Below are 57,671 nucleotides of genomic sequence, written 5' to 3'. Positions count from 1 at the left end.
GCGAAGGGCCTGTGCTGCTGTTTGGACATAGCTATTTGTGGGATTGCCAAATGTGGGCGCCTCAAATTGAAGTTTTGAGTCAGTCCTATCGTTGTATTGTGCCTGACTTATGGGCGCATGGTGAATCGGACGCCGCTCCTGCTTCGACCACGTCTTTAGTTGATTATGCCCAACACATGCTGGCGCTAATGGATCATTTGGAAATCGACAAATTTTCCATTGTTGGCTTATCTGTTGGCGGTATGTGGGGTGCGGAACTGACCGCTCAAGCCCCACAACGAGTGAAGTCATTGGTGTTGATGGATACCTTTATTGGTTGGGAACCAGAAGTGACGCATAAAAAATACTTTGCGATGCTAGATACCATCAGCCAAGTTCAAGGTGTTCCTGGGCCTATTATCGAAGCCGTTGCACCACTGTTCTTTGCGAATAACGCGGATCAAGTTCACCCAGAATTGGTCGCTTCATTTAAACAAAGCCTTGAATCGCTAACAGGTGAGCGAGCTGTAGAAGTTGCTCGTATCGGTCGCATGGTGTTTGGGCGACGTGATGTGATTGAAGATGCAGAAAAATTCGCACTGCCAACATTGATCGCAGTTGGTCGAGAAGATAAGCCGCGTCCGGTATTTGAATCTTACCTAATGAATGACTGCATTACGGGCAGTGAATTGGTGGAGATTCCTGAAGCGGGTCATATCAGTTCGCTTGAACAGCCCGAGTTTGTGAATCAGATGCTGTTGAGCTTCCTAAACAAAGTTCACACTTAAAATACATTTAAAAACTCGGCGTTATGCCGAGTTTTTTTCTGTCAGTTTCTTTTCACCAATTTTAGGCTCTTCACCCGAAAGTAAACGACGAATGTTTTGATGATGTTTAAACACGATTAGACAACACAACATGGCAACGGGCAGGGTGTATTGCGGTTTGAACATCCAAGTATAAAACGGTGTGACTAACACAGTGACGAGTGCGGCAAGGGAAGAGTAGCGAAACAGGACTGCAACCGAGAGCCAAGTCAGCATAACTAGGCCTGTGAGGTCTAAGCCAATTGGAGCAATGGCACCAAGCGCGGTAGCGACGCCTTTACCCCCTTTAAAGTGGAAGAAAATTGGGTACATGTGGCCAAGACACGCCGCGATAGCAATAACGCCAAGAATGATAGGATCGATACCAAGAAAGTACCCCCCCCAAACTGGAATCGTCCCTTTAAGCATATCGCACAACAACACCGATATGGCCGCGCCTTTTCCGCCAATGCGCAATACATTGGTCGCGCCTGGATTGTTTGAGCCAACGTTACGAGGGTCTGGCAGTTTTAACAGGCGACAAATCAACACCGCACTGGAAACAGAACCCAGTAAGTAGGCGGCCATTGTCATTATTAGTGCCAGTGCGTCCATAGAAGTCCTTGATGGATTGGAAATTAATGCTCAGTTCCCGCGTAGTTGGTATCATAGCCTGATTCAGCGGTGAGCTGAAATACTCTCTGCGATAGAGCTTGCATTATGTGAGTTCTTGTATATAAAGATGCAGCGCAGTTTATACCTAAGTAACATTTCGATGACCTAGCCAAAGGTTACTTAGGTATAGAATATTACGATCAAATTACCCCTGACGGGTATCCGACCTCTGTAAAGAAGGACATAAGATGGCTCTGGATAAAGTATTTATTGAACAGTTAGAAGTAATCACCACGATTGGCGTGTATGACTGGGAACAACAAATTAAACAAAAGTTGGTTCTGGATATTGAAATGGCGCACGACAACAAGCCTGCGGGTAAAAGTGATGATGTTCAAGATGCCTTAGATTACTCACAGGTGAGTGAAGCAGTATTAAATCATATTGAAAATGGTCGCTTCTTGTTGGTAGAGCGCGTAGCGGAAGAAGTTGCAGAACTTATCATGCAACGCTTCAGCGTTCCTTGGGTGAAGATTCGTTTAGCGAAACCGGGCGCCGTTCCTCAGGCACGATCTGTTGGGGTTGTGATTGAACGAGGCCAAGCATGATCACCACTTATATCGGTGTGGGGACAAACATAGACAGAGAGCAACACGCTAAGGTTGCCTATCTCGAGTTGCAGAAGCTCGGCGAAGATCTCCTCGTCTCACCGATATACGAATGTGAACCTATCGGCTTTAGTAGCCAAAACTTCTACAACTTTGTGATTGTGATGCGCACAAAGTTGTCACTCGAAGAGTTGAGTCACCACTTACGTGAGATTGAATATAAGTGGGGGCGTGAGGAAAATGCGCAAAAGTATCAGGATCGAACACTGGATCTCGATATAGTGCTCTTCGGTGAGTGCATCTCGACACAAAAACCGGAGCTACCTCGCAGTGATATCTATAAATATCCTTTTGTCACAAAGCCCTTGTATGATCTCGAACCTCATTTAGTGATCCCCGGCGATGGACGCACTGTAGCCGACATTTGGCATGCTATGCAGCCCGTTGATTCACTCAAACCAGTTTCTTTTTCACTTTAAATTTGAGTTGTTTACATGAGTTATTTTGAAGCCTTTATTTTGGCTCTGATTCAGGGTCTGACAGAGTTTTTGCCCATTTCCAGCTCTGCGCACTTGATCCTACCCTCTGCCATTTTCGGCTGGGCCGACCAAGGTCTAGCGTTTGATGTGGCAGTACACGTCGGTACATTGATGGCGGTTGTGATTTATTTCCGCCACGAAGTGATCACTTTATTCCGTGCATTGTTTGCTTCGATCTTCAAAGGTGACCGCAGTAAAGAAGCAAAACTGGCATGGATGATCGTGATCGCGACGATTCCGGCGTGTGTGTTCGGTTTGCTGATGAAAGACGTTATCGAAGTCTACCTGCGCAGTGCCTATGTGATTGCGACAACCACCATCGTATTCGGTTTGTTGCTTTGGTGGGTGGATAAGAATGCCAAGCTTGTTGCCGATGAGTACCAAACTGGCTGGAAGAAAGCGGTGTTTATTGGTATTGCTCAAGCACTTGCGATGATCCCTGGAACTTCACGTTCTGGTGCAACGATCACTGCCGCTCTATATTTGGGCTTCACTCGTGAAGCGGCAGCGCGTTTTTCATTTTTGATGTCGATTCCTATCATCACATTAGCTGGTAGCTACTTGGGTATGAAGCTGGTTACCAGCGGTGAGCCTGTGCACGTAGGCTTTTTGCTGACTGGTATTCTGACTTCATTTATTAGCGCATACATCTGTATCCACTTCTTCTTGAAGATGATTTCACGAATGGGCATGACGCCATTCGTGATTTACCGTCTGATTCTAGGTGTGGGCCTATTTGCATTCTTGCTTAGTGCTTAACCCTTGAAAACAAAAACGCCCGCTCAATTGAGCGGGCGTTTTTATTTTGGCGTTACTTATTTAAAGCGACTTTGACCGCTTCAATACGTCGTTTTTCTTGTTCATCACGAATAGCTGGACCTTTGAAGCCATCCTGAATGATGGCTTGCACATCTACTGATGCCGCTGCTTGATAGGCCAGCATAAAAATATCCGCTTGTGGATACGGTAGATCTTCTAAACCTTTGCGGCCTGCATGATCCGCTTGGCAGCAAATTAGAATGTCTTTTAGGCGCTCCGACTTGCGCCATACATCAAACTTGTTCAGGATTTTGATGACGGTTTGCGGCTTTAACTCAGCGGCGCGATGAATGTTGGAGTGTTGCTCGCAGACCATGAGCGCTAAATCTTTAAATTCATTCGGTACACGTACACGTTCGCACAGTTTTTTAATTAGCTTTAAACCGGTATGACAATGCATTTTATGGCTTGGCCATTCGCTCTCTGGTGTCACGCCTTTCCCTAAGTCATGCACCTGTGCGGCAAATCTAACAGGGAGTGATGTGCTCAGCTTTGCGGCTTGCTCTACTACCATCAACGTATGGATACCCGTATCGATCTCTGGATGCCATTTTTCAGGTTGAGGCACCCCAAACAGCGCATCGATTTCTGGTAGCACGACAGCTAACGCGCCGCAATCTCGCAATACTGATAAAAACACATCGGGACGAGGCGTTGAAAGCGATTTATGCCACTCTTGCCACACGCGTTCTGGGGTTAGCGTATTGAGTTCACCTGAGTCTGCGATGTCGCGCATGAGTTGCATGGTTTCTTTTGCTACCGTAAATCCCAGCGAGGCAAGTTTTGCAGCAAAACGTGCGACCCGAAGTACTCTAAGGGGATCTTCCACAAAAGCATCCGATACATGACGCAATATGCGATTATTCAAATCGGCTTGGCCGCCATAAGGATCGTACAGCTGGCCGCTATCATCCATCGCCATGGCGTTAATGGTTAAATCACGGCGAATCAAATCTTCTTCTAGCGTTACGCTTGGATCGAAGAAACAGTCAAAGCCCGTGTAACCTGAGCCTGATTTTCTTTCGGTTCGTGCAAGTGCGTGTTCTTCTTTATTTTTAGGATGAAGAAAAACAGGAAAGTCTTTTCCGACGGCAGTGTATCCTTGAGCAAGCATCATTTCTGGTGTGGCACCGACTACCACCCAATCGTTGTCATAACTGTCAATGCCGAGCAATTGATCTCGAACTGCGCCACCTACTAAATAAACTTGCACGAATTACCTCTGAATTTATGGATATGACGTTGGACATTGTAGCAAGCAATGGTACTTTTCTTTACTCCCAAGAACAGATGCAACTATGTTTACATCATATTTGATTCTTTTGGGATGGGTTTTTAGCTGGAGATCCTAATGTATAAGGACTTTTTTGGGTTTGTTGAACAGCCGTTTTCGATTGTTCCCAACTCACGTTATTTGTATTTAAGCCAACGTCATAAAGAAGCGATCACGCACCTCAATGCTGGATTGGGCGACGGCGGTGGTTTTGCCATGCTGACCGGTGAGGTAGGAACAGGCAAAACGACAGTGGCTAAAGCCATGCTCGCAAATTTAGATGAAAGCACCAAAGCGGGGCTGATTCTCAATCCGACTTTTTCGAGCCGAGATCTGCTAGAAGCTATTTGCGATGAATTTAAGATCTCTTATCCGCAGGATGCGACGTTAAAACAGCTAAACCAAGTCATACATCATTATTTGCTGCGTAACCACAAGGTGGGTTGGCAGACGTTGCTCGTCATTGATGAGGCTCAGCATCTTGCTGCCGATGTACTTGAGCAACTGCGCTTGTTAACGAACTTAGAAACCGATACCAGAAAGCTGCTTAAAGTGCTGTTGGTAGGGCAGCCAGAGTTGCAACGCTTGTTACAGACTACGCAGTTGCGTCAGCTCGCACAGCGTATCACTGGCCGTTATCATCTGTTACCTCTTGATGAGAAAGAGACTGCGGATTACATCGCGTTTCGTTTGCACACGGCTGGTGGCGATCAGCAACTGTTTCATCGCAGTTCCAGTAAGTTGATTGCGAAGTATAGCCATGGCATTCCGCGTCTCATCAACCTGATTTGTGATAAAGCATTGAATATGAGTTATCACCAGGGCAGTGTCGTTGTCGATAAACAGACGGTGCAACAAGCCTGCGAAGAAGTCATGCAGTTTCAGGCGGACATTTACCAGCAAGATAAACCTCGTCAATCATTTACATGGCCAGCGTGGGGATCGGCTGCTATTGGTGTAATGGCAGCGGTTGGCGTCGGCTGGGCTGCAATAAATTACATGCCAGTGAAGCCTAAGACTCCGATGTCGGAAGTCCCCGTTGCTGCGTCTTCGTCTACTCCTGCTCCTCTTATGGCAAGTGAGCAGCTAACTGATGCACAGCGCGATATGCTGTTGGCGCAGAAACAATCCAATCTTGCCGTGAATGATCTTTACCGCCTTTGGGGATATCGAGCATCAGTGCGCGATAATCTTTGCTTGTCTGAGCCTCAATCCACCATGCGTTGTGAAAGAAAAATGGCAACGTGGCCCTTGCTGATGCAGCAAAATCGACCGGTTATTTTAGAGCTGAATTATCAAGGCGATATTGGTTACGTGATTTTGTATGCGGTTGGCAACGACCAAGTAGAAGTGCTCAATGGCAAACAGCGCCTGCGTTTGCCTGTTTCGTGGTTGAAACCAATGTGGCAGGGCAACATCATTGAATTGTGGCAAGCGCCGCTTAAAGAGACGTTGCGTTTAGATATGGAAGGGCCGGCGATCGAAGTGCTTGACCAATTGCTTGCAAAAGCGGTCAGTGAATCACCACTGGAAACGTCTATTTTTGACGGTGCGTTAAAAGAGCGAGTGGAACTGTTCCAACGTTGGCAAGGCATCGGTGTGGATGGCATTGCGGGTCATCGCACGTTAGAGCGCTTACAACAAAGTGTGCAACCTAATGCGCCAACACTAGCAAGCATTAACAAGGAGGAGGCGTAATGTCAGTCATCAAACATGTTGGACTCTTTCTTGTGCCTATTAGCGTGTCAGCGATTGCGGTTGCGTGGCATTTAGATTTGCTTACGCCAGAGACTCAAGCGGTTACGCCAGAGGTAGTGGTGGCGGAAGTCGTACAACCATTTGAAGTTTTAGATTATCCAGAATCAACGGATCTTGCTCAACTGCCACGAGAATGGCCGAGTGCCGAGTTATCTCGCGACATTGGGACATTCTTGCAACCCTCCGAGTATGCCAACGAGGGTGAGGCTCCAGATCCGACAACGGCTACTCCCGTCACGAGCACAGCATCTACGCATCGTCGTGACGACTTAGGTTTGTCATTGGATGATCTAGACTTGTCTTCCTTGTCTCCAGATCTCGCCAAAAAAGTGGAAAATGCGCTGTCTCAAAACGATGCGCCGACTTCTGCGCCGTCACAGGTGAATGACTTGGAGCGCAATGCGCAGCAGTGGCAAGGACGTCTTCCTGCCCTTAATTTGCAAACGCATATGTATGCCAGTGACGCCAATCGTCGTTGGGTGAAAATCAATAATGTGGAGTATCACCAAGGGGATGTGGTGGATGGACAAGTCACGCTGAAAGAGATTCAGCCGCAGGCTGTCATTGTCGAATTCCAAGGTGAGCAAATCCGAATCCCTGCGCTTTACGAATGGGATGGTTAGTACTCTCGCGTGAAACCATTAGATAAGCAAAAGGCCACATTAATGTGGCCTTTTTCGTATCCGCTATGTGCAAACCGATAGTTTGCGGGGCTGTTATGCCCAACCAGCAGGTGATTTTTTTCTGCGTGGAATGATATGAGGAAGAATTAAACCAAATAAGAGACCAAGGCCTGCTACACCGCCACCGTAAGTGAAGTACTTAAGCAGCATGTCATCTTTTTGCGTATCCAGCTTGGCGCGAAGTTCACGGTTTTCTGTTTCAACAGAAGTGAGCTGGTCGCTGATCTCAGAGTATTTTTTCTCTAGATCTGTAATTTGTTGGTTACGAGTTTCTAGTGATGTTACTAGACCCGCTTTCTCGGTATCAGAAGTTTGACGAGCATTTGCTAGCTGTTCTTTCACTTCTGACAGCTCTTTCTCAATACGAGGAAGGCGAATTGCCATGCTTTCTTGATTTGTCACAAACTTGCTTTGTACCCAACCAGTTCGGCCGCGGTCATCACGAACTTGCGTGTAGCCTGTATCTTTGTTGGCTTGTAAAAGCTGAACTTTAGAGCCAGCGTTAATGCTGCCAATGATACGGTAAGTATTGTTTGGACCTGAGTGCATGAAAGTGAATAGGTCATCAGAAATATAACGGTTTGCTGCTAGTGCCGCTGGTGCTGCTAGCAAAGTAAACAAAACCGTGATGATTAGTTTTTTCACAGTAAATCCCTTAACGATTTTCTTGGATACAGCGTTGGCACCGAATGATTGGAGCCGGAAATAGACGAATAGTATGCAGTTTCAAAGTTCGGTGCAACAAAGAAGGGAGGCAAAGCCTCCCTTTCTGTGCGTTTGAGTCAATAATGACAAAGCGCTTACATTCTATTGACGGATGTATTAAGAGAACATCGCTTGAATGCCGTAGAAGAATACGACAGCCAATAGTGCACCTGCTGGTAGCGTAACAATCCATGAAGCCACGATGTTACGTACTACACCTAGGTTTAGCGCAGCGATACCACGTGCAAAACCTACACCTAGAACCGCACCAACCAGTGTTTGAGTGGTAGAGATTGGCAGACCAGTACCTGATGCCAATACAACCGTACATGCAGTTGCAAGCTGAGCAGCAAAACCACGGCTTGGTGTTAGTTCAGTGATGCCTGTACCAACGGTTGCCATTACTTTGTGGCCCATTGTTGCAAGACCGACAACAATACCGATACCGCCCAATGGAAGAATCCACCATGCGATAGTGCTTTTCGCTGTAACCTCACCCATATGTTCAACAGTCGATACTACTGCAGAAAGAGGGCCAATCGCGTTTGCTACGTCGTTTGAGCCGTGAGCAAATGCCATCGCACAAGCTGTGATTACCATTAGAACGCTGAAGATACCTTCTACGCCAGCAAAGCTGCGGTCTTCTTCACGGTTAGCGAATTTTTTCTGAATGTAGAAGTAGCCGCCAGCCATAACAAGTGCAGATACCGCTACTGCCCACATCCACGCTTCGCCGTTAGTCAGGTGAAGACCAACGTGCTTCAGACCTTTTTTGATGGTTACAAGTGCAATCACCATTGTCGTGATGAACATGTAAACAGGAACGAAACGTTTTGCGTTGAATAGTGGGTTCTCAGTATCAAAAATCAGACGCTGTGCGCTGACGAAAATGACGTAAGCAAAGAAGCCTGAGATAACCGGAGTAATGATCCAGCTACCGACAATCCCTTGAACGCTGCTCCAGTCAACCGCTTCAGTACCTACAGACACACATGCAAAACCGATGATTGCACCGATGATAGAGTGAGTCGTTGATACAGGCCAGCCCATGTAAGAAGCAAGCAGTAGCCATGTACCAGCAGCAAGAAGTGCTGACATCATACCGAAGACAAGAATGTCTGGTTGGCTAGCAAAGAGAGATGTTTCGATAACACCTTTACGGATAGTGTCGGTTACTTCACCGCCTGCAAGGTATGCACCCGCAAATTCGAAGATCATCGCAATGATGATAGCTTGTTTTACGGTTAGCGCTTTTGAACCTACTGATGTACCCATCGCATTAGCAACGTCGTTCGCGCCAATACCAATCGCCATCATGAAACCAAAAATCGCTGCAACAATAATCAGGACAGTGCCGTAGTTCGCAAGGATATCCATCGTAATACCTAGTTGTTTTATAACAAGCGGAGCAAAATTTTACGCGCGCCAAACCATAAGACGGTGAAAATAGTCATCGTCCATCTGACACGTGTTCATTATGCTCTTCGTTATGTCGTTAACTTATGTTTTAAGATCGAGATAGCATCACTTCCAAACGAGCACCTACGCGCTGCGCTTGGTCGGCAATACCACCTACCCATTCAAGAATCTTGTACAAGAACATGACATCGATAGGGTTCATTTCAGATTCAATCGCCATCAGTTGTTGGCGCAGTTCAATCTGCATGGCATCGGTATCATCTTCAATAACGTCCAACTGATGAATCATTTCAGCGACGAGCGTCACTTCGCGGCCTTTGAAGCCGGTTTCTAGCAGTTCATCAAGTTCATTGATTACTTTTTGCGCTTGGTTAGCAGCATCAAGACAACGTTGAACGTAAGCGAGGAAGTTTGGTTGGAGAGCCTCAGGAATGACAAGTTGTCGACCATATACACGGCCAGCAATGTCTTTTGCCAGGTTAGCAAGTTTGTCCTGTTGAGTCAGAAGCTCAAGCATGTCAGTACGATCGACTGGCATAAACAAACCGCGAGGCAGTTTTAGACGGATTTCACGTTTTAGCACGTCCGCTTCTTTCTCTAGATGAGAAATTTGTGCACGGATCTCAGATGCTTTTTCCCAGTCACCCTTTGAAGAAACTTCAAAGAACTTCACCAGGTGTGAACAACATTCGTTGACACACACAACGTGGCGTTGCAAAGGCTTAATTGGGGACTTTGCAAATAACCCCATAATTGTATTTACTGGCATGGTCATTCAACCTAATAACTATAACCTTAAAAAAACATACACCATTTCTTAGTTCTTGGCGAAATGTTGAACGATGGCTATAAAGGCGCGCATGTTAACGCATTAAATGGCTCATTAAAACTGTTTTAGATCATCATTCGGGTGATATTTCTTTCTTGCCGTGCGAGAAATTAGGCAATATCCTGTTTCTATCTGCTTTGAAAGGTATAGCTATGGAAACCGAGATAGAACTGAAGTTTTTTGTTTCTCCTGAATTTTCAGAAACTTTACGAGCAAAAATTTCTGAAACAAAAGTACTTCAGCATAGTTGTCGTGACTTGGGTAACACCTATTTTGATACAGCCGACAATTGGCTAAGACAGCACGACATTGGTTTAAGAATTCGCCGTTTTGATGACGTTTTCGTCCAAACCGTAAAAACCGCAGGACGCGTTGTCGCAGGCTTACATCAAAGACCAGAATACAATGCTGAGCACACAAATAATGAACCGGATCTTTCGCTTCATCCTTCCGATATCTGGCCGTCAGGCAAAGATGTCGCGACTCTACAATCCGAGTTAGTTCCGCTTTTTTCGACCAACTTCACGCGTGAGCAGTGGCTGATTGGTATGCCAGATGGCAGCCAAGTAGAGGTCGCGTTTGACCAAGGCATGGTTGTCGCGCAAGGGGAAGACGGAGAAGAGAGACAAGAACCGATTTGTGAAGTCGAACTTGAACTCAAATCTGGCCAGACCGATGCACTATTTACTTTGGCGCGCAGTTTCTGCGAACAAGGTGGGATGCGCCTGGGTAACTTGAGCAAAGCCGCAAAAGGCTACCGTTTAGCGACTGGTTACACTGGCGACGAAGTGAAGCCGCTTTCTTTAGTGGACAGTAACAAAACAGACACCGTTGAATACTGCTTAATCAATTCACTTGAACATGCTTTATCGCATTGGCATTACCACGAACAAATTTACTCAGAGCGCGACAGTGTGGAAGCACTGCGTGAAATCAGTAACGCCATTCGTTTTATTCGCCAAACATTGACCATTTTTGGTGGCGTAGTGCCTCGTCGTGCGAGCGCTATCTTGCGTCAAGAATTGAAGTGGTTAGAAGAAGAGCTAGTTTGGCTTGATGAACATGCTCACCTTGAAGAGTTGCTTGATGATAAAGGAAACGTATTGCGCAAACTTGACGCGCGTAAGTTCCTTGTCTCCGAGTTGACTCAACAGTTGGAAGAGTTGCCAAGTCGTGAAGAGATGCTGACATTGTTGAGTTCGGCGCGTTACACAGGATTACTGCTGGATCTTAGCCGCTGGATCTTAGCACGTGGCTGGCAGCCATTCTTGGATGAGAAAGCGCGCGAGAAGATGGCAAGCAACATCATGCCGTTTTCTGTGACGCAATTGGATCGCACTTGGGCAGAGCTGATGGAAGCTTTCCCTGCAGAGCGTGATTTGTCTGCGCAAGAGTATGTGGATCAGCGTTACCGTCTGCTGCGTAACCTTTACACTGGAATTGGTTTTGCGAGCTTGTACAACTTCGACGAGCGTAATAGTTTCCGCCTTCCTTGGGCTGACTTAGTGCATGGCATTGATGATCTGTTGATGCTGAACCATCTATTGCCTTTGGTCGATATGCTGGAAAATGAAGAGAAAGAACAGCTAGAACGTTGGCTGCACCGCCAAGAGCGTTCGATTCTTCATGCAATGGATCAAACAAGAGCAATCAGCGTAGAGACTCAGCCGTACTGGCGTGAAAAATAAGATAGGCGAGTGTAAAGCCGCGTTATCTTCATTAATTTAAAGAGAAATAGGACCGATAGGTCCTATTTTTTTGTCTGAATTTTGCGTTGCTGCATTTCCTCTTCGATAAGAGTTAGTCGCTCAAGGATTTGTTCTTGCTGTTCTAATAGCTGTTCTAACATCCGCTCTTTGTTCTTAGAACGGTGATCTTGCTGTTTAGTCGGAGCGGTTAAAATCGACGTAATCACACCAGAGATCATACCGAAGATCCCCACTCCACAAACGATGATGATGACGGCTAAAAACTTTCCTCCAGAGGTCACTGGATAATGATCGCCGTAACCCACAGTGGAGATGGTCACAAAGACCCACCACAAAGCATCAGCTCCAGTACGGATGTTCGCAGCTGGGTTTTTGGCTTCGATAAACAGCATGGCGGTGGAACCGAGCGTTATGAGGATCACCATCAACAGCAATATGGACGCGACAGTGGTTTCTCGGCGGTTTTCTTTGAGCTGATGCAGAATGAACTTTGAAGAGCGCAGCACCAACACCACGCGCAAAATATGAAAGATGCGAGCAAAGCGTAATGGCTCGATCATTGGGATGCTGGCCACAAAATCTATCCAATGCAGCTTAATAAATGAACGTCGATCTGTGGAGCGGATCAAATCAATGGTGAGCTGCAATAGAAAAATACTACAGATTATAAAATCCAGACCGATAAGAACTTGACGGGTTTCGTTATCGATTGGAAAAAACAACAGGCCAGAGATCACAAATAACGCCATAAAGGACAAGATTAGTGACAGCAGGCCCATCGGTCGAGTGCTGTCTTTGATATCATTATTTTTCATACGAAGCTCGAAATAAATCGCGTGATAGAACCCAAGCGCAAACATAACTATAAGAGATGTAAAAACTATATAAGACTCAGTGGAGAACTGACAATGGAAAAGCTGGCATTCAAGCCATGGGAAAGGGTCATATCCGACATTCGACTTGTACCGAAAATGGTCATGTTGATGGTATTCAGTACCGTTCTGATCGTGGCAAAACAACTTTGGGACGCAAACACATTTTACGATTCACTTTTAGCAGCCACTCAAAATGCGCAAGTTGCTCAACAACATTATGAAGCGTATTTGACTCAAGTCGTGTGGCAGACCGCGCTACTTATCGTCGTTTTTGTGGCTTTACTGTTGGCCGCCGCACGCGTAATGCTGCGCCAAACTCAGTATCTCAATGAAGCCATCAAATTAATGGCGAGCAAAAACTTGTCGGTACCGTTTGGTATGGACTGTAAAGATGAATACGGAGATGTGGCACGAGAGCTAGAGAAAACGCGTCGCCAACTGCATGACGTGATTCAAATGCAAATCAACGCATCCGACGAGCTAGCGACACTGACGGAAGTGATGACGTTGAGCATGTCAGAAACTAAAGAGTCGGCGCAAGAAGAGTTCAACGAGATTGACCAGCTGGCGACGGCCATGAGCGAGATGTCATCGACCGTACAAACGGTGGCCGATCATGCTCAAACGGCTTCTTCTTTGACGGAACAGGCGTCCACGCAAGCCGTAACGGGTCAACAGTTCTTGCAAAGCACAGTAGCGAAAATGAGCGAGCTATCTTCAGATATTGCGTCTTCTGCACAAGCCGTAAACCAAGTCGAAGAGCGTGTTGAGTCGATTGGTAGCGTAGTGGGTACGATTCAAGGCATCTCTGAGCAAACCAACTTGCTTGCTTTGAATGCGGCGATTGAAGCGGCGCGTGCTGGTGAAGCAGGGCGTGGTTTTGCTGTGGTGGCGGACGAAGTTCGTAACCTTGCGCAGCGCACGCAACAAGCGACGGTGGAAATTCAAGAAATGATCACTCAGCTACAGGCCAGCGCGACTTCTGCGGTTGATTTGATGGAGAAAAGTGTTGTCGAAGCTGCTGAAGGCGTGGAACTGGTTTCTAACGCGGGTAGTGAGCTTGATGGCATTGTTGCTCAAGTAACACAAATCAACGACATGAACTTCCAAATTGCCACCGCTTCAGGACAACAAAGCAGTGTAGCGGAAGAAATGAGCCAGAACTTAACGAACGTTCGTGAGCTGGTTGAAGCATCGGTCGTGGTGGTCACAGAGTTACTGGAAACCTCTGAAATGATGCAAAGTAACGCCGAAGAGCTAGATAAGAAGATTAAGTCATTTAGCGTATAAAGCGAATTGGATTTGATAAAACGCCCACAAACCTTTTGTGGGCGTTTTTATTTGCTTTAAGTCTGGTATAAAGAATGAATCACCGTGCTTTTCACACAAGGAAGAAACATGCAGCTGCCTTCGTCACTGGTCTCTGTCGCCGAATCTGCCGTTCAAAATGCCCAAGAAGCGGGTTACCTTCAATCATGGCCAAATGAGGTCGTAGAGCAGTTTCATTACGTCTCGGCGTTGAGCCAATTTATTACGGAAACCATTCACCGTGACGAGGCTCTCGCGCAGCAGTTACCAACGATGTTAAGTGAGCTTAGCCGACACCAAGCTTATCGCACCCGTCTGGCCGCTTTATTGGCAGAATGCCCAGATGAAATCTCTGGTCATCGCGTTCTGCGTCAGTTCCGAAATCGAGAAATGGTCTACATCGCGTGGAAAGACTTCTTACATGCTTGGACACTTGAAGAGTCATTACGTCATTTGTCCCAATTGGCAGAGGCGATGATCTTTGAGACATACCAATGGCAATACAAAATTTGCTGCGCAGAATGGGGAACGCCAACAAATGCAGAGGGTGAAGCTCAACCGATGTTGATCATTGGGATGGGCAAGCTAGGCGGCGGTGAACTGAATTTCTCTTCCGATATCGACCTGATTTTTACTTACCCTGAAAACGGCGAAACCCAAGGTGCCCGCCGCAGTATTGCTAACGCGCAGTTCTTTACTCGTCTTGGTCAGCGGATCATCAAAGCACTCGATCAACAGACGTTTGATGGTTTTTGTTATCGTGTCGACATGCGGTTGCGTCCATTTGGAGAAAGCGGCCCGTTGGTCATGAGCTATGCTGCGTTGGAAGATTACTACCAAGAGCAAGGACGAGACTGGGAACGTTACGCGATGATCAAAGCGCGCGTGATGGGATGCGAAATGTATCCGCAATATCAAGAGCTACGCAAAATGTTGCGTCCGTTTGTGTTCCGTCGTTACATCGACTTTAGTGCGATTCAGTCGTTGCGCCGTATGAAATCAATGATCAGCAGTGAAGTGCGACGTCGCGGTTTAACCAACAACATCAAGCTGGGCGCTGGTGGTATTCGAGAAATTGAGTTTATCGCGCAAGTTTTCCAACTGATTCGTGGCGGGCGAGAGCCATCTTTGCGCAATCGTGGCTTGCTCGAAACCTTAAATGGTATTGAAGAGCTTGCGCTGTTAACCCCGCAAGAAGTCAGTAATCTAGAAGCGGCATATAAATATTTACGCCGGCTAGAAAACCTACTGCAAGCCATGGCGGATAAGCAGACCCAGACGCTGCCCGATTGCGACATCGAGCGTTTAAAACTGGCAACTGCGATGCAGCTAGAGTCGTGGGATCTGCTCATCGAACAAACTCAGCAGCACATGAACAAAGTGCATCAAGTATTTGAAACCTTGATTGGTGACGACGAAGAAGATGAGGGCAGCACGATTGCTCGTCATTTCCATGAATTATGGGATATGGCCAATAAACAAGATGTGCTAGAGCTGATTTTAGAGCAGGACATTCAAGTTGAAGAGCCCGCCATATTCTCTAAAGCTATCATCAACTTTAAAGCCGACTTGGCCAAGAAAACGCTCGGCCCCCGTGGGCGAGAGGTCTTAAACCGCTTGATGCCCAAAGTGTTTGATGCGGTGTTTGCCCACCCAGATGCTCAATTTGGTTTACCGCGAGTGTTACATTTACTGCATAATATTTGCACGCGCACGACGTACTTAGAATTGTTGGATGAACACCCTGCCGCATTGGTGCAGTTAGTGCGCTTGTGTACCGCAAGTCCAATGATTTCCGAACAGTTGTCTCGTTATCCAATCCTTCTGGATGAGTTGATAGATCCTCAACAGCTGTACAACCCAATTCCACTCGATAGCTATCGCACTGAATTGCGCGATTTCCTTGCCCGTATTCCCGAAGATGATATGGAGCAGCAAATGGAAGCGCTGCGTCAGTTTAAGCAAATTTGTATTTTGCGTATCGCGGCGGCGGATATCGCTGGCGTGCTGCCAGTCATGAAAGTAAGTGATCACTTAACTTATCTAGCAGAAGCCATTGTTGAAGCGGTGGTCAGCCAAGCGTGGCTTCAAGTGTCTGAAAAATACGGCGAGCCAACACACGTGAAAGACCGTGAAGGCAAAGGCTTTGCCGTGATCGGTTATGGTAAAGTCGGTGGATGGGAGTTGGGCTACAACTCAGACTTAGATATTGTCTTTATGCACGACTGCCCAGTTAATGTATACACCGATGGGAAGAAGGAAATTGACGGCCGCCAGTTCTACCTTCGTTTAGCACAGCGCATCATCCATATTTTCTCAACCCGCACCGCATCAGGCATTCTATACGAAGTGGACACTCGCTTACGTCCTTCTGGTGCGTCCGGCCTGTTGGTGAGTCCAACCGATGCGTTTGATGATTATCAACATCAAGATGCGTGGACTTGGGAGCATCAAGCTTTAGTGCGCGCTCGCATGATTTATGGTGATGAACCATTGGCGATTGCTTTCCATAACACCCGTCATGATGTGTTGTGTAAACCGCGTGATGAGCAAACGTTGAAAAAAGAAGTCGTCGAGATGCGTGAAAAAATGCGCGATCATTTAGGCGGTAAGAAATCTGGTCGCTTCATGATCAAGCAAGACGTCGGTGGTATTACCGATATCGAATTTCTGGCTCAATATTTGGTGCTTAACTATAGTCACGAGAAACCTAAGCTTACGCGTTGGTGTGACAATGTCCGAATATATGAAACGCTAATTGCTCAAGGTGTCATGGAAGAAGACCAAGCGATGCAACTGATACGCGCGTATACGACGATGCGTAACGAAATACATCTCAGAAACCTACTTAATTTGGATGCAGATGTGGTTGAAGATAAGTTTGTTGCAGAAAGAGAATGGGTGAAGCAAGCATGGAACCAGTGGTTCGCCTAAGTAGAAGTAGTGCTCAAGGTTCAGCCTAGAAAAAGGCTGTGCTAAACTCACCACGATTTAATTTTTGGAGACCAATAATGAAACCAATTCTACCTGATTACAACAGCGCTGGTGTGCTCATCATCGGTGATGTCATGCTAGACCGTTACTGGTATGGCCCAACTGGACGTATCTCGCCAGAAGCACCAGTACCTGTTGTAAAAGTAGAAAACAATGAAGAGCGTCCGGGTGGTGCTGCGAACGTTGCGATGAACATCGCGTCACTAGGTGGTCATGCTCACATTGTTGGTCTGACTGGTGAAGATGAGCCAGCAAAAGTGCTAACGGAAACACTCAGCGCATTGAACGTGAAGTGTGATTTTGTTGCGCTGCCTGATTATCCAACCATTACTAAATTACGCGTTATGAGCCGTGGCCAGCAACTTATCCGTCTTGACTTCGAAGATAAGTTTGAGAATACCGACGCGACCCCGGTTCTGTCTCGTATGGATGCAGCGCTACCAAACGTGAAAGCGGTGATCATGTCTGACTACGCAAAAGGCTCTCTAGAGCACGTTCAAGCGTACATTCAGAAAGCGCGAGCCGCGAATATTCCTGTTTTCATTGATCCTAAAGGTGCGGACTTTGAACGTTACCGCGGTGCAACTCTACTGACACCAAACATGAAAGAGTTTGAAGATGTGGTCGGTAAAGTGAAATCGGATCAAGAGCTGGTAGAGAAAGCTCTGGCACTTGTTGAAGAGTTTGATTTTGAAGCGCTATTGGTAACACGTAGTGAGCACGGTATGACGTTGATTCGTCGTGGCCAAGAGCCATTCCATCTACCAACGCAAGCGAAAGAAGTCTACGACGTAACAGGTGCTGGTGACACGGTGATTTCTGTACTTGCAGCATCGGTTGCGGCAGGTAAATCCTTTGAAGAAGCGTGTGCACTTGCTAACGCAGCTGCTGGCGTTGTCGTGGGTAAACTGGGTACGTCGACGCTGTCTGAAATTGAATTGGCAGAAGCGGTTCATGGCAGTCAAGATACCGACTTTGGTGTCATCTCAGAAAAAGCACTGATCGAAGCGGTGAAAAAAGCACGTGCTCGTGGCGAGAAAGTCGTCATGACCAATGGCTGTTTTGATATTCTTCACGCTGGTCATGTGTCTTACCTTAATCATGCTGCTGAGCTAGGTGATCGCCTAATTGTCGCAGTAAATACCGATGAGTCTGTAAAGCGTTTAAAAGGCCCTGGTCGTCCAGTAAACCCAACCGATCGCCGTATGGCAGTATTGGCAGGTTTAGGTGCAGTTGACTGGGTTGTACCGTTTAGTGAAGATACGCCACAGCGTCTGATCTCTGAAGTGCTGCCAAGCATGTTAGTTAAAGGCGGTGACTACAAACCAGAAGAGATTGCCGGTGGTAAAGAAGTGATTGCGGCAGGTGGTGAAGTTCGTGTTTTGAACTTTGAAGATGGTTGCTCAACCAGCGAAATCATCAATGCAATTAAAGGCGGCAAAGGCTAAGCCTTACTGCTTTGAACAACACTATCTGAAAGGTCGCTGCAAAGCGGCCTTTTTGTTTTTCTATGCTTACTGTCCTACGTTTTGGTATAGCAATGCATTTGCGAGATAATCGCTAGGCGTACAATGTTAGGTAATTTGCATCGAATGATAGACAACAAAAAACGCCAGTTGAAGAATCAACTGGCGTTTTAATTTCATTGTATAACTGAACGTTATTTCGCTGGTTTCAAACCTGCATCCACATCCAAGATGTCTTGTTCGCTTAGTGTACCAACCGCTTGGCGAAGCTGAAGAACACTCAGGATGTAGTTGTAACGAGCGTCTGAAAGGTTTTTGTTCGCATCGTATAGGCGACGAGTTGCGTCTAGAACATCAACGATAGTACGAGTACCTACATCAAAACCAGCTTCTGTCGCTTCTAGCGCAGATCTCGCTGAAACTACCGATTGCTCATACGCTTTTAACGCACCAATAGAAGCGTTGATGTTGTTGTTTTGTGCACGAACATCTTTCACTACGCTACGGTACTGAGCTTCAAGATCTTCGCTTGCTGCAACGTACGCAAACTCAGCTTGTTTGGTTTGTGATGTCACGTTGCCACCAGTGTAAAGTGGCACTGCTAGGTTAACGCCAATATTGAAGTTATCCGTCGTGTTATCACGAGCACTGTTTGAAGTATCACCGTAGTTGTAACCACCGTCTAGAGACAGTGTTGGTAGGTGACCAGAGCTAGCTAGCGAGATGTTGTCGCGCGCGATGTCTTGTGAAATACGAGCTGACAATAGGCTAAGGTTCTTCGTTTTCGCTTCATCGATCAACGTTTCAGCAGGGCTGTTCGTACGTGTTGCAGAGAAACGGTTAGTATCAAGAACGTTTAAGTTTTTGTGTTCTTGACCAGTGATTTCACGTAGCGATTCGTAGCTGTTGATCAGGTCATTTTCTGCCAACACTTCATCCGCTAGTACTGCATCGTACTGAGCTTGAGCATCGTGAACGTCAGTGATTGCCGACAAACCAACTTCGAAGCGTTGTTTTGTTTGCTCTAGTTGGCGACCAACAGCTGCTTTCTCTGCACGAACGAAGACTAGATTGTCTTGAGCGCGCAATACTTCGAAGTACGCTTGAGATACGCGAAGGATCAAACCTTGTTGTGCTGCTGCGTAAGTAGCATCTGCTTGGCGAGCGCTTTTTTCAGCAGTATCTAATGTGATCCAAGATGCGCGGTTGTAAAGTTCTTGCGAGAAGTTAACGCCAGCAGTTAGGGCATTTGAGTCGTTTGACACGTCACTAATAAGATTTGAATCGTATTCTGTATCGCCACGAGTCAGGTTGTAACCCGCTGTTAGGTTGATTTGTGGTAATAGAGCACTACGGCTAGAGGTGATTGCTTCAAAAGCTCGGTCACGCTGTGCTGCTACACTGAGCAATTGTGGGTCATTTTGCTTTGCTAAGTCGTAGATTTCAGCTAAAGAATCTGCCCATGCAGAAGAACTTATGCCACCTAGCGCTGCACTGATAAATAGTGGAAGCAATTTTTTCATTTTCTATTCCCGCGGTCAATAGATTGGTTAATTCTCAGTAGTTTAACTCAATTTGAACGATATTTACTCTAAAGTTTGCACTTTTTTACACGTAATTATCCATCTGTGCAATAAATTTTTGACTCAGACTTAAAATAAATTATAACTATTGTACAAAAAGTTGAGCCAAGTCCTTTGAGCAAGTGATTAACAATGAGTAAACTACAAGATTCACTCAGAGAGGTGTTGAATGCAACAGTGTGACAAACGACAAGATGAGTTTACTTCACGAGACGTAGAAATCATCTCGAAAGAATCTGTGTTTGAAGGCTTCTTTAAAATGGTGAAGTACCGTTTTAAGCATAAGCTATTCGCTGGTGGTTGGAGCGACGTGGTTGAACGAGAAATGTTCGAGCGTGGCCATGCCGCGGCAATGCTGCCCTACGATCCTAAAACGGATCAAGTGGTTATCATTGAGCAGATCCGCATTGGCGCATTGGAACATGAACACCCTTGGCAGCTAGAAATTGTCGCTGGTATGATCGATCGCGATGAATCCGCAGAAGAGGTGATTCGCCGTGAAGCCGAAGAAGAAGCCGGCATTACCGTAGGGCGAGTGGCATCAGTCACGTCTTATTATCCTTCTTCCGGTGGATGTTCTGAAAAACTGGATGTGTTTGTTGGTGAAGTTGATGCTTCTAAAGCGCACGGCATTCATGGTTTAGACTATGAAGATGAAGACATTCGAGTTCATGTGCTAAGTCGTGAACAAGCGTACCAATGGGTGAAAGACGGAATATTTGAGAATGGTGCTTCTATTATTGCGTTGCAATGGTTGCAATTAAACCATCAAGAGTTGAGGTCACAATGGGGATATCCCCAAATAGTGGAGAGTAAGTAATGGCGCAGGTGGCTGAAAAACAGCGATATCATGTTGATTTAGCGGGTCTGATGAGAACCTATGAGACCAATTACGCTAAGTTAAATGCCTTACTGCCTGTCTCTGCTGAGGTTGGGGATGTACGTTGCTATCAAGCGGCGAACATGGTTTACCAACTGACCGTGAATGAAATCACAAAATACACCACAGTTGTTGAGATATGTCAGAGTGATGAAACGCCAGTGTTTCCTTTGCCGACGATGTCTGTCAGGCTTTATCACGATGCGAGAGTTGCTGAAGTATGCTCAAGCGGAGAGTTCTCACGCATTAAAGCTAAATATGATTATCCCAATGACCAGTTGATGCAGAGAGATGAAAAGCATCAACTTAATACGTTCCTTGGTGAATGGCTGACGTTTTGTCTACGAAGTGGCATTAGTAGAACGCCGCTTGCCTTCAATTGATCGTCACGTCATTCAAGGAAAATAACAAGAAACTATAGAGTGAACGAATCAGGTTTTCATTTTGCAATCATCGAATGACAGCATCAAACTTTTACAAATCACGGATACTCATCTGTTCGCTGCAGACGAGGGAAGTTTGCTGAGCGTAAAAACAGCCGACAGCTTTTCTGCTGTGGTTAACGAAGTTTTGCGCCGCAAAGTGGGGTTTGATTACATTTTAGCGACTGGCGATATTTCACAGGATCATAGCGCCGAGTCTTATCAACGATTTGCTGATGGCATTGCGCCGCTGCAAAAGGATTGTTATTGGCTGCCGGGAAATCACGATTACAAACCCAATATGGGAAGTGTGTTACCTTCACCACAAATTCAAGCGGCAGAACATGTGTTGCTGGGTGAAAAGTGGCAATTGATTTTGCTTGATTCTCAAGTAGTAGGCGTGCCTCATGGGCGTTTAAGCGATCAGCAGTTGACTCTTTTGGAAGAGAAATTAACGGAATTTCCTGAGCGTCATACACTGGTTTTATTGCATCACCATCCTTTGCTGGTGGGGAGCGCTTGGCTTGACCAGCATACGTTGAAAGACGCAGAAGCGTTTTGGCAAGTTGTGGATCGATTCGACAATGTAAAAGGCATTTTGTGTGGGCATGTTCATCAAGACATGAACGTAATACACAAAGGTATTCGAGTGATGGCAACACCATCAACGTGTGTCCAGTTTAAGCCGAATTCCGATGATTTCGCGCTTGATACCACATCCCCAGGTTGGCGTGAGCTAGAACTGCACACCAACGGCGACATCACAACCCATGTCGACCGTTTACCAGAAGGCCAATTCCAGCCAGATTTCTCTTCCAACGGATATTAATGATGCCCGAGCTCTAAGTTCGGGCTCGCTTTTTCATGCGAGACTTCTATGAGTAAACCTTCACTTCTATTGTACATCCACGGTTTCAACAGCTCACCGCTCTCAATGAAAGCCAATTTAATGAGAGAATATTGCGCGCAGCATCGTCCGGACATCAAAGTCATCGTCCCACAATTGCCTTGCTTTCCTGAACAAGCCGCTCAATTGTTGTTGGATATTGTTGAGCAATACAAAGACGACTACAACATTGGCTTAGTGGGTAGCTCGCTTGGTGGTTACATGTCGACGTGGTTAAACGCGAAGTACGGTTTTAAAGCGGTTGTCGTGAACCCTGCAGTTAAACCTTATGAGTTGCTTGTTGATTATTTGGGGGAGCAAACCAACCCATACACGCATGAAACCTATACACTTGAAGCTTGTCATATTGACGAGTTAAAAGCTCTTGATGTACAAAGCATCGCGTCGCCTAACTCTTTCTGGTTGTTACAGCAAACCGAAGACGAGGTTTTAGACTATCGCCAAGCGGTAGATAAGTTTGCAAAAGCTAAGCAAACGGTAGAACAAGGCGGTGATCACAGTTTTGTTGGCTTTGAGCGTTATCCTGCTAAGATTATCGAATTCCTTGAACTGTAATACTAATGAGACGATTGGAATAGGCTCATAGTTTTTATTGATATATCCAACTGTTTCTTGACATAGGCGGTATGCTTTCCGACTATGTTTTGCCTAAAGATCTTAAGGGTCATCGACCCTGGCTACGTTGTTATGCATCAGATTTATAAACACTTAACGATGCTGACAGGGTAGCTTTTTCGTTTCCTGAGTATGTGCTTACCGATAGGTAAGACTTGGGTAACAAGTAAACTTTGAGAACAATTCCGTATTATGACTGAACAATATAATGCTGGTGCCATTGAAGTACTGAATGGCCTTGAGCCAGTACGTCGCCGACCAGGGATGTATACGGATACAGCGCGCCCAAACCACTTGGGCCAAGAAGTTATCGATAACAGTGTCGATGAAGCGCTAGCCGGACATGCCTCAAAAGTACAAGTCATCCTACATGCTGACCAATCACTAGAAGTGATCGATGATGGTCGAGGCATGCCTGTTGATATCCACCCTGAAGAGAAAGTATCTGGTGTTGAGCTGATCTTATGTAAGCTCCATGCGGGTGGTAAATTCTCCAACAAAAACTACCAGTTTTCAGGTGGTTTGCACGGTGTAGGTATCTCAGTAGTAAACGCGCTGTCTAAGCGAGTTGAAGTGACGGTACGTCGTGATGGTCAAGTGTACGAAATTGCTTTTGAGCACGGTGACAAAGTATCAGACCTTACTGTAACGGGCACATGTGGTCGCCGCAATCGCGGTACTAGCGTGCACTTTTGGCCGGATGCGAAGTATTTCGATTCAGCTAACTTCTCTGTAACTCGTTTGGTGAACAACCTACGAGCGAAAGCGGTACTTTGCCCAGGTCTAGAAATTACGTTTACCGATAAAGTAAACAACAAAGACTACCAGTGGTACTACGAAGATGGTTTGAAAGACTATCTAGCCGAAGGCGTAAAAGGTTACCCAGTACTACCAGAAGAACCGTTTACTGGGGAGTTTTCTGCAGACACAGAAGCAGCAAACTGGGCAGTAATCTGGCAGCCAGAAGGCGGCGAGATGATCACCGAAAGTTACGTGAACCTTATCCCAACAGCTCAGGGTGGTACACACGTAAATGGTCTTCGCCAAGGTCTGTTGGATGCGATGCGTGAGTTTTGTGAATTCCGCAACTTGCTACCACGTGGTGTGAAGCTAACGGGCGATGATGTCTTCGACCGTTGTTCGTACGTGTTGTCGGTTAAGATCCAAGATCCACAGTTTGCTGGTCAGACTAAAGAGCGTCTTTCTTCTCGTCAAACCGCAGCGTTTGTTTCTGGTGTGGTAAAAGATGCATTCAGTCTGTGGCTAAACGAAAAGCCTCAACTTGCAGAGCAACTAGCGGAAGTGTGTATTGCTAACGCCCACCGTCGTATGCGCGCAAGCAAGAAAGTCGTACGTAAAAAAGTCGCATCGGGTCCTGCCTTGCCAGGTAAGTTAACCGACTGTTCCGTACAAGACTTAAATCGCACCGAAATCTTCTTCGTGGAGGGTGACTCGGCGGGTGGCAGCGCGAAGCAAGCCCGAGATCGTGAATTCCAAGCGGTAATGCCACTGCGTGGTAAGATCCTAAACACATGGGAAGTCTCTGCCGATCAAGTTCTGGCGTCTCAAGAAGTGCATGACATCTCGGTTGCGTTGGGTATCGACCCAGACAGCGACAACCTTGACAGCCTACGCTACGGTAAAATTTGTATCCTTGCCGATGCGGACTCGGACGGTCTTCACATCGCAACGCTATTGTGTGCTTTGTTTACTCGTCACTTCCGCGCGCTCGTTGAAGCGGGTCATATCTATGTAGCAATGCCGCCTCTGTATCGAATCGACTGTGGTAAAGAAGTCTTCTACGCCCTCGATGACGATGAAAAAGATGGCATTCTAGAACGTTTGTCGAAGAAGAAAGCCAAAATCAACGTACAACGATTCAAAGGTCTGGGTGAGATGAACCCAATTCAGCTACGCGAGACCACAATGGATCCGAACACGCGTCGTTTGGTTCAACTTACGATCGACGACTCTGAAGCCACTATGGAAATGATGGACATGCTGCTAGGTAAAAAACGCGCAGATGACCGTCGTTCTTGGCTACAAAACAACGGCGATTTGGCAGAGGTTTAACGGATGTCTACAGAAATTACCTACGATGGCGTTGAACAGTTGCCAATGCGCAAGTTCACTGAAGACGCTTATCTGAACTACTCGATGTACGTAATCATGGACCGTGCATTGCCATACATTGGCGATGGTTTAAAACCGGTTCAACGACGCATCATTTACGCGATGTCGGAGCTTGGTCTTTCGGCATCAGCAAAATACAAAAAGTCTGCACGTACCGTTGGTGACGTGTTAGGTAAATACCACCCGCACGGTGACTCTGCATGTTACGAAGCGATGGTATTAATGGCTCAACCATTCTCTTACCGTTACCCACTGGTTGATGGTCAGGGAAACTGGGGTGCTCCGGATGACCCGAAATCTTTCGCGGCAATGCGTTATACCGAAGCGAAACTGTCGAAGTTTGCAGAAGTATTGCTTGGTGAGTTAGGTCAGGGCACTGTGGAATGGCAACCAAACTTTGATGGCACTATGAAAGAGCCTCAAATGTTGCCAGCACGTCTACCTCATATCTTGTTGAATGGCGTAACGGGTATCGCGGTTGGTATGGCGACAGATATCCCACCTCACAACGTTCGTGAAGTGGCTGACGCAACTATCCATCTGATCGACAATCCGAAAGCAGAATTGCCTGAAGTTATGCAGTTTGTGAAAGGTCCAGATTACCCAACAGAAGCGGAGATCATTTCGCCTCAAGCGGAAATTGAAAAGATCTATCGCAACGGCCGTGGCAGCATCAAGATGCGTGCGGTATGGCATAAAGAAGGGTCAGACATCGTCATCACGTCGATTCCACATCAAGTGTCTGGCTCGAAGCTGCTTGAGCAGATCGCAAACCAAATGCGTGCGAAGAAGCTACCAATGGTAGAAGATCTTCGTGACGAATCGGATCATGAGAACCCAACTCGCATCGTAATCGTGCCACGTTCGAATCGCGTCGATTGCGATTTGCTGATGAACCACTTGTTTGCATCTACTGATCTAGAGCGTAGCTACCGTGTTAACTTGAACATGATTGGCTTGGATAACCGTCCTCAAGTGAAAGGTCTCGTACAGATCTTATCTGAGTGGATTGAGTTCCGCCGCAGTACCGTGCGTCGTCGTTTACAATACCGTTTAGACAAGGTGATGGCTCGTCTACACATCTTAGAAGGTTTGTTAGTTGCTTACCTCAACCTAGATGAAGTGATTGAGATCATTCGTACCGAAGACGATCCAAAAGCGGTGTTGATGGAACGCTTTGGTATTACCGATATTCAAGCCGATGCGATTCTGGATACCAAACTTCGTCATCTAGCGAAGCTAGAAGAGATGAAGATCCGTGGTGAACAAGACGAACTCGAGAAAGAGCGTGAGAAGCTAGAGCAGCTGCTTGGTTCTGAGCGTCGTCTGAACACACTGCTTAAGAAAGAAATTAAAGCCGACGCAGAGAAATACGGCGATGACCGTCGTTCTCCTTTAGTTGAACGTGCTGAAGCAAAAGCACTGACTGAGCGTGACCTAGTACCAAGTGAACCAATTACCGTTGTACTGTCTGAAAAAGGTTGGGTTCGTCATGCGAAAGGACACGATGTTGATGCGGAAAGCTTGAACTACAAGTCAGGCGATAAATACTTGGCGCATGCGCGAGGTAAAAGCAGTCAGCCGGCGGTCTTCCTTGGCAGCGATGGTCGAAGTTACTCGCTTGAGTCGCACTCGTTGCCATCAGCACGTAGTCAAGGTGAGCCGATTACTGGTCGCTTGAACATCACTGCGGGTAGCAGTATTCGTCAGGTGATCATGAGCGAAGAAGATCAGCTATGGCTGGTGGGCTCCGATGCTGGTTACGGCTTTGTGTGTAAAGGCGCTGATTTGCTATCGAAGAACCGCAGCGGTAAAGCGTTGGTTACGTTGCCTGCAAATTCTGAAGTGATGACGCCAAAAGAAGTCGGCGATCTGGATTCGGATGAGATTCTAGCGATTACCAACCAAGGGCGTATGTTGTTGTTCCCAATTAAAGACTTGCCGCAATTAGCGAAAGGTAAAGGTAACAAGATTATCAACATCCCAGCAGCTAAAGCGAAAGAGCGTGAAGAAGTGTTGTCCCACTTAATCGCGTTGCCGCAAGGTGCTTCTTTAACCTTGTACGCTGGTAAGCGCAAGCTAGGTTTGAAACCTGCTGATCTTGAGAACTTCCGTGGTGAGCGTGGTCGCCGAGGTAGTCTGCTGCCAAGAGGCTTACAGAGAGTGACGCGAATTGACGTTGAGCTTGGTGAGTCGAGCAGCACTGAAGAATCGAGCGAAAGCGAATAAAACGAATAGAAACAAAAATCCCAGCCATTGGCTGGGATTTTTTTATGCTTCTTGTTTGTCTTCGGCGATGGTGACTTTTAGAGTCATTTCCTTGCCTTTACGAATGATACCAACGTCGACAGAAGTGCCTGGGCGTAAATCCGTGACGATATCCATCACGCTTTGACGGCCCTGAACTTTATTGCCATCGATACTGATAATGATGTCTTGTTTTTCAAAGCCTGCGGCACTTGCTGGACCATTTGGGTCGATACCTAAAACAACGATACCGCCAATGTGCTCGTTTCCTAGTAAACGGGCCGTCACTGCATTGATGTCTTGCCCATCAATACCGATGTAGCCGCGAATCACACGACCATCAGCGATGATTTTCTGCATAATTTTGCTGGCGAGTGGGGCTGGGATTGCAAATGAGATACCGTAGGTTTCAAGATCGGTTGCCTGCTGGAAAGATGCGGTGTTGATGCCTACCAATTCACCTTGAGTATTCACCAATGCGCCGCCCGAGTTACCTTCATTGATTGCCGCATCAGTTTGGATGAAGGCTTGACGACCATCGCTAATAGAAGAGCGACCTGTCGCGGAAATAATGCCGAAGGTCGTGGTTTGCCCTAAGTTGTATGGGTTACCAATCGCTAAAACGACATCACCAACCTGAGGTTTGTATTCGGAATTCAATGGGATGACAGGTAGGTTAGAACCTTCAACTCGTAAAACGGCAATGTCCGTGCGTTTGTCGGTGCCAACAAGTTGAGCAGCAGCAGCTCGACCATCTTGCAATGCAACAACGACTTGGTCTGCTTGAGCTACTACGTGATAGTTGGTAATGATATAGCCTTTTTCGCTGACGATAACCCCAGAACCCAGCCCTTGTGTCGAGAGTTTACTGCGATCGTTTTCAACGTATTTTCGGCTGTAGATATTCACAACCGCTGGCGCCGCTCTTCTTACGGCTTGGTTAAACGACAATTCAAGAGATGCGATATTTTTCGGTTGTTGGTCGAGCGCGACAGGAATAACGTTATTGCGCAATGATGGAACTGCGAGCAGTACAACGGCAGCGGTTGCTAAGCCTAAAAAGACAGAACGTAATAAAAAGCTAAGCATATCCTCTCCATGCATGAGCGCCAAAATGGCATAGAAAGGTGAAGAATAGCATTACATTGAAAAATAACAAAAGGGCAGTGCGTGATCGCACTGCCCTTTTAATAATCAGATTGATAGTAAGATTAACTCTTCGAGCTTTATCACCAAGAGTGATGAATCAATCGTCTGGTTTTGCCCTGATTTTAGAGGCTAGAGACTATCGAATCACCAAGTAGATAGTGCGTTCCCCGCGTTGGATATTTAGTGCAAGCACTCCTTTGTGTTTATCAACAATAGAGCGAAGCTCCGCAAGGTTTTTCACTCGTTGACGATTGACGCCAATAATGATGTCACCTTGTTTTAGCTGGTATTGCGCGGCAGGTGAATTCTCTGCAACACTGGAGACTTTTACCCCTTGGATTGCATCACTTGGTGTAGTGTTACTTAACTCTGCTCCTTTTAGGCCTTCATGCAACGTTTCCGCTTTGGCTTTCATGTTGGTGGACTCGCCAAGAGTCACGTCAAACGATTTGCTCTTACCATCACGAATAACGCCTAGCGTGATCTTCTTACCTGCTCCTAATGTGGCGACTTTGGCGCGCAACTCAGAGAAAGTGTCGATTGACTTACCGTTCACTGATACAACCACATCACCGGCTTTTAGACCCGCTTTGTCCGCTGCGCTATCAGGCACGACTTGGCTGATGAATGCCCCTTTACTTGACTCGTAACCCAGTGCTTCTGCCAGCTCAGAGGTCACTTCACCACCTTGAACGCCCAACATGCCACGTTTTACTTCACCAAATTCTAAAATCTGCTCAGTGAGGTTTCTCATCATGTTCGATGGGATCGCAAAACCAATCCCGACGTTGCCGCCATTTGGTCCCAAAATGGCGGTGTTAATACCGATCAGCTCACCGTTAAGGTTCACCAATGCACCGCCAGAGTTACCACTGTTGATTGCGGCATCGGTTTGGATGAAGTTTTCGAAGTTCTCCACGTTTAAACCACTACGACCCAGTGCAGAAACGATACCCGAGGTGACGGTTTGGCCGAGACCAAATGGGTTGCCGATAGCAACAGTAAAGTCGCCGACGCGTAACTTGTCAGAGTCGGCAATCTTAATCTGAGTTAGATTTTTCGCTTTTTCTAATTTCAGCAATGCGACGTCTGCCATCTCATCACCACCAACGAGTTCTGCATCGTACTCGCGGCCGTCATAGAGGCGCACTCGAATTTCATCCGCGCCTTTGATCACATGATAGTTAGTGACGATGTGCCCTTTTGGGGCATCAATAATGACGCCAGAGCCCAATCCGCGGAATGGACGCTCTCGAGTTTGCTCCATCGGGAAGTCAGGGCCGAAGAAGAACTGAAATTGTTCCGGAATACGACTGGTTTGAACTTGTTTACCCTCAACCGCAATGCTCACGACTGCTGGGGTCACTTTCTCTAGCATCGGGGCTAGGCTTGGTAATTGCTGGCCATCAACACTTAGAGGCAGTGCTGCCGTGGCCGTTATCGGCGTGATAATGGAACTCAAACTTAAAGATAGAACGGTTAGCGCAAGCAATGGCTTTTTCATCCAGTAACTCCTCTTGAAACATGTCTGCCAAAAAGAAATATCCGCACTTTACACCAATAAGAATAAGCGTTTGGTCATCCATGACAGGGTACGTTTAGCCCAACCGATAGCGCATGCCATTATTCAAAGGCCGCAACAGACTGAAACGAATTGCCTGCATAGGTTTATGAACATCAACTTATCTTGATTGATATTTTTAATATAAGGTCTAGTTTGGATATTCAAAGGGTGACGGCAGTTCACATGCAAGTTAGAGAGGGATTGCTGCAGAAAAGTTCAAAAAGGGTCGATACAAATTACGATTTATATCGACCCAAAAGAAAGGAAAAGAGCTGGTTAAGAGGCTTTAGCCGTCACCACGTCGGGAGCGTTGATGATCTCTTTTTCTTGATCTTTCAAAAGACCGGTCGCGCCGTTGGCATAGTCTTTTGGTTGTTCGTTGACCTCTGGTTGGTCTTCTTTGATTTGCTCTGAAGACATCGCCGTTTTCTTATCAAACGGGTTATCTTGTTCTGGCAAGTTAGGCAGAAGTTCTGAAGAGGTCTTCGCCATATGTTGGTAGAGTTTAGTGTAATCCTTACCCAAGGTATCCAACATTTCTGCGGTTTGTGCAAAATGATCTACGAGCTCTTGACGTTGTTGCTCTAGTTCAAACTTAGCCGCTTCAAGTTCTTTTTGCACAGACTTTTGTTTCTTGTATTCAGGGGTGGTTAGTCTACTAATGACTACGCCTACGATTGTACCGACCAGCAAACCCACAATGGCATAAATCCAAGGCATAACTGCTCCTTATAGTTGTTTTAACAAGTCTTTTACTACTTAGTTACACGCGGTGCTTGTCCATGTTACTATGGCTTTCACAGCCGATAAAGAAAAATAGCAGTATGTCTTCGGGGACTGATAACTACTTCTCTCTATTCTCAAAGTTGACCCCGAGGTGACCATTTTCTCTGTACCTCTAACACGACTTAATCTGATGACACCACTAAAACGATATCAAAAAGATATAGCAGAACATGGATTCCAGCGCGATGAAGCCCAGCATCAAGCCGTTGTCGCTTTAGACAAACTCTACCATGATATTGTTGAGTTTCAGTCTGCGCCGATCCCTCAACTTTCTAAATGGCAAAAGCTCATGGGTAAAAAGGTCGAGATGCCTCAACCCCCAAAAGGTTTGTACTTTTGGGGCGGGGTAGGCCGAGGTAAAACCTATTTAATGGACGCCTTTTTTGATGCCTTACCTACTGACAGAAAAATGCGCGTGCACTTTCACCGCTTTATGTATCGGGTACATGACGAGTTAAAGCGTTTGGGGGAGGTAGAAAATCCTCTCTCCAAAGTTGCCGACTTATTTAAACAAGAAGCAGATATTGTTTGTTTTGACGAGTTCTTTGTGTCTGACATAACTGATGCCATGATTCTTGCCACATTGTTGCAAGAAATGTTTAAGCGTCAGATGGTGCTGGTGGCGACGTCAAACATCGAACCACAAAATTTGTATCGTAATGGCTTACAGCGAGCTCGTTTCCTTCCTGCTATTGATATGATTTTGGCGCGTTGCCATGTACTAAATGTGGATAGTGGTGTCGATTATCGTCTGAGGACGTTGGAACAAGCCGAAATCTACCATTATCCATTGGATGAGCAGGCTTCTATTAATTTAAATACCTATTATCAGCAGCTTACGGCTGAGCGTAAAAGTGTTGCTCATAAAATCGACATTAATCATCGACAGATTAACGTGATTGAAGCCAGTGATGGGGTGTTACATGCTTCTTTTGAGCAGTTGTGCCAAACCGCTCGAAGTCAAAACGATTACATTGAACTCTCACGTATTTATCACACGGTTTTACTGGCCGATGTGCGTCAGATGAATCGTAAAATTGATGATGCTGCGAGGCGTTTTATTGCTTTAGTCGACGAGTTTTATGAGCGTAACGTAAAACTGATTATTTCAGCGGAAGTCGAGATGGATGCCTTATATAGCGAAGGACAACTGGAATTTGAGTTCAAGCGTTGTGTATCACGTTTAACCGAGATGCAGAGTCATGAGTATCTTGCTCGCGAGCATTTGGCGTAAATTTGATTGCCTCTTTAAAAAGTGAAGAAAAAATTAGTGATTTGGCGCAAAAAAAGGTGATTTTTTCTTCGCTCTTCTCTATAATCCTGCGACCCACCGTTACTGCAGACCGGATTATCGAAGTTATTTCGAAATAGATGGTCGAGAGTACCAACGACTCGAAGGGGTGATGACTGGGCTCTTAGACAGTGTGGGAGCACCAAACGGGTGTTCCTTTAAAGTTTAAATTTTAATTAACGGGTTATTATTAGCATGAAAACTTTCGTTGCTAAACCAGAAACTGTAAAACGCGACTGGTACGTTGTAGACGCTGAAGGTAAAACTCTTGGCCGTCTAGCAAGTGAAATTGCATCTCGCCTACGTGGCAAACATAAAGCTGAATACACTCCTCACGTTGACGCTGGTGACTACATCATCGTTATCAACGCTGAGAAAGTTGCTGTAACTGGTAACAAAGCTAAAGACAAAGTGTACTACCGTCACTCTGAGTTCCCAGGTGGTCTAAAATCTATCACTTTTGAAAAGCTGATCGATCGTAAACCTGAGATGGTTCTTGAGCTAGCAGTTAAAGGCATGCTTCCACGTGGTCCTCTAGGCCGTGCTATGTACCGTAAGCTTAAAGTTTACGCAGGCGCTGAGCACAACCATGTTGCTCAACAACCACAAGTACTAGACATCTAATTGGGGATTTCGAAAATGGCAGAGAATCAATACTACGGCACTGGCCGTCGCAAAAGCTCAGCTGCACGTGTTTTTATTAAACCAGGCAGCGGCAACATTGTAGTAAACAAGCGTAGCCTTGATGAATACTTCGGTCGTCCAACTTCTCGCATGGTTGTTAAACAACCTCTAGAGCTAGTTGAACTAACTGAGAAGCTAGACCTTTACGTTACAGTTAAAGGCGGCGGTATTTCTGGTCAAGCTGGTGCTATCCGTCACGGTATCACTCGCGCGCTTATGGAATACGATGAGTCTCTACGTCCTGCTCTACGTGCAGCTGGTTACGTTACTCGTGACGCTCGTTGCGTTGAACGTAAGAAAGTTGGTCTACGTAAAGCACGTCGTCGTCCACAGTTCTCTAAGCGTTAATTTCCTTTTACCGGAAATTATGCTTTCCAGAATTATTCTGGGACTGTGCACCAAAAGCTCGGCTATATGCCGAGCTTTTTGTTTTTTATTGTCAGATAAAACATCCGTTCTCTCTGGTTATCTCAGAACACTCCCCCTTAATATCCACGCAACATTTTACGAAGGTTTTGTCGCGATATTTACGCTTTCCTTGTGCTACAAAAGTTTAAATTTACGTGTTAGTGATTTTTGTCACTTATTGAAAACTTATTCGGTGTAATTCTCTGAAAACAACCAAAATAAAAGGCATTTGAGGCTTAATTTTGTTGTTCTTCATTTCGCTTTCTTGTTACAAATCACATCAATTTTTTATAATTCTGCCGCTTTTGTGACGACGCGAGCGATTTGCCTCACAAATGTTACAAAAAGGTAGCTTTATCTTGTCAAAAAGTAGGGTTTTCTTTATCATTTCTCCCCAATAATTAGAACTAAATTCATTATTTGTTAGCCATGCTCTTATAAGCGGAATAATAACGATCCAAAGGGAGCAAATGGGAGAATGTTTGGATGAGCAACGCGCCTTTAAATAACGGTCGCAGGCGTTTTCTAACCGCTACAACGGCAGTTGTTGGTGGATTAGGGGCAGTCGCCGTCGCCGTGCCTTTTATTAAATCATGGAATCCGAGTGCTAAAGCCAAAGCGGCGGGTGCACCGGTGGAAGTGGATATAAGTAAAATTGAACCAGGTCAGCTGGTACGTGTTGAGTGGCAGGGGAAACCTGTATGGATTGTTCGCCGTACTCAAAGCGTGCTGGATAACTTAAAAACGATCAGTGATAAGCTTCGTGATCCACAATCTGAAATGGAACAGCAGCCAGAGTACGCTCAGAATGAGTTTCGCTCGATTAAAGAAGAGTACTTTGTTGCCGTTGGTTTCTGTACTCACCTTGGTTGTTCACCTACCTACCTACCAGACTCTTTCTCAGAGCAGGTGCAGGGCGTAAGGTCTGGCTTCTTCTGCCCTTGTCATGGTTCTAAGTTCGATATGGCAGGCCGAGTATTCCAAGGGGTACCTGCTCCATTGAACCTTGTCGTTCCTAAACACATGTATTTGAGCGACACCAAGCTCATTGTGGGTGTTGATGAGGGGGATGCATAATGCAAGCACTATTAGACTGGGTAGAAAAGCGTATTCCAGCAATGAATGCTTATAAAAAGCATTTATCTGAATACCCAATGCCGAAGAACTTCAACTTTTGGTATCTTTTTGGTTCTCTGGCGATGCTGGTTCTTGTTAACCAAATCCTAACGGGTATTTGGCTAACGATGAACTACGTTCCTTCTGGTGAAGGTGCGTTTGCATCTATCGAATACATCATGCGTGACGTTGAGTACGGTTGGCTTCTGCGTTACATGCACTCAACTGGCGCATCAGCGTTTTTCGTTGTTGTATACCTGCACATGTTCCGTGGTCTGATCTACGGTTCGTACCAAAAGCCTCGTGAACTACTGTGGATCTTCGGTATGTTGATCTTCCTAGTTCTAATGGCTGAAGCATTCATGGGTTACCTACTACCATGGGGTCAGATGTCATACTGGGGCGCTCAGGTAATCATTTCTCTGTTTGGTGCAATCCCTGTTATCGGTGATGACTTAACGCTTTGGATTCGTGGTGACTACATCATCTCAGGTGCAACGTTGAACCGTTTCTTCGCACTACACGTAATTGCGCTGCCTATCGTACTACTTCTACTTATCGTGCTTCACGTATTGGCACTGCACGAAGTGGGCTCTAACAACCCTGACGGTATCGAAACTAAGTTACCAAAAGGTTCAATGGGCGATGATTACAAAACGCAGTTCAAGTTCCACGATTACTACACGAAGAAATACGACATTATTGACTCTATTCCTTTCCATCCATATGGCACGGTTAAGGATTTGGTTGGTGTCGCTGGCTTCTTGTTCTTCTTCTGTTATGTGTTGTTCTTTAACCCAGAAATGGGTGGATACTTCCTTGAGCCGCCTAACTTTGAAGCTGCAAACCCATTGAAGACGCCTGAACACATCGCTCCGGTATGGTACTTCACTCCGTTTTACGCAATCTTGCGTGCGGTTCCAGACAAGCTATTGGGTGTAATCCTAATGGGTGCGTCTATCGCTGTACTGTTTGTTCTACCTTGGTTGGATCGCTGTAAAGTACGTTCGTACCGTTACCGTAGCAAAATCCACCTATTGAATATTGTTCAGTTCACTATCGCCTTTATCGCTCTGGGCATTTTAGGTGCGTTGCCTGCAACACCGACGTACACACTACTATCTCAGATCTTTAGCTTGTGTTACTTCATGTTCTTTGTACTGCTGTTCTTCTACAGCAAAAATGAAGCAACCAAACCATTACCAGAGAGGGTGACATTCAAATGAAGAAGTGGATTGTAATTCTATTTGCTATGTTGCCATCTCTTGCGATGGCAGCAGGGGCCAACGTTCCGCTTGATAAAGCAAACGTGGACCTAACGGATAAAGCTTCGCTACAAAATGGCGCGAAGTTGTTCATGAACTACTGTTTTGCTTGTCACTCTACGCAATACCAGCGTTATGAGCGTGTAGCAACAGACTTAGATATTCCTGCTGACCTAATGAAGGAAAATCTGATTTTCAACCCTGAAGCGAAAATCGGTGACCTCATGGTTAATGCTATGCCACCGAAGCAGGCGGCAAACTGGTTTGGTGCTCCACCACCGGATCTAACTTTGGTAGCCCGAGTGCGTGGTGCGGATTGGTTGTACACATACTTACGCTCTTTCTATGTTGATCCATCTCGTCCATTTGGCGTGAACAACATCGTATTCCCAAGTGTTGGTATGCCGCACGTTCTTGAAGAACTGCAAGGTATTCCAACGCCAGTGTACGGCACTAAGATGGTTGATGGTGAAGAAGTCAAAGTGGTTGTTGGTACTGAGACAAACGGTACTGGCGAATTAAGCGAAGGCGAATATGACAAAGCGGTTGGTGACTTGGTGAACTTCTTGGTTTACGCCGGCGACCCAGTTCAACTTGAGCGTCATGCTTTGGGTTGGTGGGTAATGGGCTTCCTAGTTCTACTAACGATTGTTGTCGTGATGCTTAAGAAAGAGTATTGGCGTGATGTGCATTAATTGTGCTATCATACCGTGCTAATTCCCAATTTTAATTGATGGATAATGGAGGCTTAGCCTCCATTATTTTTATTTGTAAGTGTACTGGAGGGCTCCATGGCTGTAGCTGCCAATAAACGTTCTGTGATGACTCTTTTCTCAAGTGCATCAGATTTGTATAGCCATCAGGTTCGCATCGTACTAGCTGAAAAAGGCGTAAGTGTTGAAGTTGAGCTTGTTGATGAAGCTAATCTTCCTGCTGAGCTTGTTGAGCTAAACCCATATAAATCAGTGCCAACTCTTGTTGACCGTGAGCTAGCTCTTTACGATTCAAAAATCATCATGGAGTACTTGGACGAGCGTTTCCCTCATCCACCTCTAATGCCGGTTTACCCAGTTGCTCGTGGTAACAGCCGTTTGATGATGTACCGTATTGAACGTAACTGGTACTCACTAGCTGAAAAAATTGTTAAAGGTAATGCAGAAGAGTCAGAAAAAGCGCGTACGAAACTTCGTAACGATCTACTGACTCTAGCGCCAATTTTTGCTGAATACGAATACTTCATGAGTGAAGAATTCAGCCTAATCGATTGTTACCTAGCTCCACTATTGTGGCGTCTACCTCAACTTGGTATTGACCTAGTTGGCCCAGGCTCAAAAGAAATCAAGGTATACATGAACCGCGTATTTGAGCGTGATTCATTCCTTGCTTCTTTAACTGAAGCTGAACGTGAAATGCGTCTAGTTCGCTAAGCGATTTAGAGACGTTATGGATATTGCAAAAATGACTGCTCGCCGTCCGTATATGCTTCGCGCATTTTACGATTGGCTAGTAGACAATGACTTAACTCCCCACTTGGTTGTTGATGCAACTATGCCGGGTGTGCGTGTGCCTGTTGAGTTTGTTCAAGATGGTCAGATTATCTTGAATATTGCTCCTCGTGCCGTTGGTAACTTAGAGTTGGGTAATGATGCGATTACCTTCCATGCTCGTTTTAGTGGCCGACCACATTCAGTGATCGTGCCAGTGTATGCAGTTCAAGCGATTTATGCTCGTGAAAACGGTGCTGGAACAATGTTTGAACCAGAAGAAGCGTACACGCACATCGAAGAAGAAACGATTGAAGAAGAAGATTTGTCACCATCTTTTAAGGCGGTGACGGAAGAAACTTCTGAGGAGATTGGTGCAGAATCCCAAGAGGAAGAAGCTCCTCGTCCTAAAGGTCGACCAAGCTTAAGAGTGATTAAGTAAATAAAAAGCAGCGTTAACGCTGCTTTTTTTATACTTCGGTTTCAAGTTTTTCAATATCGTTTAGTCACTGATGGTAAACGTTTCGACATCTGGATCACTATCATCTTGTGTCTGTGTCTGTGTCTGTGTCTGTGTCTGTGTCTGTGTTGTCACACCGTCGCTAGGTAAATCGACTTTAACTGGTTCTGCGTCTCCGTATTGGAACCCTTTGATCACCTGTTTTACGCCAGAGATATTGCGCGAAATCTCCGTCGCGCGTTCACCTTGCTGAGCGGTTACATAGCCAAACAAAAATACGTCACCATCCTCTGTAATGACTTTGACTTTCACGCCATTGAGGTCCGAGTCGGTTAATAGAGCCGATTTTACCTTGGTTGTGATCCAGCTGTCGTTGCTGATTTGCGTCACGCTCAATGGCTCTTTAGCCTTAATTTGGTTATGAATGGTTTTGACGCCATCAATGGCTCTAGCTCGTTGCTCAATTTGATTAATCAAATCTTGAGTTGGAGCTTGGCCCATTAAAACAACCGTACCATTGTACGAGCTCGCAACAACTCGAACATGCCCTTTAAATGGTTCTTTATTACCGATCGCTGCGACTTCAAATTCAATATTGTTGTCTTGCCAGATCTGCTTCGTGGTGCGAGTATCTGTCACAATATTTGCCGTGGTGGCAGCTCCAGCAATGAACAGTCCCGCACATCCGCTCAAGCTTAAGATGGTACATAAAATGACAAGGCTACGTATCATAATGCTGATTCTCAAATCTGTTATTCTTCGTGAGCAGGGAAAAGTACTTGGTCAATTAAATCGCATAAGCAGTGAAGAGTGACCATATGCACTTCGTGAATGCGAGCCGTGCGATGGGATGGAATACGAATTTCTACATCGTTTTCGCCTAGTAATCCTGCCATCTCACCACCATCTTTACCTGTTAGGGCGATAATAGTCATGTCGCGAGTTACGGCCGCTTCCATCGCTTTGATGATGTTTTTGCTGTTGCCACTGGTAGAAAGCGCCAGAAGAATATCGCCTGGTTGGCCAAATGCACGAACTTGCTTAGAGAAAATCTCTTGATAGTGGTAGTCGTTTGCAACTGCCGTTAGTGTGGTGTTGTCCGCAGTCAGCGCCATAGCGGGAAGGCTAGGGCGCTCGGTCTCAAAGCGATTTAAAAGACAAGAAACAAACTGTTGTGCATTTGAGGCGCTGCCACCGTTGCCGCAGCAAAGAATTTTGTTGCCATTCAGCAAGCTCGAAACCATGGCTTGAGCGGCGTGCGTGATCGCATCAGGCAGAGCTTCTGCGGCTGCGATTTGAATTTGAATACTTTCTGTAAAGCTATCTTTAATGCTGTCTAGCATCGCTTATCCTTCAGATATTGCATTTTGTATCCAGTTGATGTCGCGACCACTGTCATGAATGGCGATGACATCGAACCGATAATCTATGGTGTTCATTGTGCGTTGTTGGCTGAGCCAAACTTGTGCTGTTTTGATCAGTTTGCGCATTTTAGCGTTTGTGACCATTTCTGCCGCTGAGCCAAAATGATCGTTCTTACGATATTTGACTTCAACAAAGACGATAGTTTCATCTTGTTGGAAGATTAAATCAACTTCGCCGAACTTTGTCAGATAATTTTGATCTAAAAAACGCAAACCCTGACGCTGCAGATACTGCTTCGCCAGGGTCTCGTACTGATTACCTATTTGACGCTTACTAAAGAGCCCCACGCTCAGCCCAGCTCAATTCGCGTTGTACAACACAGTTGTTGTCAATGCTTAACGTACCAGTTTGGCCGCTTACTGAGTAACCTGGTACCACTTTCATTTGTGGCAATTCACCGATCAGTTTGTAGGCATCCATCCCTAGAGCTTTTAAGCGTTTTTCCATGTTGGATTGATCTGCCCATAGCTCATTCATTTCAGCGGTCACGATTGGGTCTGGGTTTACTAACAGCGGAATGTCACTGTAGATAATGCCTGTTAAGTCTTCGTACGTCGCACCACCGCTGTTGCTACGAGAGTTCGAGAACAGTTTTGGTGGCTTCGCATCTGGGTTAATTGCGACCTCAATGAATGGTTTGATAAGTGTTAGTTCAGAGCTACGAGCGACAATGTAAACTGCGTCCACATCACGACGACTGCGTGGCTGTGTTTCCAACTTAATGCGCATGAGCGATTGCATCTGTGCGATACGCTGTTTGCTCTCTTGTAATCCAAAGACGTCGTTAATGTCTTTTTGTAGCTGGCGCTTATCACCAAAGTAGCTTGTTGCGACTTTGTTTGAGCTGTACTTGCTCCATTCTTCATTGAAAGCTTGCACAACACGCTCACCGTAGCTGCCTTTTGGCGCTAGGATCAGCGGGAAGTTATAGCCTTCGCTAAATAAGTATTTTGCAGCTTGAGCCACTTCTTGCTCTGGTGACAACGCTAGGTAGCAAATGTCGGTACTTGGCTGAACATCTTCAGGAATATTCAGTGCCAGTGCGGGAATGGCTGGACTGTTTGCTGAACCATCCATCGTGGTTTGCAGTAGTTCGACATTTTCTTTTTGCAGTGGGCCGACAACAAAATCGATGTTTTCGTTGATAAGACGTTGCTTCACTTCGTCAGCGCTGTACGCATTCGTATCAATGACGGTAAGCGTTGCGCTTGGATCGCGGTTTCTATCATTCATCATCGCGAATACAAAACCATCGCGGATCAATTGTGCCTGAGGCGCAAACTTACCTGTTAATGGTAACAACAATGCTGTGTTATTTGGTTTTACGATATCAAGTGACAGAATGTTTTGAATTTCTTCTGGTGTATAGATTGCCGCTGGGTGTGACGGGTTCTCGTTCAACCAACGCTCAAGGGTATTTTTTAACTGAGACAGATTGCCGGAGAGCGTTTTTGCGTAAACTGCTAATTGCAACCATCCGTCTAACACGTCTTCGCTGGGTTCAGTTTGTAGCGAAGTCAGTTCATATTCAGAGTAACTGCCAAAGTTCATCCAAATTCGGCTTGAGATTTCGCGTTGCACTGCTGATGACGCGTATTGACTAAACGCAACCAGTTGGCGGTTGGCTTCAAACGGCTGATTTAGGCTTTGGTAAGCATCGGCACGTAGAGAGTAGTAATCTTTCCACTGCTCATTCGGTAGTTTCCACCAAGGCTTAAAGTTAAGAAGTTGCAACAACTGAGAGTAATCGCCTTGCTTTTGCTGTATGGTCGCACGCGCCAGTTGCCACTCCGCCTGTTGAACTTCCGTCAATTGTTGGCGAGCCAGACGTTTTATCAGAAGGTCTGCTTGATCCAATTGGTTCGCTTGGATTGCGGCTTTGGTTGCCATGATCAACCAGTCGTTTTGTAAGCTGCCTTCCGTGCTATCAGCTTGAATCATGTAGTTCTGTACCGACTGGGTAGGCTCAAGTGTGACATCTACGCCATCAGGCTGTCTCGGGCCTGAAGAACAGGCGGCGAGCGTAATTGCTAGTGCAACAGGAGTGAGTATGCGTGGTACACTGAGTCTCTTATGGTTAATCATTGCCGTGAGTTCTCTATAATTTTGTACAAAATTGTCTCTATATTAATCGTTGAAGTGATGGTAAACAAATGACAGATAAAAATAAGTTGCCGAATGAGGGGCCAACTCTCTACATCGTACCGACTCCAATCGGAAATTTAGCGGATATCACACAACGTGCTATCGAAGTTCTGTCGAACGTGGACATCATCGCTGCAGAGGATACCCGACATACGGGTAAATTACTGTCTCACTTCAATATCCAAACCAAAACTTTTGCGTTGCATGATCACAATGAGCAACAAAAAGCACAGGTTTTGGTCGAAAAGCTATTGTCAGGTCAGTCTATCGCCTTAGTGTCTGACGCTGGTACGCCACTAATCAGCGATCCAGGATACCATCTGGTGACAAAATGTCGTCAAGCGGGCGTAAGAGTTGTGCCTCTTCCTGGTGCGTGTGCAGTTATCACTGCGTTAAGCGCGTCGGGATTGCCGTCAGATCGCTTTAGTTTTGAAGGCTTTCTACCGCCCAAAAGTAAAGGTCGTAAAGATAAATTCTTAGAGATTGCATCGGTAGAGCGCACATGCATTTTTTACGAGTCACCACACCGAATTTTAGACTCGTTACAAGATATGTTAGACGTTCTTGGCCCTGAGCGAGAAGTCGTTCTAGCAAGAGAGCTCACTAAAACATTTGAAACCATCCAAGGCATGCCTTTGGGTGAACTCATTGAGTGGGTGAAAAGTGACGATAACCAGCAACGTGGTGAAATGGTGCTTTTGATCCATGGTCATCGTGAAACATCGGATGAGGCATTGCCCGATGAGGCTTTGCGTACTTTGGGTATTCTGACGAAAGAACTGCCTTTGAAGAAAGCGGCAGCGTTGGTGGCAGAAATCCACAATCTGAAGAAGAACGCTCTATACAAATGGGGTTTAGAAAACTTAGATTAAGGGCTGTTTAGATTGAATATTGCAAAGGGTTGATGTGAAAGCATCGACCCTTTTTTATTGTTTACCTTTTGCGTTTTGACTAAAAACTCATCACTCGGTGCATTCATTTCATCATATCTGTGATCTAACTAGACTCTGAAGTGAGAACTCTATACAATCCGCCCTCGGAGCTGACTGGGTAGTCGCTGCTTTGTTGATGTCCTTCGGGAGACTGACGTTGAGGTCCTTCGGGAAACTGACGTTGACGTCCTTCGGGAGACTGACAAAGGGGAGGAAAGTCCGGGCTTCATAGAGCAAGGTGCCAGGTAACGCCTGGGGGGCGCAAGCCTACGACAAGTGCAGCAGAGAGAAGACCGCCGATGGCCCGCAAGGGAACAGGTAAGGGTGAAAGGGTGCGGTAAGAGCGCACCGGACGACTAGTAATAGTTCGTAGCAGGGTAAACTCCACCTGAAGCAAGACCAAATAGGCCTCCACATTGCGTTGCTCGCGTAAGGAGGCGGGTAGGTTGCTCGAGCCAGTGAGTGATTGCTGGCCTAGACGAATGGCTACCGCCGCGCAAGCGGAACAGAACCCGGCTTATGTGTCGGCTCCACCTATTCGAGACCCATCTCTACTTCGGTAGCGATGGGTTTTTTGCATTTAATTGACGCAAACTATGTCATTACCAATAAACTTGGCGTAAATCACGTCTAACTTTAGACTTGTGGTGGCGATGATGTAGGAAATCAGTACACTAAAGAATCGCTTCAAGATCATTCAACGAGAAAGCTATGACCGAAACCTTCCAACATATTTCCGTGTTATTAAATGAATCCATTGATGGCTTGGCTATCAAACCAGATGGTATCTACATTGATGGAACATTTGGCCGAGGCGGTCACAGCCGTACAATTTTATCCAAACTTGGCCCAAATGGCCGACTGTACAGTATTGACCGTGACCCTCAAGCGATTGCGGAAGCAGGCAAAATTGACGACCCTCGTTTTACCATTATTCATGGCCCGTTTTCTGGCATGGCTCAATACGCAGAAGAGTATGACCTAGTTGGTAAAGTAGACGGTGTGTTATTGGATCTTGGTGTGTCTTCGCCTCAGCTGGATGACGCAGAGCGTGGTTTCAGCTTTATGAAAGATGGCCCGCTAGATATGCGCATGGACCCAACTTCAGGCATCCCGGTTTCTCAATGGTTGATGGAAGCGGATCTGGATGACATCACTTGGGTGATTCGTGAATTCGGTGAAGACAAACACGCTCGTCGTATTGCTCGTGCGATTGTGGAATACCGTGAAAACGAAGAGAACGAGCCAATGATTCGTACTGGTCAGTTGGCAAAACTGATCTCTGAAGCAGCACCAAAAAGTTTTAAAGAGAAAAAGCACCCAGCGACGCGTGCTTTCCAAGCGTTCCGTATTTACATCAACAGTGAGCTAGAAGAAATTGATACTGCACTGAAAGGCGCGGCTCGTATTTTAGCTCCTGAAGGTCGTTTATCTGTCATCAGTTTCCATTCGTTGGAAGACCGTATGGTAAAACGCTTTATCCGCAAAGAAAGTAAAGGTCCTGAGGTTCCACATGGGATTCCTTTGACGGAAGCGCAAATCAAAGAGCTTGGCAGCGCAAACATGAAAACTGTTGGCAAAGCGATAAAACCGAGCAAACAAGAAATTGACATGAACCCTCGTTCGCGCAGTTCTGTGCTAAGAATTGCTGAAAAGCTTTAATTATTATGACGAAACCCACTCCCAACCTTGCTAAGTTGATCGCCACGGATTTAATTACCGTTGGTCGCTGGTCATTACTATTGTTGCTATTGATCATGGCATCAGCAATGGGAGTGGTATTTGCTACCCACCATGCGCGTCAAGCGATCACTGAAAAAGATCACACTCTGGTTGAGCGCGAGCGATTAGATAGCGAATGGCGCAACCTGATGTTGGAAGAAACCGCCTTAGCAGAACACAGTCGAGTGCAAGATCTTGCGAAAAAGGATCTTGAAATGAAACGACCTGACGGCGATAAAGAAGTGGTTATCACGCTAAAATGATAAGAAAGAAAACCAACGCTAAACAAGGAAATAAGCGTAAGTCTTCTGCGAAACCCAAAGCCGCAGTAAACGACACCAAAACCGCACCGAAAGCAGCGAAAGTAGAAGTAGAGCCATCATTTTTGATTCGCTGGCGCTTCCATTTATTGCTGTTTTTTGTTTTCTGCGCCTTTGCGCTTCTTGTCGCTCGTGTGGCCTATATTCAAATCATCGAGCCGGATAATCTCATTAAGCAGGGCGATCTACGTTCGATTCGTGTTAAGTCTATCCCGTCTGCACGAGGCATTATTTCTGATCGCAATGGTGAACCTTTAGCGGTGAGTGTGCCTGTTGAAGCGGTTTGGGCCGATCCAGCCACCATTTTTAAAGAAAATGCGCTAAGTCAGAAACAAAACTGGTATGCCTTAGCAGACGTGTTAGGTGTGGATCGCCAAGGCCTGATTGACAAAATCAAGCGCAACGAAAAGCGTCGCTTTATTTACCTGCAGCGCCAGGTGAGCCCAGCAATGGCAAACTACATTCGCGAACTGAAGCTACCAGGTATTGGTCTTAAGTCGGAGTCTCGTCGTTATTACCCGGCTGGCGAAGTCAGTGCGCACCTTGTCGGTGTGACAGGCATTGACGGTCATGGCCTAGAGGGGGTTGAGCGCAGCTATGATGAATGGTTAACCGGTGAAGAAGGTAAAAAGACCATTCGTAAAGACCGCTATGGCCGTGTCGTTGAAAACATCGCTTGGCAAGACAAACAAGAAGGCAAGTCGTTGCAGCTGACCATTGATCAGCGTTTGCAGGCTATTGCTTACCGCGCCATCAAACAGGCGGTTGCCGATCACCGTGCAACCTCTGGCTCCGTGGTGATGCTGGATGTAAAAACGGGTGCCGTTTTGGCGATGGTTAATGCTCCGTCATACAACCCAAATAACCGCACGGATTGGCAAAGTTATAAGATGCGTAACCGTGTGATCACGGACTCAATGGAGCCCGGCTCGACCATTAAGCCTTTCGTTATTTTAGCCGCCTTAGAAAATGGAGTGGCGGATAAAGATACTATCGTTGATACCGGTAATGGCGTGCTTCGGTTGGGCGGCAGCCGAGTCAGGGACGTTTCGTGGGTAGGCAAAGCTAGCTTGTCTATGATTCTGAAAAAATCGAGTAACATCGGTGTGACCAAACTTGCGATGCAAATGCCTGTTGAGGCGCTGCTTGGCTTGTACAGTTCGGTGGGTTTTGGGGAACTTTCTGGTTTGAACTTAGTTGGCGAAGTGACTGGTATCTTCCCAACTCGAACGCGTTGGTCTCCCATTGAACGTGCAACCATTGCGTTTGGTTATGGTCTGTCTATCACGCCGATTCAGCTTGCACATGCGTATGCAACGTTAGGGAACCTTGGCAAGTACGAGCCGATTCATATTATCGAGAGCAATGACCGTGATATGTCACGTCAGGTAGTAAGCAAGGAAAATGCGCGTCTTGTGCTTGATATGCTTGAGACCGTAACTCAAAAAGGCGGTTCGGCTCGTCGTGCAGCCGTTCCGGGGTATCGAGTTGGTGCTAAAACGGGTACGTCTCGAAAAGCATCGGCGGGTGGCTATAGTGATGAATACATCACTTATACCGCAGGTTTAGCACCTGTGAGCGACCCACGAATTGCGTTGGTGGTAATTGTGAATGAGCCGCAAGGTGATGATTACTACGGTGGTTCGGTCGCGTCCCCTGTCTTTTCTGAAATTATGAAAGGTGCACTGCAAATCCTGAACGTCGCACCTGATGAAAACAAATTCCAGCAGTAGGCGATGTAGCCTGCTGCAAAGCACTTTAAGAAAACCTGAGCCAAAGCTCGGAGAACAATTATGACTAAAGCCATCAGTATGGACGCGCTGCTTTCCCCTTGGGTGGATTGCCCTAGTTTGGCGTCCGTTCTCGTTTCAGAACTAGAACTTGATAGTCGCAAAGTTCAACCAGGTACAACTTTTGTCGCTCTTGTCGGCCATGTGGTAGATGGACGTAAGTTCATTGCCTCTGCGATTGAAAAAGGCGCCAATGCAGTGATTGCCCAGGCTTGTGATGTGAAAGCGCATGGCACAATCGACATCATCGATGATATTCCGGTGGTTTATCTCGATGCGCTTGATAAATGTTTATCTGAAATTGCCGGCCAGTTGTACACCTATCCTGATATGAAGTTGATTGGTGTGACAGGTACAAACGGTAAAACTACCATCACCCAGCTTATCGCGCAGTGGATTGGATTAGTTGGCTCAAAAGCAGCAGTGATGGGCACCACAGGTAATGGTTTCTTAGATGATTTAAAAGAAGCGGCGAACACCACAGGAAACGCAGTGGAAATCCAGCATACGCTGGCTTCTTTGGCCGAACAACAAGCGCAATATACGGCGTTAGAAGTGTCTTCTCATGGCTTGATCCAAGGCCGCGTTAAATCCCTTTCCTTTGCTGCTGGCGTATTTACCAACTTGAGCCGAGACCATCTTGATTATCACGGTACGATGGAAGAGTACGCCAATGCCAAACTAACGCTGTTTACCCAGCATCAATGTGATAAAGCAATCATCAATGTTGATGACGAAGTTGGCGCTGCGTGGGCGAAACAACTGACCAATGCGATTGCCGTTTCTCTTGATCCTACAACTGAGTTTGAACACGCGCTATGGGCGAGCCAAGTGGCTTATGCTGAATCCGGTATTACGATTCGTTTTGATGGTCAGTTTGGCGAAGGTACGCTGCATGCGCCGTTGATTGGTGAATTCAACGCAGCCAACTTAATGCTGGCATTTGCGACCTTATTGAGCCTTGGTTTTGATAAGAACGATTTGCTAGCGACGGCTGCTCAATTGCAGCCGGTGTTAGGCCGAATGGAGCTATTCCAAGCTGAAAATCGCGCCAAAGTTGTGGTCGATTACGCTCACACGCCTGATGCGCTTGAAAAAGCATTACAAGCACTGCGCGTGCATTGTGACGGACAGCTTTGGGCTATTTTCGGTTGTGGTGGCGATCGCGATGCGGGTAAGCGTCCAATGATGGCAGAAATCGCTGAGCGTTTGGGTGACAAAGTCGTCTTGACCGATGATAACCCGCGCAGTGAAGACCCTGTATTAATCGTCAAAGATATGCTTGCTGGCCTATCCAAACCAGCAGAAGCGATTGTCCAGCATGATCGCTTTAAAGCGCTTTCTTACGCGTTGGAAAACGCTGCGTCTCAAGACATTATCTTGCTGGCAGGTAAGGGCCACGAAGACTACCAAATTCGTAACGGCGAAACGATTCATTATTCCGACCGCGAATCCGCAATGCAGCTTTTAGGATTATCTTCATGATCAAGGTTACTTTATCTCAAATTGCAGAAATCACTGGCGGAGCGTTATTCGGTAACGATCTGACTATCGACGCAATGTCCACTGACACGCGAACGATAGACAATGGTGCGCTGTTTGTTGCGCTTGTCGGTGAACGATTCGATGCGCATAATTTTTGTCAGCAAGCATTTGAAGCGGGGGCTGGTGCCTTATTGGTTGAAAAGTGTCTTGATGTGAATGCGCCGCAAGTCGTGGTATCGGATACCAAAATCGCACTGGGCGAGTTAGCTTCTTGGGTGCACCATTCTTGCCAAACGCCTACCGTTGCGATAACTGGCAGCTGTGGAAAGACCACGGTGAAAGAGATGGTTGCCAGCATTCTTCAGCAAAAAGGCAACGTGTTGTTCACGGCAGGGAACTTCAATAATGATATTGGTGTTCCGCTGACCTTGCTGCGTTCTCAGCAAGATGATGATTACGCGGTGATTGAGCTAGGCGCAAACCATATTGGTGAAATTGCTTACACTACCCAGCTTGTGAAACCGGATATCGCGCTGGTAAACAATGTTGCGGCGGCGCATTTGGAAGGCTTTGGTTCTATTGAGGGTGTAAAGCAAGCCAAAGGTGAAATCTATCAAGGGTTACAGGCTGGTGGCATTGCCATCGTCAATCTCGATAGTAACGGTGACGCGCTGTGGCAATCGGTTCTTGCAGATAAAAAAGTGATCACTTTCTCGCATAATAATTCGCAAGCGGACTTTTACGCATCGAACGTGACAATGAATGAGGAAGGTAAAGCGAGCTTTACTTTGCATATTTCATCAGATTCGCGAGAAATTGAACTGTCACTTGGTATTATTGGTCAACATAACGTTGCAAATGCTATTGCGGCCTCAATCATTGCGCTACACATGGGGGCAACCGTTGAAGAGATTCAGTTTGGTCTTTTAAACCTTAACAAAGTAAAAGGCCGAGTGGATGTAGAGCAACTCAGCTCGACGATCAAGTTGATCGATGACAGCTACAATGCAAGCGTACCTGCGATGAAAGCGGCGGTTGATTTGCTTGGGGCGTTTCACGGTCAGCGCTGGTTGATTTTAGGCAATATGGCGGAATTGGGTGAGGAAAGTCTTGCACTTCACCGTCAAGTCGGGGAACATGCTGCCCCACAAAAATTTGAACATGTTCTCACATATGGTGCAGACGCAAAGATCATTAGCGAGCTTTGCCATGGCATTCACTTTGAGACACATCAAGAGATGATTGACTACATCAAGCAGCATCTAGACCAAACCGTTTCTGACCAACACACTATTTTGGTTAAAGGCGCGAACGGTGCACGTATGTTTGAAGTCGCTGCTGCTTTGAAGGAGTATTTTTAATGATTATTTGGCTTGCCGAGCTGCTACAGCCATACCTGTCTTTTTTCCGATTGTTTGAATACCTGTCTTTTCGAGCAATTCTCAGTGTACTTACTGCCCTAGGTCTTTCTCTTTGGATGGGACCTATCATGATCAAGCGTTTGCAAATGCTTCAAATTGGTCAGGTCGTGCGTAACGAAGGCCCTGAGTCTCACTTTAGCAAGCGTGGTACTCCTACTATGGGCGGTATCATGATTTTGGCGGCTATTTCGATCACGATTCTATTGTGGACTGATTTATCCAACCCTTATGTTTGGGCGGTACTGACGGTATTGCTAGGTTATGGCGCCGTTGGCTTTGTCGATGATTATCGTAAAGTGGTGCGTAAAAACACCGATGGTTTGATCGCGCGTTGGAAGTATTTCTGGCAGTCTTTGATCGCATTTGTTGTGGCATTTGCTCTATACGCTTATGGTAAAGACACAGCAGCGACGCAGCTTGTCGTGCCATTCTTTAAAGACGTGATGCCACAGCTTGGTCTGATGTACATCATTCTGACTTACTTCGTGATTGTTGGCACCAGTAATGCGGTAAACCTCACTGATGGCTTAGATGGTTTGGCTATCATGCCGACGGTACTGGTTGCTGCAGGCTTTGCCGTTATCGCTTGGGCTACTGGTAACGTTAACTTTTCTGAATATCTGCACATCCCATATCTACCACATGCCTCTGAGCTTGTTGTGGTATGTACGGCGATTGTGGGCGCGGGTCTTGGATTCTTATGGTTCAACACCTATCCAGCACAAGTATTTATGGGTGACGTAGGCTCTCTTGCGCTAGGTGGTGCACTAGGCACTATCGCTGTTTTGGTTCGTCAAGAATTGGTGCTGGTTATCATGGGCGGTGTGTTTGTTATGGAAACACTGTCTGTAATCCTCCAAGTCGGTTCATACAAGCTGCGCGGTCAACGCATTTTCCGCATGGCACCAATTCATCATCACTACGAATTAAAAGGTTGGCCAGAACCTCGTGTAATCGTGCGATTCTGGATAATTTCTATGGTTCTTGTTCTGATTGGTCTTGCGACATTGAAAGTGCGTTAAACGCACTTTCCAAGAACAAGCAATACAGTGTGATCACATATGGAACGTTGGCAAAACATACATAACGTTGTCGTCGTAGGGCTCGGTATTACCGGGCTCTCTGTCGTTAAACACCTCCGAAAAACTCAGCCGCAATTGACGGTTAAAGTTATTGATACGCGTGACAATCCGCCAGGCGCCGAGCGTCTGCCTGAACAGGTTGAACTACACCGTGGTGGTTGGAATACCCAGTGGCTTGCAGAGGCGGACTTGGTGGTGACCAACCCTGGTATTGCGTTAGCGACACCAGAGATACAAACGGTGCTAGCGAAAGGCACGCCTGTCGTGGGGGACATCGAGTTGTTTGCTTGGGCTGTGAATAAACCAGTGGTGGCCATCACTGGTTCAAACGGCAAGAGCACGGTGACAGATTTAACTGGTGTGATGGCAAAAGCGGCAGGATTGACGGTGGGTGTCGGCGGTAACATTGGCGTGCCTGCACTGGAGCTGCTTGAGCAAGATGCGGATTTGTATGTACTGGAACTTTCAAGTTTTCAGTTGGAAACGACGTCGAGTTTGAAACTCAAAGCGGCGGCATTTCTTAACCTTTCCGAAGATCATATGGATCGCTACGAAGGTATGGCAGATTATCGCGCTGCTAAGCTGCGTATTTTTGATCATGCAGAGTTAGCTGTAGTTAACCGTGATGATCAAGAGACGTACCCAGAGGTTGAGATGCCCGTGGTTACGTTTGGCAGCGATGAGCAAGCTTACGGCCTTGAAGTCGATGGTTCTCGCACATGGTTACTTGATCATGGTCAGCGCGTAATCGCCAGCGATGAATTGAAACTTGTCGGCAAACATAACTTAGCGAACGCTCTCGTCGTGTTGGCTCTGCTCAAAGCTGCAGGTGTTGATTACCACAACGCTTTGAATGCACTTAAAAATTACACTGGACTGACACACCGATGCCAGGTGGTTGCGGATAATCGTGGCGTAAAATGGGTGAATGACTCCAAAGCAACTAATATCGCAAGCACTATGGCTGCGCTATCAGGATTAGAGTCGACCGGTAAACTTTATCTGCTCGTTGGTGGTGTCGGTAAAGGCGCGGACTTCACGCCATTAAAACCGATCTTTGCAACGCTTAACCTACAACTGTGCTGTTTTGGTCTAGACGGTGATGATTTTATGCCACTACATGAGTCAGCAATCCGTTTCAACACCATGGAAGATGTGATTCAACAAATATCTTCGCAGTTAAAATCTGGTGATATGGTGATGCTGTCTCCCGCATGTGCTAGCTTTGATCAATTCGACAATTTTATGGCAAGAGGCGATGCATTTGCTGTTCTTGCTCAGAAATATGCATAACTAAAGGTTACTCGTTTCGTGGGTTTAAGTAACGTTAAACACAACATTGGTAATTGGCTTAAGCATCCAGCGCCAGAAGCGCTGTTTGATCGCCAGTTAGTGTGGATTGCGTTGGGTTTGATGTTGACTGGTTTGATTATGGTGACCTCTGCGTCTTTCCCAATCAGCTCACGATTGACCGATCAGCCGTTCCACTTCATGTTCCGTCATGCCACCTTCTTAGTGTTGGCGATCGGGACCTCTGCGGTGATACTTCAAGTACCTTTAGAGCAATGGTTTAAGAAAAGTCATTACTTGCTTTGGGTCTCATTCGGCTTGCTGATTGTTGTACTTCTTGCAGGTAAGTCAGTAAATGGCGCTTCTCGTTGGATTCCGCTTGGTCTGTTCAACTTACAGCCTGCCGAAGTTGCGAAGCTATCGCTGTTCATCTTCATGTCCGGTTATTTAGTCCGTAAGCAAGATGAAGTGCGCCAGACCTTCTTTGGCGGCTTTATGAAGCCAATCATGGTGTTTGCTTTCTTCGCCGTCTTGTTACTTGGTCAGCCGGACTTGGGTACCGTCGTTGTAATGCTGGTTACTCTGTTTGGCATGTTATTTATCGCGGGCGCGAAGCTAACCCAGTTTCTGGCCCTGATGATTGCAGGCATTGGCGCTGTCGTCGGTTTGATCTTGGTAGAACCGTACCGTATGCGCCGTGTTACTTCGTTTCTTGACCCATGGGAAGATCCGTTCGGTAGCGGCTATCAGTTGACTCAATCTTTGATGGCGTTTGGTCGCGGAGAATGGTTTGGTCAAGGGTTAGGGAACTCAATTCAAAAACTGGAATACCTACCAGAAGCGCACACCGACTTTGTATTTGCGGTATTGGCTGAAGAGCTTGGTTTCGTCGGTGTTGTTTTAGTGCTGATGTTGATTTTTAGCTTGGTACTTAAAGCTGTGTATATCGGCAAACGTGCTTTTGAAGAAGGCGAGATGTTTGGTGGTTACTTAGCGTTTGGTATTGGTATTTGGTTTGCGTTTCAAACCATGGTCAATGTGGGCGCAGCCGCTGGTATTGTTCCAACCAAAGGTTTGACGCTTCCACTAATCAGTTATGGTGGTTCCAGTCTGATTATTATGTCCGTTGCAGTGTCCATATTGCTGCGTATCGATCACGAATGCCGCTTGAAACGCGCGCAACAACAATCAGAACAACAGACGAATGAAACAGAATAAACGTTTGATGGTGATGGCTGGTGGTACCGGCGGTCACGTATTCCCAGGTTTGGCAGTTGCAAAGCAGCTTCAAGAACAAGGTTGGGAGATCCGTTGGTTAGGCACAGCGGATCGAATGGAAGCCGATTTGGTGCCAAAGCATGGTATTGAGATCGACTTTATCAAAGTAAAAGGTCTGCGAGGCCAAGGCGTTAAACGTCTTTTAGCTGCCCCTTTTCAAATTATTAATGCCATCATGCAAGCACGAGCGCACATGAAGCGCTGGCAGCCGGATGCCGTTTTAGGTATGGGCGGCTATGTGAGTGGTCCGGGTGGTATCGCGGCTTGGTTAAGCGGTATCCCGGTTGTTCTACACGAACAAAACGCGGTTGCAGGTTTAACAAATCAATGGCTATCAAAGATCGCTAAGAAAGTCTTTCAAGCGTTTCCCGGCGCATTTCCTTCTGCGGCGGTTGTCGGTAACCCAGTACGTGAAGACGTAACGCAGTTGGATGAGCCCGCTCAACGTATGCAAGAGAGAGAAGGACCAATTCGTATTCTTGTTATGGGCGGCAGCCAAGGGGCGCGTATTCTTAATCAAACATTGCCAGCGGTGATGGCAAACTTGGGACAAGACTACTGTATTCGTCATCAAGCAGGTAAAGGCGCAGCGCAAGAAGTTCAAGCCGCTTATCAAGCGAACAATGTTGCTAATGCAGAAGTGACCGAGTTTATCGATGATGTTGCACAAGCGTATGCGTGGGCAGATCTGCTAGTGTGCCGTTCTGGCGCATTGACGGTATCTGAAGTCTCAGCAGCAGGTGTAGGCGCGATTTTTATCCCGTTCATGCATAAAGACCGTCAACAGGCACTGAATGCCGACCACTTAGTGGAATGCGGTGCTGCGAAGATGATTGAACAACCTGATTTAACCGTGGAGTCTTTGACTCAACAGATCCAACAATTGGATCGCCAAGCTTTACTTTCAATGGCTCAAAAGGCACGCAGTGCCGCAAAATTAGATGCTGACAAAGTTGTCGCACAAGCCATTGTCGCTTTGACCGAAAAGCGTTAACGAATTATTGAGAATCGAATTAATGACTATCCAACATACACAAGACTTAGCTCAGATTCGCGCGATGGTACCAGAAATGCGTCGCGTGAAATGCATCCACTTCATCGGTATCGGTGGTGCGGGCATGAGCGGCATTGCTGAAGTTCTTTTAAACGAAGGTTATGAAATCACGGGTTCAGACTTGTCTGAAAACCCAGTAACCGAGCGCTTAGTGTCAAAAGGGGCAACCGTATTTATTGGTCACCAAGCAAGTAATGTCGAAAAGGCTAGTGTGGTAGTCGTTTCCACAGCGATTAACGAAGAAAACCCTGAAGTCATGGCGGCTCGTGAATTGCGTATTCCTATTGTTCGCCGAGCAGAAATGCTGGCTGAACTGATGCGATTCCGTCATGGTATCGCTGTTGCGGGTACACATGGTAAAACCACCACCACAGCACTAGTCACACAAATCTATTCCGAAGCAGGCCTTGATCCTACGTTTGTAAACGGCGGTCTAGTAAAGAGCGCGGGCACCAATGCGCGCTTGGGCTCTAGCCGTATTCTGATTGCAGAAGCGGATGAGAGCGACGCCTCTTTCTTGCACCTGCAACCTATGGTGAGCATCGTTACCAACATCGAAGCTGACCACATGGATACCTACGGTGGTGACTTCGAAACGTTGAAACAAACCTTCATTGATTTTCTTCACAACCTGCCGTTTTATGGCCAAGCCATTGTCTGTATCGATGATCCAGTGATTCGTGAGCTGATTCCGCGTATTAGCCGTCAAGTGATCACCTACGGCTTTTCTGACGATGCGGACGTACGTATCGAAAATTATCATCAAGAAGGTCAGCAAGGTAAATTTACAGTAGTACGTAAAGGTCGAGCTAACCTCGATATCACGCTAAACATTCCAGGCCGTCACAATGCGTTGAACGCATCAGCAGCAATAGCGGTCGCAACGGAAGACGACATTGAAGATGACGCGATTCTAAAAGCGATGGCGGGCACTCAAGGTACTGGCCGTCGTTTTGATCACCTTGGTGAGTTTGATACAGGTAACGGTCATGCGATGTTAGTCGATGATTACGGTCATCACCCAACAGAAGTTGATGTAACCATTAATGCTGCACGCAGCGGTTGGCAAGATAAGCGATTGGTTATGATTTTCCAACCACATCGTTACAGTCGCACTCGTGACCTTTACGATGATTTTGCAAACGTGCTTGAGCAGGTTGATGTATTGATCATGCTTGACGTGTATGCCGCGGGTGAAAAACCAATTGCTGGCGCGGATGGACGCTCTTTGTGCCGTACGATTCGCAGCCGAGGTAAAGTAGATCCGATTTTTGTTCCAGAAATCGAGCAATTACCATCAGTTTTGGCTAACGTTATACAAGACGGCGACCTAATTTTAACGCAAGGTGCTGGTGATGTTGGTAAAGTTGCCAAACAGCTGGCTAATCTTGAGTTAAATATAAACAAGATGCTTGGATAAGTCAGAGTGATGACGCAAAGGACAGATAAGACTCAGATCTCGATTTTGCGTCAAGATCGTTGTGATTTATTGTTATCAGTGTTTGATAGTTTACAAGAGCTCAGTATAATCCCAAGGTTAAAGTCAATACTTTTGCCGATACGATATTATGCGGTGAAAAGTACACGACAAAAGTCAGGAAACGAAGACGTTGTTGAATATTGCACTTAATGAAGAGCGACTAAACACGGACAATAACCGTGGTCGCCAAGATAAAATCTTGGGTGCGCTATTTTTCGTTGTGGTTGTGACCTTAATTAGTTCTGTTTTGTACTCGGCGATCAGTTGGATGTGGGATGACCAAAGGTTACCTCTCTCCAAAATAGTGCTTCAAGGTAAATTGGAGTACGTCAAAGCTGACGATGTTCAGGCTGCATTTAGTCGAATAGATCACATCGGTACATTCATGTCTCAGGATATTGATGTATTACAGCAAAGTGTTGAAGCATTGCCGTGGGTTGCTCATGCAGCGATTCGCAAGCAGTGGCCCGATACAGTAAAAGTTTTCTTAACAGAGCATCAACCCGAAGCCATTTGGAATGGCAACGAACTGTTAGATAAAAACGGTTTGGTTTTCGATGGTGATGTTGCTTTGTTAAAGGACGAGAAAGTTAAGTTGTATGGACCCAAAGACACTGGCCCGGAAGTGTTACAAACTTACCGCGAACTGAGTCCTAAGTTTCAACAATTGGGTTTAGCGATATCGTCTCTGGTGTTAAACGAGCGACGAGCTTGGCAAATCATCCTAGATAACGGTATTCGATTAGAGCTTGGTAAAGAGTCTCTTCTTGAGCGTATAGAGCGCTTTTTTTCGCTCTATAACAAGCTTGGCAGTGACACGCAACGAATCAGTTATATCGATCTCAGGTACGATACAGGAGCCGCAGTCGGTTGGTTTCCTGAAGAAGAGTTAGAAGAGAGTACAGATGACTAAGGCCGCAGATGACAACATTATTGTTGGTCTTGATATAGGCACTGCAACCGTATCAGCTCTAGTGGGTGAGATTCTACCTGATGGCCAAATTAATATTATTGGTGCGGGTAGTAGCCCTTCGCGTGGCATGGATAAAGGTGGCGTGAATGACTTGGAGTCGGTTGTAAAATCAGTACAACGTGCAATTGATCAAGCTGAGCTAATGGCCGAGTGCCAAATCAGCCGAGTCTTCATTTCGTTGTCTGGTAAGCATATCGCAAGCCGAATTGAAAAAGGCATGGGCACCATATCAGACGAGGAAGTTTCTCAAGAAGATATGGACAGAGCGATCCATACCGCGAAATCAATTAAAATCGGTGATGAACAGCGAATCCTTCACGTGATTCCTCAAGAGTTCACCATCGACTATCAAGAAGGGATCAAAAACCCTCTTGGTTTATCAGGGGTAAGAATGGAAGTCAGTGTCCATCTTATCTCGTGTCATAATGACATGGCACGCAATATTATTAAGGCAGTAGAGCGCTGCGGCCTTAAAGTAGAGCAACTTGTGTTTTCAGGGCTTGCTGCAAGTAATGCGGTAATCACCGAGGATGAAAGAGAGCTCGGAGTTTGTGTGGTAGATATTGGCGCCGGCACGATGGATGTGGCTATCTGGACTGGTGGTGCGTTACGTCACACAGAAGTATTTTCGTACGCAGGAAATGCTGTAACGAGCGATATTGCTTTTGCTTTTGGTACGCCAGTGAGCGATGCTGAAGAAATAAAAGTCAAATATGGCTGTGCTTTGAGTGAACTGGTCAGTAAGGATGACACGGTTAATGTCCCAAGCGTAGGAGGACGTCCTTCACGTAGTCTGCAGCGTCAGACTCTATCTGAAGTGATTGAGCCACGATACTCTGAGCTTATGGGATTAGTTAACCAAACTATCGACTCTGTACAAGCGAAACTGCGCGAAGAGGGCATTAAGCACCATCTTGCTGCGGGTGTAGTTCTAACCGGCGGTGCTGCGCAAATTGACGGAGTAGTAGAATGTGCGGAGCGCGTATTCCGCAATCAAGTAAGGGTCGGCAAACCGCTCGAAGTCAGCGGACTAACTGACTATGTAAAAGAGCCGTACCATTCTACGGCAGTTGGATTACTTCATTACGCAAGAGACATGCAGTCTAGCGACGATAGCGATTACAATGAACCTAAACGCTCATCTGTTACTGGCTTTTTCGATAAATTGCGTAATTGGATACAAAAAGAGTTTTAACCTGAGTTGCAGGATAAACGGAGACAACACATGTTTGAACCGATGATGGAAATGTCTGACGATGCAGTAATCAAGGTCGTTGGAGTTGGTGGCGGCGGTGGTAACGCCGTTGAACACATGGTGCGTGAATCCATCGAAGGTGTGGAATTCATCAGCGTCAACACTGATGCGCAAGCACTTCGTAAGACAAGCGTTGGCAATGTCATTCAGATTGGTGGTGATATCACTAAAGGTCTGGGTGCAGGTGCGAATCCACAAGTTGGCCGTGAGGCAGCTCTCGAAGACAGAGATAGAATTAAAGATTCCCTAACTGGTGCCGATATGGTGTTTATCGCAGCTGGTATGGGCGGTGGTACAGGTACTGGTGCAGCACCTGTTATTGCTGAAGTGGCGAAAGAGCTAGGTATTCTGACTGTAGCGGTTGTAACAAAACCGTTCAGCTTTGAAGGCAAAAAGCGTTTAGCGTTTGCTGAGCAAGGCATCGATGAGTTATCTAAGCACGTTGACTCGTTAATTACGATTCCAAACGAGAAGCTACTTAAAGTTCTTGGTCGTGGCGTAACATTGCTTGAAGCATTTGCGAGTGCGAATGACGTTCTTAAGAATGCAGTTCAAGGTATCGCCGAGCTAATCACTCGCCCTGGTATGATCAACGTCGACTTTGCAGACGTACGTACAGTGATGTCTGAAATGGGTCACG

The 57,671-nt window shown here is 46.3% G+C and carries 52 protein-coding genes and 1 other RNA gene (2 of these 53 running past the window's edge); 39 read left to right on the top strand and 14 right to left on the bottom strand.

Annotated elements, in window-relative coordinates; translation table 11 throughout:
• A protein-coding gene (locus ACF8CV_RS20485) for an alpha/beta fold hydrolase (RefSeq protein ID WP_029795265.1) crosses the window boundary here: on the top strand, positions 1–767 show its 3' portion. Its footprint begins 49 nt before the window's first position; only the last 767 of its 816 coding nucleotides appear in the window; its start codon lies off the left edge, out of view; its stop codon occupies positions 765–767.
• Positions 768–788: 21 nt separating this feature from the next.
• Here the strand turns inward: ACF8CV_RS20485 and plsY are convergent, their stop codons facing one another.
• The gene (gene plsY / locus ACF8CV_RS20480) at positions 789–1,400 is read right to left on the bottom strand and encodes a glycerol-3-phosphate 1-O-acyltransferase PlsY (RefSeq protein ID WP_024700372.1); all 612 of its coding nucleotides are present in this window, start codon (positions 1,398–1,400) and stop codon (positions 789–791) included.
• Between the two features lie 248 nt (positions 1,401–1,648).
• On the opposite strand from plsY, the gene folB reads away from it, so the two are divergent.
• The 3 genes from folB to ACF8CV_RS20465 are packed head-to-tail and all read left to right on the top strand — an operon-like array spanning position 1,649 to position 3,306.
• Entirely contained in the window at positions 1,649–2,008 is a 360-nt protein-coding gene (gene folB / locus ACF8CV_RS20475) for a bifunctional dihydroneopterin aldolase/7,8-dihydroneopterin epimerase (RefSeq protein ID WP_005465889.1), read from the top strand.
• On the top strand, positions 2,005–2,487 hold the full coding sequence (gene folK, locus ACF8CV_RS20470) for a 2-amino-4-hydroxy-6-hydroxymethyldihydropteridine diphosphokinase (RefSeq protein ID WP_023584970.1): 483 nt from the start codon (positions 2,005–2,007) through the stop codon (positions 2,485–2,487). Before folB ends, folK begins: the two co-directional genes overlap by 4 nt.
• Before the next feature lie 15 nt (positions 2,488–2,502).
• Positions 2,503–3,306 (top strand): undecaprenyl-diphosphate phosphatase, encoded by an 804-nt coding sequence (locus ACF8CV_RS20465; RefSeq protein WP_005479178.1) that lies wholly within the window; start codon positions 2,503–2,505, stop codon positions 3,304–3,306.
• A gap of 52 nt (positions 3,307–3,358) precedes the next feature.
• Here the strand turns inward: ACF8CV_RS20465 and ACF8CV_RS20460 are convergent, their stop codons facing one another.
• Positions 3,359–4,579, bottom strand: a complete 1,221-nt coding sequence (locus tag ACF8CV_RS20460; protein ID WP_138938390.1) for a multifunctional CCA addition/repair protein — start codon at positions 4,577–4,579, stop codon at positions 3,359–3,361.
• 138 nt (positions 4,580–4,717) lie between these two features.
• Between ACF8CV_RS20460 and ACF8CV_RS20455 the strand changes: the two genes are divergently transcribed.
• Together ACF8CV_RS20455 and ACF8CV_RS20450 are read left to right on the top strand one after the other, a co-directional pair.
• Positions 4,718–6,337, top strand: a complete 1,620-nt coding sequence (locus tag ACF8CV_RS20455) for an ExeA family protein (RefSeq protein WP_029795703.1) — start codon at positions 4,718–4,720, stop codon at positions 6,335–6,337.
• Positions 6,337–7,020: a general secretion pathway protein GspB gene (locus tag ACF8CV_RS20450; RefSeq protein ID WP_005455433.1), complete on the top strand. Its 684-nt coding sequence runs from the start codon at positions 6,337–6,339 to the stop codon at positions 7,018–7,020. The genes ACF8CV_RS20455 and ACF8CV_RS20450 overlap by 1 nt, the downstream gene beginning before the upstream one ends.
• Before the next feature lie 93 nt (positions 7,021–7,113).
• Here ACF8CV_RS20450 and ACF8CV_RS20445 read toward each other — a convergent pair whose 3' ends face one another.
• From ACF8CV_RS20445 to ACF8CV_RS20435, 3 genes are all read right to left on the bottom strand, one after another.
• A complete protein-coding gene (locus tag ACF8CV_RS20445) occupies positions 7,114–7,725 on the bottom strand; it encodes a TIGR04211 family SH3 domain-containing protein (RefSeq protein ID WP_005455434.1) in 612 nt (203 codons plus the stop codon).
• Positions 7,726–7,902: 177 nt separating this feature from the next.
• On the bottom strand, positions 7,903–9,162 hold the full coding sequence (locus ACF8CV_RS20440) for an inorganic phosphate transporter (RefSeq protein ID WP_005479165.1): 1,260 nt from the start codon (positions 9,160–9,162) through the stop codon (positions 7,903–7,905).
• Between the two features lie 130 nt (positions 9,163–9,292).
• Positions 9,293–9,973 carry a TIGR00153 family protein gene (locus tag ACF8CV_RS20435; protein WP_005479163.1) on the bottom strand — a complete coding sequence of 227 codons (681 nt, stop codon included), beginning with the start codon at positions 9,971–9,973 and terminating at the stop codon, positions 9,293–9,295.
• Between the two features lie 212 nt (positions 9,974–10,185).
• On the opposite strand from ACF8CV_RS20435, the gene ACF8CV_RS20430 reads away from it, so the two are divergent.
• The gene (locus ACF8CV_RS20430; protein ID WP_020840070.1) at positions 10,186–11,721 is read left to right on the top strand and encodes an inorganic triphosphatase; all 1,536 of its coding nucleotides are present in this window, start codon (positions 10,186–10,188) and stop codon (positions 11,719–11,721) included.
• Between the two features lie 62 nt (positions 11,722–11,783).
• Here ACF8CV_RS20430 and ACF8CV_RS20425 read toward each other — a convergent pair whose 3' ends face one another.
• Positions 11,784–12,602 carry a potassium channel family protein gene (locus tag ACF8CV_RS20425; protein WP_005455438.1) on the bottom strand — a complete coding sequence of 273 codons (819 nt, stop codon included), beginning with the start codon at positions 12,600–12,602 and terminating at the stop codon, positions 11,784–11,786.
• 48 nt (positions 12,603–12,650) lie between these two features.
• On the opposite strand from ACF8CV_RS20425, the gene ACF8CV_RS20420 reads away from it, so the two are divergent.
• The 3 genes from ACF8CV_RS20420 (at position 12,651) to hldE (ending at position 18,367) form a co-directional block, all read left to right on the top strand.
• A complete protein-coding gene (locus ACF8CV_RS20420) occupies positions 12,651–13,907 on the top strand; it encodes a methyl-accepting chemotaxis protein (RefSeq protein ID WP_005455439.1) in 1,257 nt (418 codons plus the stop codon).
• A 108-nt stretch (positions 13,908–14,015) separates the two neighbouring features.
• Complete coding sequence (gene glnE / locus ACF8CV_RS20415) at positions 14,016–16,859, top strand: bifunctional [glutamate--ammonia ligase]-adenylyl-L-tyrosine phosphorylase/[glutamate--ammonia-ligase] adenylyltransferase (RefSeq protein WP_138938662.1); 2,844 nt, start codon at positions 14,016–14,018, stop codon at positions 16,857–16,859.
• 77 nt (positions 16,860–16,936) lie between these two features.
• A complete protein-coding gene (hldE, locus tag ACF8CV_RS20410; protein WP_005497052.1) occupies positions 16,937–18,367 on the top strand; it encodes a bifunctional D-glycero-beta-D-manno-heptose-7-phosphate kinase/D-glycero-beta-D-manno-heptose 1-phosphate adenylyltransferase HldE in 1,431 nt (476 codons plus the stop codon).
• Between the two features lie 212 nt (positions 18,368–18,579).
• Here hldE and vpoC read toward each other — a convergent pair whose 3' ends face one another.
• Entirely contained in the window at positions 18,580–19,908 is a 1,329-nt protein-coding gene (gene vpoC / locus ACF8CV_RS20405) for an efflux RND transporter outer membrane protein VpoC (RefSeq protein WP_005455451.1), read from the bottom strand.
• Positions 19,909–20,137: 229 nt separating this feature from the next.
• Here vpoC and nudF point away from each other — a divergent pair, with 229 nt between their 5' ends.
• The 6 genes from nudF to parC all read left to right on the top strand — a co-directional run bounded on the left by nudF (position 20,138) and on the right by parC (position 27,154).
• Positions 20,138–20,788: an ADP-ribose diphosphatase gene (nudF, locus tag ACF8CV_RS20400; RefSeq protein WP_005497056.1), complete on the top strand. Its 651-nt coding sequence runs from the start codon at positions 20,138–20,140 to the stop codon at positions 20,786–20,788.
• Positions 20,788–21,231 carry a DUF1249 family protein gene (locus ACF8CV_RS20395; protein WP_005482022.1) on the top strand — a complete coding sequence of 148 codons (444 nt, stop codon included), beginning with the start codon at positions 20,788–20,790 and terminating at the stop codon, positions 21,229–21,231. Before nudF ends, ACF8CV_RS20395 begins: the two co-directional genes overlap by 1 nt.
• 61 nt (positions 21,232–21,292) lie before the next feature.
• Positions 21,293–22,099, top strand: coding sequence for a 3',5'-cyclic-AMP phosphodiesterase (gene cpdA, locus ACF8CV_RS20390; RefSeq protein ID WP_017449192.1), 807 nt, complete (start codon positions 21,293–21,295; stop codon positions 22,097–22,099).
• Between the two features lie 48 nt (positions 22,100–22,147).
• A complete protein-coding gene (yqiA, locus tag ACF8CV_RS20385) occupies positions 22,148–22,732 on the top strand; it encodes an esterase YqiA (RefSeq protein WP_015296221.1) in 585 nt (194 codons plus the stop codon).
• 252 nt (positions 22,733–22,984) lie between these two features.
• Positions 22,985–24,865, top strand: coding sequence for a DNA topoisomerase IV subunit B (parE, locus tag ACF8CV_RS20380; protein ID WP_005457157.1), 1,881 nt, complete (start codon positions 22,985–22,987; stop codon positions 24,863–24,865).
• Between the two features lie 3 nt (positions 24,866–24,868).
• Positions 24,869–27,154, top strand: a complete 2,286-nt coding sequence (parC, locus tag ACF8CV_RS20375) for a DNA topoisomerase IV subunit A (RefSeq protein ID WP_005482017.1) — start codon at positions 24,869–24,871, stop codon at positions 27,152–27,154.
• Positions 27,155–27,196: 42 nt separating this feature from the next.
• Here parC and degS read toward each other — a convergent pair whose 3' ends face one another.
• The 3 genes from degS to zapG form a co-directional block, all read right to left on the bottom strand.
• Complete coding sequence (gene degS / locus ACF8CV_RS20370) at positions 27,197–28,261, bottom strand: outer membrane-stress sensor serine endopeptidase DegS (protein WP_005490480.1); 1,065 nt, start codon at positions 28,259–28,261, stop codon at positions 27,197–27,199.
• 196 nt (positions 28,262–28,457) lie between these two features.
• On the bottom strand, positions 28,458–29,825 hold the full coding sequence (locus ACF8CV_RS20365) for a Do family serine endopeptidase (protein ID WP_031846117.1): 1,368 nt from the start codon (positions 29,823–29,825) through the stop codon (positions 28,458–28,460).
• A 336-nt stretch (positions 29,826–30,161) separates the two neighbouring features.
• On the bottom strand, positions 30,162–30,605 hold the full coding sequence (zapG, locus tag ACF8CV_RS20360) for a Z-ring associated protein ZapG (protein ID WP_005457173.1): 444 nt from the start codon (positions 30,603–30,605) through the stop codon (positions 30,162–30,164).
• A 196-nt stretch (positions 30,606–30,801) separates the two neighbouring features.
• On the opposite strand from zapG, the gene zapE reads away from it, so the two are divergent.
• From zapE to sspB, 8 genes are all read left to right on the top strand, one after another.
• Positions 30,802–31,905: a cell division protein ZapE gene (gene zapE, locus ACF8CV_RS20355; protein ID WP_020840080.1), complete on the top strand. Its 1,104-nt coding sequence runs from the start codon at positions 30,802–30,804 to the stop codon at positions 31,903–31,905.
• Between the two features lie 252 nt (positions 31,906–32,157).
• The gene (rplM, locus tag ACF8CV_RS20350; protein ID WP_005396465.1) at positions 32,158–32,586 is read left to right on the top strand and encodes a 50S ribosomal protein L13; all 429 of its coding nucleotides are present in this window, start codon (positions 32,158–32,160) and stop codon (positions 32,584–32,586) included.
• A gap of 15 nt (positions 32,587–32,601) precedes the next feature.
• The gene (rpsI, locus tag ACF8CV_RS20345; RefSeq protein ID WP_005458217.1) at positions 32,602–32,994 is read left to right on the top strand and encodes a 30S ribosomal protein S9; all 393 of its coding nucleotides are present in this window, start codon (positions 32,602–32,604) and stop codon (positions 32,992–32,994) included.
• A gap of 546 nt (positions 32,995–33,540) precedes the next feature.
• Positions 33,541–34,131, top strand: coding sequence for a ubiquinol-cytochrome c reductase iron-sulfur subunit (petA, locus tag ACF8CV_RS20340; protein WP_005479718.1), 591 nt, complete (start codon positions 33,541–33,543; stop codon positions 34,129–34,131).
• The gene (locus ACF8CV_RS20335; RefSeq protein ID WP_005479717.1) at positions 34,131–35,396 is read left to right on the top strand and encodes a cytochrome bc complex cytochrome b subunit; all 1,266 of its coding nucleotides are present in this window, start codon (positions 34,131–34,133) and stop codon (positions 35,394–35,396) included. Before petA ends, ACF8CV_RS20335 begins: the two co-directional genes overlap by 1 nt.
• A complete protein-coding gene (locus ACF8CV_RS20330) occupies positions 35,393–36,130 on the top strand; it encodes a cytochrome c1 (RefSeq protein ID WP_005479715.1) in 738 nt (245 codons plus the stop codon). The genes ACF8CV_RS20335 and ACF8CV_RS20330 overlap by 4 nt, the downstream gene beginning before the upstream one ends.
• A gap of 96 nt (positions 36,131–36,226) precedes the next feature.
• On the top strand, positions 36,227–36,862 hold the full coding sequence (gene sspA / locus ACF8CV_RS20325; RefSeq protein WP_005458199.1) for a stringent starvation protein SspA: 636 nt from the start codon (positions 36,227–36,229) through the stop codon (positions 36,860–36,862).
• A 16-nt stretch (positions 36,863–36,878) separates the two neighbouring features.
• Positions 36,879–37,361 carry a ClpXP protease specificity-enhancing factor gene (sspB, locus tag ACF8CV_RS20320; protein WP_005458208.1) on the top strand — a complete coding sequence of 161 codons (483 nt, stop codon included), beginning with the start codon at positions 36,879–36,881 and terminating at the stop codon, positions 37,359–37,361.
• Between the two features lie 60 nt (positions 37,362–37,421).
• Here the strand turns inward: sspB and ACF8CV_RS20315 are convergent, their stop codons facing one another.
• The 4 genes from ACF8CV_RS20315 to ACF8CV_RS20300 are packed head-to-tail and all read right to left on the bottom strand — an operon-like array spanning position 37,422 to position 40,889.
• Positions 37,422–38,111 carry a BON domain-containing protein gene (locus ACF8CV_RS20315; protein WP_025522878.1) on the bottom strand — a complete coding sequence of 230 codons (690 nt, stop codon included), beginning with the start codon at positions 38,109–38,111 and terminating at the stop codon, positions 37,422–37,424.
• Positions 38,112–38,131: 20 nt separating this feature from the next.
• Positions 38,132–38,722: a phosphoheptose isomerase gene (locus ACF8CV_RS20310; protein WP_005458175.1), complete on the bottom strand. Its 591-nt coding sequence runs from the start codon at positions 38,720–38,722 to the stop codon at positions 38,132–38,134.
• A gap of 3 nt (positions 38,723–38,725) precedes the next feature.
• Positions 38,726–39,091, bottom strand: a complete 366-nt coding sequence (locus ACF8CV_RS20305; RefSeq protein ID WP_025541284.1) for a YraN family protein — start codon at positions 39,089–39,091, stop codon at positions 38,726–38,728.
• On the bottom strand, positions 39,078–40,889 hold the full coding sequence (locus ACF8CV_RS20300; protein WP_138938663.1) for a penicillin-binding protein activator: 1,812 nt from the start codon (positions 40,887–40,889) through the stop codon (positions 39,078–39,080). Before ACF8CV_RS20300 ends, ACF8CV_RS20305 begins: the two co-directional genes overlap by 14 nt.
• Before the next feature lie 68 nt (positions 40,890–40,957).
• Here ACF8CV_RS20300 and rsmI point away from each other — a divergent pair, with 68 nt between their 5' ends.
• The 15 genes from rsmI to ftsZ form a co-directional block, all read left to right on the top strand.
• Complete coding sequence (gene rsmI / locus ACF8CV_RS20295; RefSeq protein WP_005497083.1) at positions 40,958–41,821, top strand: 16S rRNA (cytidine(1402)-2'-O)-methyltransferase; 864 nt, start codon at positions 40,958–40,960, stop codon at positions 41,819–41,821.
• Positions 41,822–41,987: 166 nt separating this feature from the next.
• Positions 41,988–42,417: RNase P RNA component class A (gene rnpB, locus ACF8CV_RS20290), an RNA gene on the top strand.
• Between the two features lie 175 nt (positions 42,418–42,592).
• On the top strand, positions 42,593–43,543 hold the full coding sequence (rsmH, locus tag ACF8CV_RS20285; protein WP_020904235.1) for a 16S rRNA (cytosine(1402)-N(4))-methyltransferase RsmH: 951 nt from the start codon (positions 42,593–42,595) through the stop codon (positions 43,541–43,543).
• A 5-nt stretch (positions 43,544–43,548) separates the two neighbouring features.
• Positions 43,549–43,866: a cell division protein FtsL gene (gene ftsL, locus ACF8CV_RS20280; RefSeq protein ID WP_005458197.1), complete on the top strand. Its 318-nt coding sequence runs from the start codon at positions 43,549–43,551 to the stop codon at positions 43,864–43,866.
• Positions 43,863–45,656: a penicillin-binding transpeptidase domain-containing protein gene (locus tag ACF8CV_RS20275; protein WP_020840082.1), complete on the top strand. Its 1,794-nt coding sequence runs from the start codon at positions 43,863–43,865 to the stop codon at positions 45,654–45,656. Before ftsL ends, ACF8CV_RS20275 begins: the two co-directional genes overlap by 4 nt.
• 60 nt (positions 45,657–45,716) lie before the next feature.
• Positions 45,717–47,198 carry a UDP-N-acetylmuramoyl-L-alanyl-D-glutamate--2,6-diaminopimelate ligase gene (gene murE, locus ACF8CV_RS20270; RefSeq protein ID WP_025625335.1) on the top strand — a complete coding sequence of 494 codons (1,482 nt, stop codon included), beginning with the start codon at positions 45,717–45,719 and terminating at the stop codon, positions 47,196–47,198.
• Entirely contained in the window at positions 47,195–48,559 is a 1,365-nt protein-coding gene (gene murF / locus ACF8CV_RS20265) for a UDP-N-acetylmuramoyl-tripeptide--D-alanyl-D-alanine ligase (RefSeq protein WP_025625334.1), read from the top strand. Before murE ends, murF begins: the two co-directional genes overlap by 4 nt.
• Positions 48,559–49,641, top strand: coding sequence for a phospho-N-acetylmuramoyl-pentapeptide-transferase (gene mraY, locus ACF8CV_RS20260; RefSeq protein WP_005458164.1), 1,083 nt, complete (start codon positions 48,559–48,561; stop codon positions 49,639–49,641). The genes murF and mraY overlap by 1 nt, the downstream gene beginning before the upstream one ends.
• A 39-nt stretch (positions 49,642–49,680) precedes the next feature.
• Positions 49,681–50,994, top strand: a complete 1,314-nt coding sequence (murD, locus tag ACF8CV_RS20255) for a UDP-N-acetylmuramoyl-L-alanine--D-glutamate ligase (RefSeq protein ID WP_005458170.1) — start codon at positions 49,681–49,683, stop codon at positions 50,992–50,994.
• A gap of 18 nt (positions 50,995–51,012) precedes the next feature.
• Positions 51,013–52,209 (top strand): cell division protein FtsW, encoded by a 1,197-nt coding sequence (gene ftsW, locus ACF8CV_RS20250; RefSeq protein ID WP_005458190.1) that lies wholly within the window; start codon positions 51,013–51,015, stop codon positions 52,207–52,209.
• Entirely contained in the window at positions 52,196–53,263 is a 1,068-nt protein-coding gene (murG, locus tag ACF8CV_RS20245; RefSeq protein WP_005458193.1) for an undecaprenyldiphospho-muramoylpentapeptide beta-N-acetylglucosaminyltransferase, read from the top strand. The genes ftsW and murG overlap by 14 nt, the downstream gene beginning before the upstream one ends.
• 22 nt (positions 53,264–53,285) lie before the next feature.
• On the top strand, positions 53,286–54,743 hold the full coding sequence (murC, locus tag ACF8CV_RS20240) for a UDP-N-acetylmuramate--L-alanine ligase (RefSeq protein WP_005497094.1): 1,458 nt from the start codon (positions 53,286–53,288) through the stop codon (positions 54,741–54,743).
• Positions 54,744–54,933: 190 nt separating this feature from the next.
• The gene (locus ACF8CV_RS20235; protein WP_005489880.1) at positions 54,934–55,716 is read left to right on the top strand and encodes a cell division protein FtsQ/DivIB; all 783 of its coding nucleotides are present in this window, start codon (positions 54,934–54,936) and stop codon (positions 55,714–55,716) included.
• Positions 55,709–56,971 carry a cell division protein FtsA gene (gene ftsA, locus ACF8CV_RS20230; RefSeq protein ID WP_005458184.1) on the top strand — a complete coding sequence of 421 codons (1,263 nt, stop codon included), beginning with the start codon at positions 55,709–55,711 and terminating at the stop codon, positions 56,969–56,971. Before ACF8CV_RS20235 ends, ftsA begins: the two co-directional genes overlap by 8 nt.
• A gap of 30 nt (positions 56,972–57,001) precedes the next feature.
• On the top strand, positions 57,002–57,671 hold the 5' portion of the coding sequence (gene ftsZ, locus ACF8CV_RS20225) for a cell division protein FtsZ (protein ID WP_005497096.1). Its footprint extends 560 nt past the window's final position; 670 of the gene's 1,230 nt are visible here — the first part of the coding sequence; its start codon is at positions 57,002–57,004; the stop codon falls past the right edge of the window.

The organism is Vibrio sp. zbq_1 (assembly GCF_043102935.1).
Classification (GTDB): Bacteria; Pseudomonadota; Gammaproteobacteria; order Enterobacterales; family Vibrionaceae; genus Vibrio; species Vibrio parahaemolyticus.
This window is presented reverse-complemented; position numbering and strand designations above follow the sequence as displayed.

Excerpts from the sequence above, each read along its gene's own strand:
- plsY (WP_024700372.1), bottom strand. The coding sequence starts at position 1,400 with ATGGACGCACTGGCACTAATAATGACAATGGCCGCCTACTTACTGGGT.
- folB (WP_005465889.1), top strand. The coding sequence starts at position 1,649 with ATGGCTCTGGATAAAGTATTTATTGAACAGTTAGAAGTAATCACCACG.
- folK (WP_023584970.1), top strand. The coding sequence starts at position 2,005 with ATGATCACCACTTATATCGGTGTGGGGACAAACATAGACAGAGAGCAA.
- ACF8CV_RS20465 (WP_005479178.1), top strand. The coding sequence starts at position 2,503 with ATGAGTTATTTTGAAGCCTTTATTTTGGCTCTGATTCAGGGTCTGACA.
- ACF8CV_RS20455 (WP_029795703.1), top strand. The coding sequence starts at position 4,718 with ATGTATAAGGACTTTTTTGGGTTTGTTGAACAGCCGTTTTCGATTGTT.
- ACF8CV_RS20450 (WP_005455433.1), top strand. The coding sequence starts at position 6,337 with ATGTCAGTCATCAAACATGTTGGACTCTTTCTTGTGCCTATTAGCGTG.
- ACF8CV_RS20440 (WP_005479165.1), bottom strand. The coding sequence starts at position 9,162 with ATGGATATCCTTGCGAACTACGGCACTGTCCTGATTATTGTTGCAGCG.
- ACF8CV_RS20435 (WP_005479163.1), bottom strand. The coding sequence starts at position 9,973 with ATGCCAGTAAATACAATTATGGGGTTATTTGCAAAGTCCCCAATTAAG.
- ACF8CV_RS20430 (WP_020840070.1), top strand. The coding sequence starts at position 10,186 with ATGGAAACCGAGATAGAACTGAAGTTTTTTGTTTCTCCTGAATTTTCA.
- ACF8CV_RS20425 (WP_005455438.1), bottom strand. The coding sequence starts at position 12,602 with ATGTTTGCGCTTGGGTTCTATCACGCGATTTATTTCGAGCTTCGTATG.
- ACF8CV_RS20420 (WP_005455439.1), top strand. The coding sequence starts at position 12,651 with ATGGAAAAGCTGGCATTCAAGCCATGGGAAAGGGTCATATCCGACATT.
- glnE (WP_138938662.1), top strand. The coding sequence starts at position 14,016 with ATGCAGCTGCCTTCGTCACTGGTCTCTGTCGCCGAATCTGCCGTTCAA.
- hldE (WP_005497052.1), top strand. The coding sequence starts at position 16,937 with ATGAAACCAATTCTACCTGATTACAACAGCGCTGGTGTGCTCATCATC.
- vpoC (WP_005455451.1), bottom strand. The coding sequence starts at position 19,908 with ATGAAAAAATTGCTTCCACTATTTATCAGTGCAGCGCTAGGTGGCATA.
- nudF (WP_005497056.1), top strand. The coding sequence starts at position 20,138 with ATGCAACAGTGTGACAAACGACAAGATGAGTTTACTTCACGAGACGTA.
- ACF8CV_RS20395 (WP_005482022.1), top strand. The coding sequence starts at position 20,788 with ATGGCGCAGGTGGCTGAAAAACAGCGATATCATGTTGATTTAGCGGGT.
- yqiA (WP_015296221.1), top strand. The coding sequence starts at position 22,148 with ATGAGTAAACCTTCACTTCTATTGTACATCCACGGTTTCAACAGCTCA.
- parE (WP_005457157.1), top strand. The coding sequence starts at position 22,985 with ATGACTGAACAATATAATGCTGGTGCCATTGAAGTACTGAATGGCCTT.
- parC (WP_005482017.1), top strand. The coding sequence starts at position 24,869 with ATGTCTACAGAAATTACCTACGATGGCGTTGAACAGTTGCCAATGCGC.
- degS (WP_005490480.1), bottom strand. The coding sequence starts at position 28,261 with ATGCTTAGCTTTTTATTACGTTCTGTCTTTTTAGGCTTAGCAACCGCT.
- ACF8CV_RS20365 (WP_031846117.1), bottom strand. The coding sequence starts at position 29,825 with ATGAAAAAGCCATTGCTTGCGCTAACCGTTCTATCTTTAAGTTTGAGT.
- zapG (WP_005457173.1), bottom strand. The coding sequence starts at position 30,605 with ATGCCTTGGATTTATGCCATTGTGGGTTTGCTGGTCGGTACAATCGTA.
- zapE (WP_020840080.1), top strand. The coding sequence starts at position 30,802 with ATGACACCACTAAAACGATATCAAAAAGATATAGCAGAACATGGATTC.
- rplM (WP_005396465.1), top strand. The coding sequence starts at position 32,158 with ATGAAAACTTTCGTTGCTAAACCAGAAACTGTAAAACGCGACTGGTAC.
- rpsI (WP_005458217.1), top strand. The coding sequence starts at position 32,602 with ATGGCAGAGAATCAATACTACGGCACTGGCCGTCGCAAAAGCTCAGCT.
- petA (WP_005479718.1), top strand. The coding sequence starts at position 33,541 with ATGAGCAACGCGCCTTTAAATAACGGTCGCAGGCGTTTTCTAACCGCT.
- ACF8CV_RS20335 (WP_005479717.1), top strand. The coding sequence starts at position 34,131 with ATGCAAGCACTATTAGACTGGGTAGAAAAGCGTATTCCAGCAATGAAT.
- ACF8CV_RS20330 (WP_005479715.1), top strand. The coding sequence starts at position 35,393 with ATGAAGAAGTGGATTGTAATTCTATTTGCTATGTTGCCATCTCTTGCG.
- sspA (WP_005458199.1), top strand. The coding sequence starts at position 36,227 with ATGGCTGTAGCTGCCAATAAACGTTCTGTGATGACTCTTTTCTCAAGT.
- sspB (WP_005458208.1), top strand. The coding sequence starts at position 36,879 with ATGGATATTGCAAAAATGACTGCTCGCCGTCCGTATATGCTTCGCGCA.
- ACF8CV_RS20315 (WP_025522878.1), bottom strand. The coding sequence starts at position 38,111 with ATGATACGTAGCCTTGTCATTTTATGTACCATCTTAAGCTTGAGCGGA.
- ACF8CV_RS20310 (WP_005458175.1), bottom strand. The coding sequence starts at position 38,722 with ATGCTAGACAGCATTAAAGATAGCTTTACAGAAAGTATTCAAATTCAA.
- ACF8CV_RS20300 (WP_138938663.1), bottom strand. The coding sequence starts at position 40,889 with ATGATTAACCATAAGAGACTCAGTGTACCACGCATACTCACTCCTGTT.
- rsmI (WP_005497083.1), top strand. The coding sequence starts at position 40,958 with ATGACAGATAAAAATAAGTTGCCGAATGAGGGGCCAACTCTCTACATC.
- rsmH (WP_020904235.1), top strand. The coding sequence starts at position 42,593 with ATGACCGAAACCTTCCAACATATTTCCGTGTTATTAAATGAATCCATT.
- ftsL (WP_005458197.1), top strand. The coding sequence starts at position 43,549 with ATGACGAAACCCACTCCCAACCTTGCTAAGTTGATCGCCACGGATTTA.
- ACF8CV_RS20275 (WP_020840082.1), top strand. The coding sequence starts at position 43,863 with ATGATAAGAAAGAAAACCAACGCTAAACAAGGAAATAAGCGTAAGTCT.
- murE (WP_025625335.1), top strand. The coding sequence starts at position 45,717 with ATGACTAAAGCCATCAGTATGGACGCGCTGCTTTCCCCTTGGGTGGAT.
- murF (WP_025625334.1), top strand. The coding sequence starts at position 47,195 with ATGATCAAGGTTACTTTATCTCAAATTGCAGAAATCACTGGCGGAGCG.
- mraY (WP_005458164.1), top strand. The coding sequence starts at position 48,559 with ATGATTATTTGGCTTGCCGAGCTGCTACAGCCATACCTGTCTTTTTTC.
- murD (WP_005458170.1), top strand. The coding sequence starts at position 49,681 with ATGGAACGTTGGCAAAACATACATAACGTTGTCGTCGTAGGGCTCGGT.
- murG (WP_005458193.1), top strand. The coding sequence starts at position 52,196 with ATGAAACAGAATAAACGTTTGATGGTGATGGCTGGTGGTACCGGCGGT.
- murC (WP_005497094.1), top strand. The coding sequence starts at position 53,286 with ATGACTATCCAACATACACAAGACTTAGCTCAGATTCGCGCGATGGTA.
- ftsA (WP_005458184.1), top strand. The coding sequence starts at position 55,709 with ATGACTAAGGCCGCAGATGACAACATTATTGTTGGTCTTGATATAGGC.